The 57,671-nt window shown below is 43.3% G+C and carries 53 protein-coding genes, 1 pseudogene and 1 other annotated feature (2 of these 55 running past the window's edge); of the genes and pseudogenes, 12 read left to right on the top strand and 42 right to left on the bottom strand.

Features of this window, described 5'->3' with window-relative positions:
• The 10 genes from Q1X33_RS11330 to metG all read right to left on the bottom strand — a co-directional run.
• Positions 1-390: the start of a bifunctional UDP-sugar hydrolase/5'-nucleotidase gene (locus tag Q1X33_RS11330; RefSeq protein ID WP_005228018.1), read on the bottom strand. 1,158 nt of this gene lie to the left of the window's left edge; 390 of the gene's 1,548 nt are visible here — the first part of the coding sequence; its start codon is at positions 388-390; its stop codon lies beyond the left edge, outside the window.
• A 176-nt stretch (positions 391-566) separates the two neighbouring features.
• Entirely contained in the window at positions 567-1,850 is a 1,284-nt protein-coding gene (locus Q1X33_RS11325) for an ABC transporter substrate-binding protein (protein WP_005228017.1), read from the bottom strand.
• Positions 1,851-1,866: 16 nt separating this feature from the next.
• Complete coding sequence (locus tag Q1X33_RS11320) at positions 1,867-3,159, bottom strand: MBL fold metallo-hydrolase (protein ID WP_005228016.1); 1,293 nt, start codon at positions 3,157-3,159, stop codon at positions 1,867-1,869.
• Positions 3,143-3,961: a carbohydrate ABC transporter permease gene (locus Q1X33_RS11315; protein ID WP_005228015.1), complete on the bottom strand. Its 819-nt coding sequence runs from the start codon at positions 3,959-3,961 to the stop codon at positions 3,143-3,145. The genes Q1X33_RS11320 and Q1X33_RS11315 overlap by 17 nt, the downstream gene beginning before the upstream one ends.
• 4 nt (positions 3,962-3,965) lie before the next feature.
• Positions 3,966-4,847, bottom strand: coding sequence for a carbohydrate ABC transporter permease (locus Q1X33_RS11310; RefSeq protein ID WP_005228014.1), 882 nt, complete (start codon positions 4,845-4,847; stop codon positions 3,966-3,968).
• Complete coding sequence (locus tag Q1X33_RS11305) at positions 4,847-5,920, bottom strand: ABC transporter ATP-binding protein (RefSeq protein WP_005228012.1); 1,074 nt, start codon at positions 5,918-5,920, stop codon at positions 4,847-4,849. Before Q1X33_RS11305 ends, Q1X33_RS11310 begins: the two co-directional genes overlap by 1 nt.
• A gap of 474 nt (positions 5,921-6,394) precedes the next feature.
• Positions 6,395-7,888 (bottom strand): ribosomal protection-like ABC-F family protein, encoded by a 1,494-nt coding sequence (gene abc-f / locus Q1X33_RS11300; RefSeq protein WP_005228010.1) that lies wholly within the window; start codon positions 7,886-7,888, stop codon positions 6,395-6,397.
• A 495-nt stretch (positions 7,889-8,383) separates the two neighbouring features.
• On the bottom strand, positions 8,384-8,812 hold the full coding sequence (locus Q1X33_RS11295; RefSeq protein WP_005228008.1) for a hypothetical protein: 429 nt from the start codon (positions 8,810-8,812) through the stop codon (positions 8,384-8,386).
• Positions 8,813-8,983: 171 nt separating this feature from the next.
• Positions 8,984-11,662: a cation-translocating P-type ATPase gene (locus Q1X33_RS11290; RefSeq protein WP_005228006.1), complete on the bottom strand. Its 2,679-nt coding sequence runs from the start codon at positions 11,660-11,662 to the stop codon at positions 8,984-8,986.
• A gap of 262 nt (positions 11,663-11,924) precedes the next feature.
• Positions 11,925-13,931 carry a methionine--tRNA ligase gene (metG, locus tag Q1X33_RS11285; RefSeq protein WP_005228005.1) on the bottom strand — a complete coding sequence of 669 codons (2,007 nt, stop codon included), beginning with the start codon at positions 13,929-13,931 and terminating at the stop codon, positions 11,925-11,927.
• A gap of 356 nt (positions 13,932-14,287) precedes the next feature.
• On the opposite strand from metG, the gene Q1X33_RS11280 reads away from it, so the two are divergent.
• Positions 14,288-14,563, top strand: coding sequence for a hypothetical protein (locus Q1X33_RS11280; protein ID WP_005228003.1), 276 nt, complete (start codon positions 14,288-14,290; stop codon positions 14,561-14,563).
• 50 nt (positions 14,564-14,613) lie between these two features.
• Complete coding sequence (locus Q1X33_RS11275; protein WP_005228002.1) at positions 14,614-15,444, top strand: NUDIX hydrolase; 831 nt, start codon at positions 14,614-14,616, stop codon at positions 15,442-15,444.
• 101 nt (positions 15,445-15,545) lie between these two features.
• On the opposite strand, the pseudogene Q1X33_RS11270 reads toward Q1X33_RS11275, so the two are convergent.
• The 5 genes and pseudogenes from Q1X33_RS11270 to opp3b all read right to left on the bottom strand — a co-directional run bounded on the left by Q1X33_RS11270 (position 15,546) and on the right by opp3b (position 20,608).
• A pseudogene (locus tag Q1X33_RS11270) lies at positions 15,546-16,588 on the bottom strand (RNA-guided endonuclease TnpB family protein).
• Between the two features lie 30 nt (positions 16,589-16,618).
• Positions 16,619-17,557: an ABC transporter ATP-binding protein gene (locus tag Q1X33_RS11265; RefSeq protein WP_005227998.1), complete on the bottom strand. Its 939-nt coding sequence runs from the start codon at positions 17,555-17,557 to the stop codon at positions 16,619-16,621.
• A 14-nt stretch (positions 17,558-17,571) separates the two neighbouring features.
• Positions 17,572-18,624: an ABC transporter ATP-binding protein gene (locus Q1X33_RS11260; protein WP_216593164.1), complete on the bottom strand. Its 1,053-nt coding sequence runs from the start codon at positions 18,622-18,624 to the stop codon at positions 17,572-17,574.
• Positions 18,624-19,667: an ABC transporter permease gene (locus tag Q1X33_RS11255; protein ID WP_005227994.1), complete on the bottom strand. Its 1,044-nt coding sequence runs from the start codon at positions 19,665-19,667 to the stop codon at positions 18,624-18,626. The genes Q1X33_RS11260 and Q1X33_RS11255 overlap by 1 nt, the downstream gene beginning before the upstream one ends.
• Complete coding sequence (gene opp3b / locus Q1X33_RS11250; RefSeq protein ID WP_005227991.1) at positions 19,667-20,608, bottom strand: oligopeptide ABC transporter permease; 942 nt, start codon at positions 20,606-20,608, stop codon at positions 19,667-19,669. Before opp3b ends, Q1X33_RS11255 begins: the two co-directional genes overlap by 1 nt.
• Before the next feature lie 84 nt (positions 20,609-20,692).
• Here opp3b and Q1X33_RS11245 point away from each other — a divergent pair, with 84 nt between their 5' ends.
• Positions 20,693-21,028, top strand: coding sequence for a DUF3899 domain-containing protein (locus tag Q1X33_RS11245; protein ID WP_005227990.1), 336 nt, complete (start codon positions 20,693-20,695; stop codon positions 21,026-21,028).
• Positions 21,029-21,128: 100 nt separating this feature from the next.
• Here the strand turns inward: Q1X33_RS11245 and Q1X33_RS11240 are convergent, their stop codons facing one another.
• The 12 genes from Q1X33_RS11240 to Q1X33_RS11185 all read right to left on the bottom strand — a co-directional run bounded on the left by Q1X33_RS11240 (position 21,129) and on the right by Q1X33_RS11185 (position 33,905).
• The gene (locus Q1X33_RS11240) at positions 21,129-22,790 is read right to left on the bottom strand and encodes a peptide ABC transporter substrate-binding protein (RefSeq protein ID WP_005227982.1); all 1,662 of its coding nucleotides are present in this window, start codon (positions 22,788-22,790) and stop codon (positions 21,129-21,131) included.
• 443 nt (positions 22,791-23,233) lie between these two features.
• On the bottom strand, positions 23,234-23,881 hold the full coding sequence (gene pcp, locus Q1X33_RS11235) for a pyroglutamyl-peptidase I (protein WP_005227979.1): 648 nt from the start codon (positions 23,879-23,881) through the stop codon (positions 23,234-23,236).
• Positions 23,882-23,911: 30 nt separating this feature from the next.
• On the bottom strand, positions 23,912-24,832 hold the full coding sequence (locus Q1X33_RS11230) for a DUF979 domain-containing protein (protein WP_005227977.1): 921 nt from the start codon (positions 24,830-24,832) through the stop codon (positions 23,912-23,914).
• Positions 24,833-25,516, bottom strand: coding sequence for a DUF969 domain-containing protein (locus Q1X33_RS11225; protein WP_010749105.1), 684 nt, complete (start codon positions 25,514-25,516; stop codon positions 24,833-24,835).
• 195 nt (positions 25,517-25,711) lie between these two features.
• Positions 25,712-26,779 carry a 23S rRNA (adenine(2503)-C(2))-methyltransferase RlmN gene (gene rlmN, locus Q1X33_RS11220; RefSeq protein ID WP_015510422.1) on the bottom strand — a complete coding sequence of 356 codons (1,068 nt, stop codon included), beginning with the start codon at positions 26,777-26,779 and terminating at the stop codon, positions 25,712-25,714.
• Between the two features lie 300 nt (positions 26,780-27,079).
• Positions 27,080-27,376 carry a hypothetical protein gene (locus tag Q1X33_RS11215; RefSeq protein ID WP_005227970.1) on the bottom strand — a complete coding sequence of 99 codons (297 nt, stop codon included), beginning with the start codon at positions 27,374-27,376 and terminating at the stop codon, positions 27,080-27,082.
• 8 nt (positions 27,377-27,384) lie between these two features.
• Complete coding sequence (locus tag Q1X33_RS11210) at positions 27,385-27,756, bottom strand: type II toxin-antitoxin system PemK/MazF family toxin (protein ID WP_005227961.1); 372 nt, start codon at positions 27,754-27,756, stop codon at positions 27,385-27,387.
• A 9-nt stretch (positions 27,757-27,765) separates the two neighbouring features.
• A complete protein-coding gene (alr, locus tag Q1X33_RS11205; protein ID WP_301969674.1) occupies positions 27,766-28,887 on the bottom strand; it encodes an alanine racemase in 1,122 nt (373 codons plus the stop codon).
• Between the two features lie 122 nt (positions 28,888-29,009).
• Entirely contained in the window at positions 29,010-29,375 is a 366-nt protein-coding gene (gene acpS, locus Q1X33_RS11200) for a holo-ACP synthase (RefSeq protein WP_005227957.1), read from the bottom strand.
• A gap of 203 nt (positions 29,376-29,578) precedes the next feature.
• Entirely contained in the window at positions 29,579-31,102 is a 1,524-nt protein-coding gene (locus Q1X33_RS11195) for a DEAD/DEAH box helicase (protein ID WP_005227956.1), read from the bottom strand.
• Between the two features lie 290 nt (positions 31,103-31,392).
• Entirely contained in the window at positions 31,393-32,742 is a 1,350-nt protein-coding gene (gene murF / locus Q1X33_RS11190) for a UDP-N-acetylmuramoyl-tripeptide--D-alanyl-D-alanine ligase (RefSeq protein ID WP_301969673.1), read from the bottom strand.
• A gap of 86 nt (positions 32,743-32,828) precedes the next feature.
• The gene (locus Q1X33_RS11185; RefSeq protein ID WP_005227954.1) at positions 32,829-33,905 is read right to left on the bottom strand and encodes a D-alanine--D-alanine ligase; all 1,077 of its coding nucleotides are present in this window, start codon (positions 33,903-33,905) and stop codon (positions 32,829-32,831) included.
• A gap of 182 nt (positions 33,906-34,087) precedes the next feature.
• On the opposite strand from Q1X33_RS11185, the gene Q1X33_RS11180 reads away from it, so the two are divergent.
• Positions 34,088-35,830, top strand: a complete 1,743-nt coding sequence (locus Q1X33_RS11180; RefSeq protein ID WP_086295762.1) for an AarF/ABC1/UbiB kinase family protein — start codon at positions 34,088-34,090, stop codon at positions 35,828-35,830.
• A 52-nt stretch (positions 35,831-35,882) separates the two neighbouring features.
• Here the strand turns inward: Q1X33_RS11180 and Q1X33_RS11175 are convergent, their stop codons facing one another.
• The 6 genes from Q1X33_RS11175 to Q1X33_RS11150 all read right to left on the bottom strand — a co-directional run bounded on the left by Q1X33_RS11175 (position 35,883) and on the right by Q1X33_RS11150 (position 42,107).
• On the bottom strand, positions 35,883-36,335 hold the full coding sequence (locus tag Q1X33_RS11175) for a YaiI/YqxD family protein (protein WP_005227952.1): 453 nt from the start codon (positions 36,333-36,335) through the stop codon (positions 35,883-35,885).
• A 167-nt stretch (positions 36,336-36,502) separates the two neighbouring features.
• Complete coding sequence (locus Q1X33_RS11170) at positions 36,503-37,168, bottom strand: ABC transporter ATP-binding protein (protein WP_005227951.1); 666 nt, start codon at positions 37,166-37,168, stop codon at positions 36,503-36,505.
• Positions 37,169-37,178: 10 nt separating this feature from the next.
• Positions 37,179-38,663, bottom strand: coding sequence for an ABC transporter permease (locus tag Q1X33_RS11165; RefSeq protein ID WP_005231794.1), 1,485 nt, complete (start codon positions 38,661-38,663; stop codon positions 37,179-37,181).
• A 170-nt stretch (positions 38,664-38,833) separates the two neighbouring features.
• A complete protein-coding gene (locus tag Q1X33_RS11160) occupies positions 38,834-40,702 on the bottom strand; it encodes a carbohydrate-binding domain-containing protein (protein WP_005227946.1) in 1,869 nt (622 codons plus the stop codon).
• A 15-nt stretch (positions 40,703-40,717) separates the two neighbouring features.
• Entirely contained in the window at positions 40,718-41,395 is a 678-nt protein-coding gene (locus Q1X33_RS11155) for a DUF4956 domain-containing protein (protein WP_005227945.1), read from the bottom strand.
• Positions 41,385-42,107, bottom strand: a complete 723-nt coding sequence (locus tag Q1X33_RS11150) for a polyphosphate polymerase domain-containing protein (protein ID WP_034869049.1) — start codon at positions 42,105-42,107, stop codon at positions 41,385-41,387. The genes Q1X33_RS11155 and Q1X33_RS11150 overlap by 11 nt, the downstream gene beginning before the upstream one ends.
• A gap of 132 nt (positions 42,108-42,239) precedes the next feature.
• On the opposite strand from Q1X33_RS11150, the gene Q1X33_RS11145 reads away from it, so the two are divergent.
• The 3 genes from Q1X33_RS11145 to Q1X33_RS11135 are packed head-to-tail and all read left to right on the top strand — an operon-like array spanning position 42,240 to position 44,721.
• Positions 42,240-42,914 (top strand): response regulator transcription factor, encoded by a 675-nt coding sequence (locus Q1X33_RS11145; RefSeq protein ID WP_005227933.1) that lies wholly within the window; start codon positions 42,240-42,242, stop codon positions 42,912-42,914.
• Between the two features lie 3 nt (positions 42,915-42,917).
• Positions 42,918-44,234, top strand: a complete 1,317-nt coding sequence (locus Q1X33_RS11140) for a cell wall metabolism sensor histidine kinase WalK (protein WP_005227932.1) — start codon at positions 42,918-42,920, stop codon at positions 44,232-44,234.
• A gap of 13 nt (positions 44,235-44,247) precedes the next feature.
• Positions 44,248-44,721: a GNAT family N-acetyltransferase gene (locus tag Q1X33_RS11135; protein WP_005227930.1), complete on the top strand. Its 474-nt coding sequence runs from the start codon at positions 44,248-44,250 to the stop codon at positions 44,719-44,721.
• Between the two features lie 347 nt (positions 44,722-45,068).
• Here the strand turns inward: Q1X33_RS11135 and udk are convergent, their stop codons facing one another.
• From udk to Q1X33_RS11120, 3 genes are all read right to left on the bottom strand, one after another.
• Positions 45,069-45,692, bottom strand: a complete 624-nt coding sequence (gene udk / locus Q1X33_RS11130; RefSeq protein WP_005227927.1) for a uridine kinase — start codon at positions 45,690-45,692, stop codon at positions 45,069-45,071.
• Between the two features lie 83 nt (positions 45,693-45,775).
• Positions 45,776-46,459: a YjjG family noncanonical pyrimidine nucleotidase gene (locus Q1X33_RS11125; protein WP_016609901.1), complete on the bottom strand. Its 684-nt coding sequence runs from the start codon at positions 46,457-46,459 to the stop codon at positions 45,776-45,778.
• Between the two features lie 14 nt (positions 46,460-46,473).
• A complete protein-coding gene (locus Q1X33_RS11120; RefSeq protein WP_301969672.1) occupies positions 46,474-47,190 on the bottom strand; it encodes a 16S rRNA pseudouridine(516) synthase in 717 nt (238 codons plus the stop codon).
• 300 nt (positions 47,191-47,490) lie between these two features.
• Between Q1X33_RS11120 and Q1X33_RS11115 the strand changes: the two genes are divergently transcribed.
• From Q1X33_RS11115 to Q1X33_RS11105, 3 genes are all read left to right on the top strand, one after another.
• Positions 47,491-48,105, top strand: a complete 615-nt coding sequence (locus Q1X33_RS11115) for a 50S ribosomal protein L25/general stress protein Ctc (protein WP_005227923.1) — start codon at positions 47,491-47,493, stop codon at positions 48,103-48,105.
• 316 nt (positions 48,106-48,421) lie between these two features.
• Positions 48,422-48,739, top strand: a complete 318-nt coding sequence (locus Q1X33_RS11110; RefSeq protein WP_005227922.1) for a DUF960 domain-containing protein — start codon at positions 48,422-48,424, stop codon at positions 48,737-48,739.
• A gap of 248 nt (positions 48,740-48,987) precedes the next feature.
• Positions 48,988-50,034: a helix-turn-helix domain-containing protein gene (locus tag Q1X33_RS11105; protein ID WP_005227921.1), complete on the top strand. Its 1,047-nt coding sequence runs from the start codon at positions 48,988-48,990 to the stop codon at positions 50,032-50,034.
• Positions 50,035-50,072: 38 nt separating this feature from the next.
• On the opposite strand, the gene Q1X33_RS11100 is transcribed toward Q1X33_RS11105, so the two are convergent.
• The 6 genes from Q1X33_RS11100 to Q1X33_RS11075 all read right to left on the bottom strand — a co-directional run bounded on the left by Q1X33_RS11100 (position 50,073) and on the right by Q1X33_RS11075 (position 54,975).
• Positions 50,073-50,927, bottom strand: coding sequence for a MetQ/NlpA family ABC transporter substrate-binding protein (locus tag Q1X33_RS11100; RefSeq protein ID WP_005227920.1), 855 nt, complete (start codon positions 50,925-50,927; stop codon positions 50,073-50,075).
• 44 nt (positions 50,928-50,971) lie between these two features.
• Positions 50,972-51,658, bottom strand: coding sequence for a methionine ABC transporter permease (locus Q1X33_RS11095; RefSeq protein WP_005227919.1), 687 nt, complete (start codon positions 51,656-51,658; stop codon positions 50,972-50,974).
• Entirely contained in the window at positions 51,651-52,685 is a 1,035-nt protein-coding gene (locus Q1X33_RS11090; protein ID WP_005227918.1) for a methionine ABC transporter ATP-binding protein, read from the bottom strand. The genes Q1X33_RS11095 and Q1X33_RS11090 overlap by 8 nt, the downstream gene beginning before the upstream one ends.
• Before the next feature lie 71 nt (positions 52,686-52,756).
• Positions 52,757-53,006: a binding site (T-box leader), on the bottom strand.
• A 77-nt stretch (positions 53,007-53,083) separates the two neighbouring features.
• Positions 53,084-53,422 carry a glycine cleavage system protein H gene (locus Q1X33_RS11085; RefSeq protein WP_010749086.1) on the bottom strand — a complete coding sequence of 113 codons (339 nt, stop codon included), beginning with the start codon at positions 53,420-53,422 and terminating at the stop codon, positions 53,084-53,086.
• Positions 53,404-53,781 (bottom strand): arsenate reductase family protein, encoded by a 378-nt coding sequence (locus Q1X33_RS11080; RefSeq protein ID WP_005227914.1) that lies wholly within the window; start codon positions 53,779-53,781, stop codon positions 53,404-53,406. The genes Q1X33_RS11085 and Q1X33_RS11080 overlap by 19 nt, the downstream gene beginning before the upstream one ends.
• 9 nt (positions 53,782-53,790) lie before the next feature.
• Positions 53,791-54,975, bottom strand: coding sequence for an FtsW/RodA/SpoVE family cell cycle protein (locus Q1X33_RS11075; protein WP_010749084.1), 1,185 nt, complete (start codon positions 54,973-54,975; stop codon positions 53,791-53,793).
• A gap of 453 nt (positions 54,976-55,428) precedes the next feature.
• On the opposite strand from Q1X33_RS11075, the gene Q1X33_RS11070 reads away from it, so the two are divergent.
• Positions 55,429-57,372, top strand: a complete 1,944-nt coding sequence (locus Q1X33_RS11070) for a transcription antiterminator (protein ID WP_005227910.1) — start codon at positions 55,429-55,431, stop codon at positions 57,370-57,372.
• Positions 57,373-57,374: 2 nt separating this feature from the next.
• A protein-coding gene (locus Q1X33_RS11065; RefSeq protein ID WP_005233600.1) for a PTS sugar transporter subunit IIA crosses the window boundary here: on the top strand, positions 57,375-57,671 show its 5' portion. Its footprint extends 159 nt past the window's final position; the window shows 297 of its 456 coding nt (coding positions 1-297); the start codon lies at positions 57,375-57,377; its stop codon lies off the right edge, out of view.

Below are 57,671 nucleotides of genomic sequence, written 5' to 3'. Positions count from 1 at the left end.
AGCTTGGCCAAAGAATGGTTCTCCCGCTTCATTTAAAATATTCGCTGCGAGTACTGGTGTTTGGTAGCTGGCGATCGCTTCTTGCAAATAAGGCAGACCGTAGTTGAACTCATGATTGCCTAAGACATGGACATCAACGTCCAGGTGGTTGACGACAGCGGTCAATGCGGCAACGGAGTGCTGGCTTTTGGCGATGTAATAGCTTAAGGGTGAGCCTTGGATAAAGTCGCCATTTTCGATCGTTACGACCGGTCCGGTGGCTGCTTGACGTAGCTCTTTCATTTTGGTAGCAACTTTTGCCACGCCGAATCCTTGTTCCGTGTCATCGGCAAAATTGGTTGGATAGACATAGCCATGCATATCGCTCGTTTCTAAAAACGTGATTTTCATTCAAAAGACTCCTTTTCCCCTCAATAGACCAAAAGGGCATGCGCATAAGTCGAAAACCCTCGAAAGCCAGCATTTTCTGCTTCCTTGTGTCTTCAAACCTTATGGCACAAACCCTTTTGTCTTTCATTCTCAGGTGTTTCCCTGATTATACCTTATTTTGACGAAGAAATTCAGAATTATTGGTTCCAAGCATCTTCTAATTGTGGCTTCGCGTTTTCAATCAATTGATCGACATCTTGATCTGTATTAGACAAAATGTTTTCCATGATTGAACGCATTTCATTGTAAGCAGGATCAGCATTTTCAATCACTGGGATCGAGAACAATTCTTTGGTTGCATCTTCTAATTTGGCAGCGACTTTTGTTTCAGGATTGTTTTTGTATTCATCGCTTTCCAAAACAGATTCAACAACTGGCATGTAGCCGGTATCGATCGCCCATGTTTTTTGCGCTTCTGGCGAAGTTAAGTACTTCATGTATTCAAAAGCAGCGGTGCGTTGCTCTGGTGTTGCGCTGTTGAACATATACAAGTCAGTTCCTTGTTGCAAGTTGATTGGTTCTGGACGAGCTGCTACGTCATATTCAAATTTGCCTTCGGTATCTTTTTTAACAAAGCCTTCCCCTGCGATTGAGCCGACATACATTGCGATTTGCTCGTTGGCAAATGGACCAGACAAGTATTTGTCAGAACCAGCGATTCGGAAGTAGCCGTCTTTAACACCATCTAGGTAGTAGTTGATGACTTCTTTTGATTCATCGCTGTCTAATTGCAAGTCTTTGTCAAAATCAACGCCTTGATTTTTCATTGCGATGGCATAGTAGTTGTTTAATGAGTCAAAACCAGCACCTACGACTTCACCGTTTGATTTTTCGTAGATTTCTTGAGAAGCTTCTTTTAATTCTTCCAGGTTTGTTGGTACGTCAATACCATACTCGTCTAACATGTCTGCATTGTAAAACAGCATTTCTGTAGATTTGTTGAAAGGAATCCCGTATTGCACGCCGTCGATTTGTGCACCATCTAAAAGGGCACTGCGGATCTCTTCTTGGTCACCCCAACCGATAGTATCATCGTTGATGTATTCGCCAAGGTCAACTAGCATGTCATCTTGGGCAGCATTCCATAACCAACCAGGATATGCTTGGGTGATAGTTGGCAGATCTTTTGGTGAAGGCAAGGTTGAATTTACCTTTGCTTGCAGATCAGAGTAGCTTGATTGATTTTGCAATTCGATCTTGATGTTTGGATTTTCGTCCATGAATTGCTCGGTCAATTTCGTCAATGATTCTTCTTGCGCACCATTCATTGCATGCCAAAAGGTGACAGTCGTATCTTCGCTTAGTTCTGTAACGATTTCATCACTTTCCGTAGAACCAGATGAATCGTTGTTGTTTCCACAAGCCCCTAATACCAATGTCGCGGCTGCAGCTGCTGCAAATGCAAGTTTCTTTGTTTTCATTTTTTCCTCTCCTCTATCACTCTAAAATAATTTTTTCACCGCGTTGCGGCAATATTCTTTCACCATACGGATTCACCAGATTTTCTGGTTTCAGCGTATGGATTGGAACCAATCGTTGGGGCTCGATCCATGCAATGATCTGATCTAAATCAGCTGGTTTCGCATGTCCCGAGTTTGGCAAACGGACAAATTCGATCTCCAGTGCTGCCAATTGATCCAAAAAGACTTGATAAGCTGGATCAAAATCGCCTAACGGCTGCGCATCACTGTGAATATACAAACCACCCGTCTGCAAGTTTTCAAAATGCGCGACTGCTTGCCAAAGGTACTGGCTCGTGTCGGCACATAATGCCTGATAAGAAATGGCGAAGGCTGGATCGAGAGTCGCTGGTACTTGATCATCGATCGTATAGAACGGTACATCTTTATTGAAAATTTCTTTCAACAAAGCAGCTTGCGTCGCCTCTAAAACAACCGTCCGCGGCGCGGCTTCAACAAGCGCCATAAAGCGCTCGACATTGGCTGGATAGCCATTGAAAGTAATTTGTCGTTGGGGATTTTCTTTGACCAAACGCACGAAGGTCTCGATCAATTCTGTTTCACTTTCCACTGTGATCGCTTTGGGGTCCGGTTCTCTTTCTGGAAAGCTGATGCTGACCCCTTCCATCATCAATAGATCCGTGTGTTTGGCTAACTGACAGAATTCTTTGGTACGCTCTGGATGATAGCCATGCAAACGCAAATCACCGGTATAAGCGATAAAATGATCTGGCGTGCGAATCAACAAAGCTGCCGCACCGTACGCATCATGATCGACTGGAATGATCTCGACTTCGATTTCCCCGACCCGAATCACATCATGGGGTTCTAAGCCGATCAATTCACGGACAAAGCTTTTTTCTTCATGAGGAACGGGCAGCAAGAAGTCCCCTTTTTGATTCAACACTTCGAGGATCGCTTTGGTTTCCTTCAAGGTGTACATAGGAATATTTGGGTCTAAAAAGTTGATCATCTTGGAATGATCCAGATGGGCGTGGGAAAGAAAAACTGCTGTTTCTTGGTATTCTTTCGTTTCGCTTCCTTGGTACGTGTAATCTAAGCGTGGATCGTAGACATTTTTCAGTTCTGGTATCCAGCGATGCGCAACTAACGTTTGTAATTCTTCATCTGGTAAGGGTGTTTCTGGATGATACTCCGAACCGAAATCAAAAAAGATATGGGCATCTTTGTACGCAACTTCGATGACGGTTCCTCCAATCGTTAAAATTCCGCTATGGAAGGTGATCGTTGTTTTATCCTTTGATGCCATCTTTAGCCACTCCTTTGATAATTTCTTTTCTAAAGATCAAGTAAATGATCAGAATTGGAATGACGGTCAAGGTCGCTGCCGCCATTTGTAAATGAACGTCACTGCCGCTTTCTGTGGTAAAGGCAGCCAATCCATTATTTAAGAGACGGTATTTTTTCTCATTCGTCACTAACAACGGCCATAAGAAAGAATTCCAGCTAGAGATGAACGTCAGAATCCCGACTGTCACCAAGGCTGGTTTAGACATGGGGATCAAAATTCGGCGGATATAAGCTAGGTCGCTGGCACCGTCAATTTTGGCTGCCTTATAAAAGGTATTAGAAATACTTTGTAAATAACCGTTTAAATAATAGATGTAAAAAATACTGGTCAGAAAGGGAATGATTAACGCACTATACGTATTCAATAAGCCCATTCGCGCAATCGTATTGTAATTGGTGAAAATGATCGATTCATAAGGAACCATCAATAACGAGATCATCAATCCGATAACTAACCGTTTGTATTTGAATTCAAGACTAGTCAATGCAAAGGCAGCTAAAATCGCAGTGATCAGCGTCGCGATAGTCGTCACCGCGGAAACGAAGACCGTATTAAAGAAGTAGCGTAAAAACGGTGCTCGGGTAAAAACTTCCCCGTAGTTGCTCCACTGGAAAGACTCTGGCATGATCGTCGGTGGAATACTGGTTGCTTCACTGTAGGTCATTAGACCAGCTAAAATCATATAGACAAAGGGAAACAGCGTGATCACTGCTAAAATTGCTAAAAACAGCATCGAAACAATCGTGACAATTTTTTTCATTCGTTTATTCGCCCACTTTCTTCAAAAGTTTATTTTGGATAAAGGTGACGAGCAAAATAATGATGAACAAGATCACGGTTGCCGCCATTGCAATCCCCGGACGTCCGGCGATATGGAATTTGTCATATATATAAAAGACTGCCGTGGTTGCACTGCGGGCGATCCCTGGCTGTCCGCCAAACAAGGCATATACTTGAGTATAGACTTTAAAGGCACTGATCAGATTGACCGTTAACAAGAAGGCAAAGGTTGGGATCAACTGCGGAAAGGTGATTTTCCGAAAAATCTCGCCATCGGTGGCGCCAAACATTTTTGCGATTTTGTAGTGTTCTTTGTCGATGTTGCGCATTCCTGCCAACAAGATAATAATGTTGAAGGCGAGGCTCGTCCAAACGCCAAAGATGATCAAGGTCGTCATACTCATATTGACATTATCCAGCCAGTTGACTGGTGGAATGCCGACAAGACTCAACAAATAGTTGATGATCCCGTAAGAGCCATTGAAAAAGTAGCGAAACACGATCCCGATGGCAATCGTACTCGTGACATAAGGCATAAAAAAGATCGTTTCAAAAAAACTTTTGTATTTGACTTTTTCAAAAATGATCCACGCAATCGCTAAAGAAAGGATCAACGCGATCGGTACGACCGCAAAAGCAAAGAGCGCCGTATTTTGCAGTGCTCGAAAGAAGACTGGGTCCGTTAAAACCCTTTGATAGTTCTCAAGCCCAGCATACTGTTGGTTAATCAAGGTTCCTTTTTGGAAACTCATGATGAAGGAACGAAACAGCGGATATACACTGAATAAGAAAATAATGACCAATGAAGGCAGTAAAAACAGCCATGCTTTCGGTTGGTTCTCAGGGTTATAATTTTTTTTGAACATTAGTAGACCCGCTCTCCTTTTTCATCAAAGATAAAGGCTTTTTTGTAATGAAAATCAAATGACACTTGCGCGCCTTCTTCAATGATTTCTTCAATACTAACGATCGATTTCATATGTTTGTCAGCCAGATCAAAGTTCAAGATTCGTTCTCGTCCGATCAGCTCCACACTCTTGACTTCCGTTTGGAACAAACCTGCTTGCAAGGTGGTCAGCACATCTTCTGGACGAATGCCTAACGTGTATTGGCCGTCTGTTAATGGTTTCTTGAAGCGAAGGTCAGTAAAACGGTCAACTGGTACAGTGAAGGCAGGATGGATCATTTGGCCATCTTTGACTTCTACTGGCAAGATGTTGATGATTGGATTACCGATGAATTTCGCTACAAAAAGATTGTTTGGTTCTAAGTAAAGGTTTTGCGGATCATCATTTTGTTGAATGATCCCCTCGTTCATCAAGATGATCTTATCACTGATAGAAAGAGCTTCTTCTTGGTCATGGGTCACGAAGATCGTGGTGATGCCCACTTCTTTGACTAACCGACGGATCTCTTCACGGATCTTCAAGCGCAAACGGGCATCTAAATTACTTAATGGTTCATCCAGTAGTAAGACTTCTGGACTTTGCACCAAGGCACGCGTGATCGCTACCCGTTGCTGCTGTCCGCCAGAAAGGGTTCCTGGTTTTTTCTGACTTAACTCTTCAATATTGGTCAGTTTCATGAACTTTTCAGCAATTTTCTGTGCTTCGTTTTTCTTGATCTTTTTCTCTCCGACTGTCAGTGGAAACATGACATTTTCTAACACAGTCATATGGGGATAAAGGGCATAATTCTGAAAAACAAACCCGATATTGCGGTCTTTTGGCTCGGTCTTAACAACGGAAGAACCATTAAAGCGGATATCACCATCGGTGGGACTCAACAACCCCGCGATCAAATTCAATATCGTCGATTTCCCACAACCACTTGGTCCCAACAAACAAACCAAATCGCCTTTTTCTATTGTAAAATCTACTGCTTTCAAGGCTTCAAACTTATTATCGAAAACCTTCTTCAACCCGACTACTTCTATCAAAACTGCCCCTCCATTTTCTCTTTTTCCTCCGAATAGTTGACTGGCATTTCAAGTCACAAAAAAAACGAACTCTTGATGTTTCGGTCAAACGCTCAAAGAAATTCGATTTTAATCATAACAAACGAATGTTTTTATTCGATACCATTATTGTAAATGTTTTGTAAAAATCATTGGGAATTATGAAAGGATTTTTAATTAATTTACCTTTTAATGAGAAAACAATGAGCCAAACAACGCAGTTTCTAGCCAGTAAACACGAACATTTTAACGTTTTTAGAAAATTTTCATGAAAAACGGGTAAAAATTATCAATCCTTTAGTATCCATTGATGTTAACACTATTTTTACGCGACTTTTTGTCCAAAAGCACCTTTAGTAATTGTTTACTAAGACCATCAGTATTTCTTCTTTTAAAATAACAAAAAAAGGATGATTATTTAAAAAACAATCATCCTTTTTCATTCTATCCTTCGCCTCAGTCACCCGTCAGCGTCAGCAATTTCGTTGAAACTTGCTCAAGAAAATAACGGTCGTGTTCAATGATTAGCATAGAAGGCTCCACCAAATGGATCACTTCCTCTAATTGCTTCTGATTGAAGACGTCCAAATAATTTAGCGGTTCATCCCAGATAAACAATTCTGCTGGTGTCGCTAATGATTTGGCTAGTTCCACGCGTTTACGCTGCCCCATGCTCATTTGCTGGATCGGCGTTTGAAAGACAGCTCTTTCCAAGCCAAGCTTTTTTAAGTTATTTAGCAGATCTTGATAATTCAAGCCATGCTCTTGGGCAAATTCTGTCAGCATCCCACAGTTGTCCTCGTAGTTTTGTCGGACATAACTGATGGTGATTCCATGGGCTGTTTTGATCGTCCCTGTCTGCTGTCCATCGAAAGTACCTAAAATACTCGCAATCAAACTGGACTTGCCAGATCCGTTGGCCCCTTGAATCCCCAAGCGCTCTTTTTGACGGATCGCAAACGTCAGCGGTTTAAACAAAGGCTTCTCATAGCCGAGCTGAAAATGCTCTGCTTCCAGCAACACATCATGATGGCTAACAAGCGGAGTCATTTTCAGAGGATCAATCCACTCAATGCCTTTTAACAACGCAGACTTGTCTTGAATTTGATCTTCCATCCGTTTAACGATCGCTTTCGAGCGCTTCATGGTCCGTGCCGCTCGGGCACCGATCGCCCCCGTATCATAGATTGCCCCGCTGCCTTTTTTGGTCGGCGACCCTAATTTGTCCCGTTCGCGTCCTCGGGACCACTCCGCTTTCTCGGCTGCCGTCTGCTTCAAACGACCGATTTCTTTTTTCAACTTGCTGTTTTGTTCTTGCTCATACGCATCTTTTTGCTGCTTTTGCAGCTCATAGACTGAATAATTCCCTTTGTACAACACCAAGCGGCTTTTTTCGATCGCCAATACATGATCGACGACTTCATCGACAAACTGTCGATCATGGCTCACAACAATAAACCCGTTTTTTTGCTGCAAATAGCGGGCAACATGTTCGCGAGCAGTCACATCCAAATGGTTGGTTGGTTCATCGATCAAAGGAAAATTCTCTTCATCAACGAACAACCGCGCCAACAGGACTTTCGTTTGCTCTCCGCCAGATAAAGTGGCAAAGGGCCGCCAAAGAACTTCTGGATCAAGCTGCAGCAGGTTCAATTCCCGTTCCAAACGCCACTGCTCAAATTCGCCAGATTCCTGTAAAACAAAAAGCGTCAGTTGCTTATCGTCAGCGACAGGTAAGGGAAAATAAACGAATTGCTGCTCATGGGTGATCGAGCCGCTATAAGGCAATTCATTGAGCAGCAGACGCAGCAAGGTCGTTTTGCCGCGACCATTTCTGCCAATCAACCCTAATTTCCATTGTGTATCAAGGTTCAAGTTGGCATCCTCAAAAAGCAACCGTTCTTGGCTGTCAAAGCCAAAAGTTAAATGATTAATACTGATATTCGACATAAATATACCTCGTCTCTATTCACGGAATAGAGTAGACCTAAAGCTATTTTCAGAATCAGTTTTTAGAGGTACACAAAAAGATCCCCCATCGAAAAAGTCAACCAATCCTGAAAATCTGCAGACTATCCCCTTGGAGGAACAGTTTCATGCAGCTTTCAACAAATTGGTTAATTTTTCAATGGAGGATCCCTCATTTCGTTTAATAGTACCCTAAGTATAGCATTGATCGGCAAAAAAGCGCAAGTTCAGTACCCCCTGCTGCTTTTCCTTTATATTTTATTCACAAACTAAACCCGTTATCGCTGGAAACGTTTCATTAAAAAACACTTGAAACACAAAAAAACCATCAGGTTGGTTAGTCCTGATGGCAAAAGGAGTAAAATGAAAAATAAAAAGGTTGTTGGTTGTGAATTCATTATACCTCCGATAAAAAAACTTTACATGTGAAAAACATAACAGTTAAATTAAATAACTCTTGTTTAACTTGAATGTTTATCATTTTTTTAACAATAAAGCCGTCATCCGTTGAATGGCAAAAGAAATTTCGTCGGTTGCTTCATCTTGCTTGGCTTCTGCCGCATCAAAGGCTTCTTGGTCGATTTTGTTATCGAGACTCAAAATCATCTCATCACAGCCAGCAACATATTTCATATACGCCCGTTCGAATTTTTTATGGATCCCCATCACATTCGCTGGGGGACGCAATTTGCTGATTTTTTCCAGCATCAAGCGGTATTTGTCCGTGCCTTCTTTAAAAATTCTGGTAATCTCAGCTAGCCGCTCAGGTGTTACCTCGGCTTCTTTCTTCTCGTCGATCGCTTTGCGGATCTCTTCATAATTGGGATTCATTTTCTCCCCGATCGCTTCTGTTTCTTTGACAAGATCGTTGATTGTTTGTACATAAAAACCTAAGTTTGGTCGCACAGTGGGTCCCCTACTTTCTTTGTTATTATCTCCTATTTTACCGTTTCTTACTGCAAATGAAAAGGTCAAGTAACAGCCGCAGGGTTTATCGAAAATAAGCCAGCAAAAAATGGCCTGCTGCCCAGGGAGAAGGACAGCAGACCATTGATTGTTTTTCCGTTTATTTTTGGCTTATTTGCGTCCCATTGCTCGTTGGATCGCTTTGACGATCTCAACGACTGGAATGATCGCAAAGGAGGCGCCTAAAACGATGCCCCATTGATACAAGTCAAGGTGTGCAACACGGAAGATATCATTTAATCCTGGCACGATGAAGATCACCAGCATCAACGCAAAGGACAATAGGATCGCCCAGTTGAAGGCTTTGTTTCTAAATGCCCCTACTTTAAAGAGCGACTGATGGATCGATTTGACGTTGAAGGCATGGAACAACTGCATCAATCCTAACGTGGCAAAGGCCATCGTTAAGGCATCAGCATGGATCGCATCGTACGTATTGTGAACGGGCCATTGGATCGCTGACCAATAAACGAACAGCACGGTTGCCGCTTCTAAGATCCCTTGGTAGATGATACTGCTCATCACACCACCAGAGAAGAAGTTGGAACTGCGTCCCCGCGGTGCATGTTTCATTAGATCTTTTTCAGCAGGCTCCATTCCTAAAGCAATTGCTGGGAAGGTATCCGTTACTAGGTTGATCCAAAGCAAGTGGATCGGCAATAGCGAGTCCCAACCCCACAAGGTTGCTAAGAACAAGGTCAAAACTTCCCCTAGGTTAGCGGCTAGCAAGTATTGAATCGCTTTTTGAATATTGGAGAAGACTTTTCGTCCTTCTTCCACTGCTACGACGATCGTAGCAAAGTTGTCATCTGCTAGGACCATATCGGAAGCACCTTTAGAAACTTCGGTACCTGTGATCCCCATGCCGACACCAATATCGGCTTGCTTCAGTGATGGTGCATCGTTGACCCCGTCACCAGTCATGGCAACGACTTTGCCTTCTTGTTGCCAAGCTTTGACGATCCGAACTTTATGTTCAGGCGATACCCGTGCATAGACTGAGTAGTTCGCTACCTTTTGGGCAAACTCTTCTTCGCTCATTTTATTGAGTTCAGCGCCAGTCAAGACGGCATCATCATCGCCCGGTTTGATAATCCCTAAACGTCCCGCAATGGCTTCAGCTGTATCGCGGTGGTCTCCGGTGATCATGATTGGACGAATCCCAGCTTCTTTGGCTAAACGTACTGCATCGGCTGCTTCTGCCCGTTCTGGGTCGATCATTCCGACTAAGCCAGCAAAGACCAAATCATTTTCGACGATTTCTGATTCTAAGTTTTCTGGTACTTGGTCTACATATTTGTAGGCCATCCCCAATACCCGCAGTGCTTGTTTTGCCATATCGGTATTGTTGAATAAGATTTTTTCTTTTTCTTCATTGGTCATCGGCAGCTCTTGGCCGTCCAATAGTACTTTTGAGGTTCTGCCTAGCAAGACATCTGGTGCGCCTTTGACAGCAACTAAATAGCGGCCGTCTTCTTGTTGGTGGATCGTACTCATAAGTTTTCGGTCAGAATCAAATGGCAGATCTGCTACCCGTGGTTCTTGATTGACAAGATCTCGCACATGGAATCCTTGATCCATCCCGAATTGCACCAATGCGGTCTCAGTCGGATCACCGATCAAGTTGCCTTCTTCACCAAATTTTGTATCATTGGCAAAGTTCATGACTTTTAATGCCATGTTGTCTAACGGAATATCTTCTGAAGCAGCATGTTGCTTGTCATTGACATACAATTTTTCCACGGTCATTTGATTCAACGTCAACGTACCAGTTTTATCAGAAGCGATAATATCGGTTGCCCCAAGGGTTTCAACCGCTGGCAATTTACGGATCACTGCATTTCGTTTCGCCATTACTTGCGTACCTAAGGCTAAGATGATCGTTACGATCGCTGGCAGCCCTTCTGGGATCGCCGCTACTGCTAATGAGATCGAAGTCAATAGCATGTCGACCCATGACGTATTGTTAAAGATCGTTCCAACGAAGAACATGATCACTGCAATGATAATGATGGCGATCGTCAGGAATTTTCCTAGTTCATTTAAGTTACGCTTCAATGGTGTTTCGGTTTCTTGGGCGCTAGCCAGCATACCAGCGATTTTCCCAACTTCAGTTCCCATCCCTGTATTGACCACGACCCCTTTGCCGCGGCCATAGGTCACATTACTGTTTGAATAGGCCATATTGACGCGATCGCCGATCCCGACATCCGTCCCTTCGATGACGGTCAATTCTTTTTCGACTGGTACGGACTCACCGGTCAAAGCAGCTTCTTCAATTTTTAAAGAACTTGCTTCTAAAAGGCGTAAATCTGCCGGTACGACATCGCCAGCTTCTAATAGGACAATATCCCCCGGCACCAATTCATCGCTCTTGATGGTGACGGTATGACCATTACGCAACACATTGGCATTTGGTGTAGACATTTCTCTTAGTGCTTCGATCGCCTGCTCCGCCTTCGCCTCTTGAACGACACCCATGATCGCGTTGATAATGACAACTGCTAAAATAATAATTGAGTCCACGACTTCATGGGAAACGACTGCTGAGATAATCGCCGCCGCTAGCAAAACAATGATCATTAAATCTTTGAATTGTTCAAAGAATTTTTGTACCATCGATTTCTTTTTGCCTTCTTCTAATTCGTTGGGACCGTACTCAGATAAGCGTTTTTGTGCTTCATCGTTCGTTAATCCATTGGCATCTGTTTGCATTTCTTCCAGAACATGCTGCGCTTCTTGCGCATAAAACGCCTGCGATAGCTGTTCCTTTTTGTTTTCTTCTGACATGTTTCTCCTCCTTTTATATTTACTCTTCCTTTATTGTACATGATATGAAAAAAAATAGACTTATGTATGCACTGTCTAAGCATACATAAGTCTCACTGTTTAAGACAGCACCAGAAATTTCTTTCAGGATGGTGATACTGCCGCAGATGAAATCCGCCAATTACTCCCTCATGTTCATGTCAATAACCTACATTATACAAAAACTTTTCAGGTCTGGCAATTTTATTTTTGCTGAAACTAGCAGAAGGATTTCTCCTAAGAATCAGGCGATGATCGAGCCGTTTGGCATGCCTTTTGGTGCTTCCACGATTTGCAGACGACCGTCATTGTCTTCTGCTGAAAGGATCATTCCTTGGCTGACTTGTCCCCGCATTTTCCGCGGTTTCAAGTTAGCAACGATCACGACTTTTTTACCGATCAAATCTTGCGGTTCTGGATAAAATTCAGCGATCCCCGATAAAATTTGACGATCTTGATCATCTCCCGCAGCTAAGCGGAATTGCAGCAGCTTGTCGGCGCCTTTGACTTTTTGACAGTCAACGACTTCTGCCACTTTTAATTCGATCTTGTCGAAGTCTTCGTATTTGATCTCAGCTTTTTCAGATTGCAATGTGGTTTCTTCTGGATTCCATTTGACTGTTTCTTCTGGACTTTGCGTCCCTTCAGCCATTTTCTTTTGGATGTAGGCTACTTCTGTTTCAAGTTCCAAACGAGGGAAAATCGGTGTGCCTTTGGCAACGACTTTCGTGCCGCTTGGAAATTCACCAAAGCGTAAATCTTTCAGATCCATGGCAACAGAAGCCAGTCCTAATTGTTGGAAAATATTGGCTGGTGTTTCTGTCATCACCGGTTGCAATAAGATCGCAACGATGCGTAAGCTTTCCGCTAAATGAACCATTACACTGTTTAATTCAGCACGCTTTTCTTCTTCTTTGGCTAATACCCATGGTTGAGTTTCGTCAATGTATTTGTTGGCACGGGAGATCAACGTCCATACTTCTGACAATGCCGTACTGAATTCCATTTTATCCATGGCTTCATGGTAACGACCAACAACATTGGCAGCAGTCGTTGACAGCTCGCTATCAAAAGGCGTCACTTTTGAGGCATAATCTGGCACTAAGCCATCACAATATTTATTGATCATAGCGATCGTCCGATTCAGCAGGTTGCCTAAGTCATTGGCTAGATCGTAGTTCAAACGAGAAACGAAATCTTCTGGTGTAAACACACCATCGCTACCAAAAGGAACCGCCCGTAAGAGATAATAACGCAACGCATCTAAGCTGTAGCGCTCCACTAACATTTCTGGATAAACGACATTGCCTTTAGATTTCGACATCTTGCCGTCTTTCATCATCAACCAGCCATGGCCAAAGATTTTTTTCGGTAATGGCAAGTCTAATGCCATCAGCATGATTGGCCAATAGATCGTATGGAAACGCACGATTTCTTTCCCAACCATATGCACGTCAGCTGGCCAGTATTTTTGGAATAAGGAATCGTCGTCTGAGCCATAGCCCAATGCCGTAATATAGTTGGATAACGCATCGATCCACACATACACCACGTGTTCAGGGCTAGCAGTGACTGGGATGCCCCATTTAAAGGTCGTTCTGGAAACAGCCAGGTCTTCTAACCCTGGTTTGATGAAATTATTCAGCATTTCATTTTTACGTGATTCTGGTTGAATGAACTCTGGGTGCTCATCATAGTATTCAACCAAACGATCGGCATATTTGCTCATGCGGAAGAAATAAGAAGATTCCTTCACCAATTCTACCTCATGACCGCTTGGCGCTTTACCGCCGATGACTTTGCCCTCTTCATCTCGGTAAACTTCTGCTAATTGCGTTTCAGTAAAGTATTCTTCATCAGAAACGGAATACCACCCTTCATATTCACCAAGATAGATATCTCCTTGATCAAGCAATTGCTGGAAGATTTTTTGAACGGCTTTTTTATGGTAATCATCCGTTGTGCGGATAAATTTATCGTAACTGATGTCTAGTGTGTTCCATAGTTTCTTGACGTCAGCTGCCATTTTATCGACGTATTCTTGCGGATCTACGCCAAGTTCTTCTGCTTTTTTCTCAATTTTTTGACCGTGCTCATCGACACCCGTCAAATAAAAGACATCAAAGCCCATCAATCGTTTGTATCGTGCTACCGCATCACAAGCGATCGTCGTGTAAGAATTCCCGATATGCAGTTTGCCGCTTGGATAATAAATTGGCGTCGTAATATAGAATGTTTCTTTTTCAGCCATGGACGCAAGTCCTCCTTTTCACTAGTAAAGTGTATACTTAGGTAGTATACAGTTCGCAACCCAAAAATGCTATAATTTTAATCAAAAAAGCGCATAAACTAAGACCTTTTTCCATGGTTTACAAGGAACAAAGGAATCGTTTTGGTCCTTAACACGCAGCAAATAAACCAGCAGATTTGAGCATTTCTTTTCTACTAGTTATCATAGCGCAGATAGCCGTTCACTTCAATGTTCTAGGGGAAGAATCTGATCCTGACAACGAATCTCTTAGGAAATAAAGGTGTTTTATCTCTCTTTGATTAACAGGTGCTTCTTTTGCTATAATGAGGAAGACTTCACTTATAGAAAGGAACGCTATGACTCGAAAAAACAAACAGCATTTTTTGCTTTTAACTGTGCTTTCTGTGGGACACTTGCTTTTTTCAACCACAAGTTACCCCTTTTTGTTTGCGTACTTCAATAGCCATGATTATGCTGCGCTCTTTGCAACAGCGATGGCAGTCCTCCGTGTGCTTTTTTTGCTCTGGATCGCTCTTTGGGGCTATTCAGCACTCAAAGAACACCCGCCGTCTTCTTGGCTTTATCTCGCATTATTTTTCCTTAATTTGATCGTTCCTTATTTTTTCCGTTAAGGAAAACCGTCGCGTTCAGCTACTTACTTTATCTAAGGCAGGAGAAACCAATGAAAGAATTTACCTCAAAATCAGCTGAAAAACACTACTATGAAAAAGAAGCGTCAGAAGCAGAGTTTCTTACATGGTATCAGGCGCAAGATCAGCCGAAATACGAGAAACCTTCCGTAACCGTCGATATGGTTTTGATGTGTTACAACAAAGAAGAAGAACAATTAAAAATTGCGCTGATCCAAAGAAAAGGCCACCCTTTCCGTAATTCTTGGGCATTGCCGGGAGGCTTCGTCAATCCCAATGAATCGACGGGGCAAAGTGTGATCCGTGAGACGCAAGAAGAGATCGGGGTCACCATCTCCAAGCAAAACATCGAACAGCTGCATACCTTCAGCACCCCAGATCGCGATCCTCGCGGTTGGGTGATCACCGTCAGCTATTTGGCTTTTATCGGTGAAGAACCCTTAAGTGCCGGTGACGATGCGAACCAAGTACGCTGGTTCTCTTTAGAAAGAAAAGCCAATCAAATTTATTTGACCAGCGGCGAGATCGAGATCATTCTTGACCTAGTGACTGGCGCCTCTGTTGGAAAAGATACGTTGGCTTTTGACCACAGCGCGATCATCCTCAAAGCTTTCAAACGGGTTGCCAACAAGATGGAACACGAGCCACAAGTGCTGCTCGTGTTAGGCAAAGACTTTACGATCACGGAAGCCCGTAAAGTATTCGCCAAGTTTTTAGGGATCGATTTTAAAATGATCGATCATTCCAACTTCAAAAAATCCATGCTCCAATATTTTACGGAAGTTGGCGAAAAGCCCGTCGGCATCGGGCGTCCCTCAAAGATCTATCGCTTAAATGACGCATTTTTAGGTGACAAAATGTAAAAAAATACAACCCCCTGTCAGACCGTAGTTTGGCAGGGGGGTGCTGGTTAATCATAATTAGTGAACGTGGTTCCTAGAAACAAAAATCAGAAAGATTTTTTCTATACCCTAGGCGATCCCTGGCGTTCCTTCCAGTTCAAGCGGCTCAGCTGCTCATTTCGTTTGAGAGCCGTTCTAGCTTCTGTTGGTCCTGCATATCCAACGTGACAAAACGCAGTTCTTTGCCGTACCACTGCGCTTTGTACTGGATTTTGCGAACGAATTGATGCCAATCACTGATGCTGTAATGACCAGCTTTTAAAACCGTATCTTCTGCGATTTGTTCCAAATAGATTGTATCGTACTGTTTTACGAGATGGTAGCTGACTTGATCGATGAATTCCCGCTTTTGACAGCAGTGAAAACGATAAAGGCGAGCGACCTTTCCTTTTAGCTTCTGATAATTTCGCGCCTGGGTCAAAAGGATTTTCTTCCGTTTGACCGCCGTCGCTTTCACCTGAAGTTTGCGTTCTGCTCGCGTCAGCTTTTGCTTCGTTTGGATGGCATGCTCACAGGTGATGGGTATCGGCTGGTTGGCTTTGACCAACTGCTGCGGATCATAAACAACAGCGACAGAGGCTTGCTGCTTCGGCAATGGCGGGATCTCTTCCAAACAAAGGATTGAGATGTAAAACTCTTCGTTGTTTTTTGCTGAGATCGTTGCCGATTTGATCTTCCCTTTGATCGCCCGATGCTTTTTTACGGGAACCAATGTTTTAAGCTTTGGCAGCTTGATTTGATCGTCTTCAAAATAAATGGTGTGCTGCTGATTATTGGTGGTATACGATTGCCAGATACTTTTTTTGGTTTTCATTTTTGGAAAGCCAGCCCGCTTTTGAAAGTAATTTCGAAACGCTCGGTCCAGATTCCGTTGTGCATTCGCCAATGCCAAACTATCGGTCTCCTTCAAAAAAGGATACTCCTTTTTTAGTTTGGCTGGCGTCAACCCTTGCTTTGCTTCATTGTTGGCCAGCTCCTCCATCTTTGCCTCCAGCAGTTGATTGTACGTAAAACGTACACAGCCGAAGGTTTCGATGAAAAACTGTTTTTGCTGTCCATTAGGATAGATCCGAAATTTGTATGCTTTTAAAACACCCAGTTTCATCTCCTCCTAACACTCCCTATACCTTTGACGCTAGTTCCCCTTTTTTTGTGCTAACTTTTCTTGATAGATCTTGGCTTCTTTTTTCGTGGCATAAACGAAATGTCCTGGTGCGATCTCTTCCATTGCTCGTTCTTGGTTATCGTTTGGTTCGCTGACGTATTTGATCCGTTTGCGTTGACGCTCATGGTCAGGATCTGGCAGCGGAATCGCTGATAAAAGACTTTCAGTATACGGATGGACCCCGTAATGATAGATTTCATCGCTGGTGCCTACTTCTAGCAGTTTGCCGTTGTGCATCACGCCGATCCGATCGCTGATGTGTTTGACCATCGATAAATCATGGGCGATAAACAAGTACGTCAATTTATGTTCTTCTTGCAGATCTTGCAGCAAGTTGACGACTTGGGCTTGGATCGAAACATCCAATGCTGAGATCGGTTCATCACAGATGATGAATTTTGGATCGACAGCTAACGCGCGGGCGATCCCGATCCGCTGACGTTGTCCACCTGAAAATTCATGAGGATAACGGGTCCCGTGACTTGGGTTTAGTCCGACGGTTCGCAAAAGTTCATCCACCCGATCATTGCGTTCTTTTTCATTTTTGGCTAATCCGTTGATATCGATCCCTTCGGCAATAATGTCCCGAACTTTCATCCGTGGATTCAAGGAAGCATAAGGATCTTGGAAGACCATTTGAACTTCCCGGCGAAAATCAGCCAGCGGTTTCTTGCCTTTGATTTTCATAACATCTTGTCCATCAAAAAGAACTTCGCCTCCGGTAGGGTTATTCAAGCGAATCACCGTCCGTCCAGTCGTCGATTTTCCGCTTCCAGATTCACCGACTAGACCAAAGGTTTCTCCTTCATAGATTTGGAAGGAGATATCATCGACGGCTTTGACTTCGTCTTTGCGGCCAACGTTAAAATATTGTTTGAGATTCTTTACTTCAAGTAAAACTTTTTCCAACCGTTTCTCCTCCTTTAGACAGATGCCTGAGTATTTTTTTCTTGGAATTTTTTCCAGCGAATCAAGATCTCATCCGGCGGAGTCACTTTCGGTGCTTGCGGCGCTAACAGCCAAGTGGCCGCTTTGTGCGTCGGTGAGACGTCAAAGAATGGCGGTTGCTGTTCAGCATCGATCTGCAAGGCAAACTCGTTCCGTGGATAAAAAGCATCGCCTGTTGGCGGATCTAACAAATCTGGAGGTGAACCAGGAATCGCGTACAAGCGATCGCCTGTTCCTTCTAACGTCGGCATCGAACCTAACAAGCCCCAAGTGTATGGATGTTGCGGGTTGTAGAAGATCTCTTCTGCGGTCCCCACTTCGACGATTTTCCCACCGTACATCACGGCCACCCGATCCGCCACATTGGCAACGACCCCTAAGTCATGGGTAATGAAGACGATGGACGAATTGATTTTCTTCTGGATATCTTTTAATAACTCTAAGATTTGTGCTTGGATCGTTACATCCAATGCAGTCGTTGGTTCATCTGCAATCAAGATCTGCGGGTAACAGATCAACGCGATCGCAATGACGATCCGCTGCCGCTGACCACCAGAAAATTGATGCGGATAATTTTTCAAGCGTTTCTCAGCATTCGGGATGCCGACAAGGTTCAATAGTTCCAACGCTTGTCGCAAGCCTTCTTTTTTACTGATTTTGTTGTGCTTCATCAATGATTCTGCCACTTGCTTGCCAATCGGCATCGTTGGGTCCAATGAAGTCATTGGATCTTGGAAAATCATGGCGATTTCCTTGCCACGGATTTTTTGCAGTTCTTTTTCGGATTTTTTCAAAATGTCCGTCCCATTGAAGAGGATCTGGCCATTATCGACATTGGCATTGCTGGCTAACAACCCCATGATACTGCGGGTCGTCACGGACTTGCCGCTCCCAGATTCGCCCACGATCGCCAAGGTTTCTCCTTTGTATAGATCGAAACTGACATCGCGGATCGCTTGGACTTTCCCAGCAAAGGTGTCAAAAGAAATTTCTAAGTTTTTCACTTCTAAGACTTTTTTCATAGCAATCACTCTTTCATTTTCGGATCAAAGGCATCACGCAAACCGTCTGCCAGCAAGTTGAACCCAATCATAATCACAGACAAGGTCACAGCTGGTACCCACATTTGGTAAGGCAGGAACAAGAAGGTTTTGTAGCCATCGCTTAGTAACATCCCTAAAGATGCTGAAGGTGGTTTTAATCCTAGCCCAATAAAGCTTAGGAAGGCCTCGAAGAAAATCGCCGAGGGAATACTGAACATCATTTGTACGATGATCACGCTGGAAATATTCGGTAATACGTGTTTCATCGCAATCTTGAGGCGACTTTCCCCCAGCGTCGTTGCGGCTAAAACGAATTCTTGATCTTTTAGTTTCATCGTTTGGGCCCGTACGATCCGCGCCATTGGAATCCAGTTAGTGATCGCCATTGCTGCCACGATCGAGAAGATCCCAGGTTCAAAAACCACCAACATCAAGATCATTACCACTAAGTTGGGAATACCAGATAAGATTTCTAGAAAACGTTGCATCACATTATCGATCCGTCCACCTAAAAGACCAGAGATCAGGCCATAGGTTACACCAAAGATGATGTCAAGCATTGCCGCGATAAACGCGATCAACAAGGAAATACGTGTTCCTACAAATAGACGACTCAATAGGTCACGACCCAAGCCATCCGTTCCTAAAAGGAAATACGTCCCGTCAGGAACATTGGCAGCTGCATACTTATCTACTAGCTCGCCTCCCACCATCGCATAGCCGTTTAAGCCATTGATGTTGATACCAGGAATTTTCGGCGGCAGATTTGTAAAGGTCACATTTTGCGCAGTTGGATCATGTGGCGAGACAAAAATCGTAATGATTGAGATCGCGATAATGATCAGCAGCAAAATGATTGAGAAAACAGCGGCTTTGTTCTTTTTCAGACGACGCCATGAATCTTGGAAAAACGTTAATGAAGGGGTTGCGATCGCTTCACGCTCTTCATTGGTATTTTTTTGTAACGGTTGAAATTTGGCTGCATCGATGGCAGCAACATCATTTGCTGTGTAAGGTTTCTCTGCCATTAGCCACGACTCCCTTCTGAAACTCGGATCCGCGGATCAACGATTCCATATAAAATATCAACAACAAGAATAACAAAGACCAACATCGCGGAATAAAGAATTGTTACCGCCATGATCGTTGGATAGTCATTGGTCATGATTGATTTTACGAACTGTTCACCGATACCTGGGATCGCAAAAATATTTTCTACGACAAGAGAACCCGTCATCAAACCGACAGCTAGCGGTCCTAACAGCGTCAATAATGGAATCAAACTATTCCGCAAACCATGCTTGAAGGCAATTTCCCAGCGGCTTAACCCTTTTGCTCGTGCCAACTCGACATAATCACTATGCAGCACTTCCACCATCTCGGTTCGAATAAACCTGGCGGAATCCGCTAACGGCGACATCGCCAAGGCGACGGTCGGTAGGATCGTGCTGGCAAAAGTCTCCCACTTAGCAATCGGTAAGATCCCTAGTTTGATGGCAAAAATGTATTGCAGCAACACGGCAAAGACAAAGTTAGGGATCGAACGTCCTAAGATCGCCACTAAGGTAGACGTTGTATCGATCCAAGTATTTTGCTTCATCGCAGAGATCGTTCCTAAAATGATCCCAAAGAACGTACCAAAGATGATCGCTTGTAGCCCTAGTTGCAGTGAAGGTCCGATTCTTCCTGATAATAAATTCGCTACTGGCTGGTTTTTAAATTGGAAAGAGATCCCAAAGTCACCTTTTAGTAAATTGGTCAAATAAAGCCAATATTGGGTAATGATCGGTTTGTCCAATCCTGCTTGCTCATTTAGCAAGGCAATTTGTTCTGGACTTAATTTTTCAGCATTCGTATATGGTGTTCCTGGCAAAAATTGCATCAAGAAAAAGGTGATCGTGGCAATCAGCCATAATGTTAAGACCATGTAGAACACTCGTTTCAATAAATATTTCAAAAAGCTGTTCACGCAGTTTCCCCCTTAAGTATTTTGACTTCTATTCAATAATTATGTAAATTAACATAGTACGAATCATTAAAAAGGAGTCAGATCATGAAAATAAAAAAAAGTAGTGGGCTCATACCCCTCCTATGCCTCGCAATTTCTGGCGGATGGTTAGCCATAAAAAATGAATTTTCCATAGCAGCTCTTTCAGATGCCCTTTTCTTGTGGGCGCTGTTCTTTTTGATCATTGGCGGTTTTTTATGGGTATTTGCTTCTGGTTTCTTTGACCATTTTCAATACTCCATGAAGAAAGCTTTTTCCAAAAATAAAACAGATTATCTGAAATTATCCCAAGTCGGCAAACAGAGCTACGCCTTTTGGTTATGGCCTGGTGTCTTCTTGTTATTCCTTTCATTGCTCTTTTTAATGATTGCTACTAGTTAATTTCATTCTTATAGTTTTACTCATTGAAATGAGAAGCAAAAGGCTGAGACAAGAAATTGTCCCAGCCTTTTCTTCGGCATTTCAAGTCAACTACTCGTGATTATTCGATTGATGTCCACTTGTAGTCGTATTGTGCGCCCGCTGCGTGAGCAACAACACCTTTGACTTTTGTTGCACGTAAGTGTGCTTCCGCTTTTTGATAAACTGGAATGACACCTTGTTCATTCATAATGATTTTTTCTGCATTGACTAGGTCTTCCCAACGTTTGTCAGGGTCATTGGCATTGGTTGTACCCGCTGCTTCAACGGCTGCATCGTATTCTTCGTTGCTCCATTGCCCACGGTTGTATGAGTTGCCTGTCGTAAACAAGTCAGTAAAGCTACTTGCATCGGCATAGTCAGCACCCCAACCGCCCATTACTGTATCAAAATCACCAGCGTTTGAACGATCCAAACGAACAGAGAATGGTACTGGACTTAACGTGACTTTCACACCGTCCAATGTTTTTTCGATCGTATCTTGCAAGTACTCAATGATTTTCTTCGTTGAGTCTGTATCAGAAGCTAAGATATCAAATTCTAATGAATCGATCCCTAATTCTTCTTTGGCTTTTTCCCAATGTTCTTTGGCTTGCTCTTCATTGTATTCAATGACGCTGCCAGCTGCTTCCGTGAAGTCCGTATGATCGCCAGGGCTGAAGGTCATACCTTCTGGTACCAACCCAGTTGAAGCAATCGAACCATCCCCTAAGATCGATGTCACTAAGGCATCACGATCAATCGCATAAGAGATCGCTTTACGTAAGTTTTCGTTACGGAAAGGTGAATCTTCATCACGTTGGTTCAATTCTAGGTAAGAAGTCGTTGCTTCTGGTTGAGAAACGAAGGCTTCATCGTTAGCCATTTGTTGCGCTAATTCACCTGTTAGGATGACATCATCTGCTTGACCATCTTGGAAAAGGTTCAAGGCAGTTGAGGATTCCTTCACGACGCTTACATTGATCGTTTGTAATTTAACAGTATCTTTGTCCCAATATTGGTCGTTCTTTTCATAAGCCCATTCCGTATCCGTTCCTGGTCCATCAAACCCAGTCAAGACAAACGGTCCATTATAGACAGCATTGTCACTGGTTGACGCATATTGATCGCCATTTTCTTCGACCACTTTTTGATTTTGTGGGAAGAAGGATGGGAATGCTAATAAGTAATCAAAGTAAGGTGTTGCTTTTGCTAGGGTGATTTCTAATTCATAATCCCCCACTGCTTTGATGCCTAGCTCTGATGGATCCGTATCGCCTGCTGTGATGGCATCTGCGTTCTTAACTGGTGAAAATAGATACGCGTATTCTGATGCTGTTTCAGGTTTGACTGTCCGTTGCCAACCATAGACGTAATCTGCTGCTGTAACAGGGTCACCATTTGACCATTTCGCATCTTCACGTAATTTGATCTTGTAAGTCAGTCCATCCTCGCTGACTTCAGCTGCTTCAGCTGCACCAGCAGGTTGTGGTGTACTGTCAGCATCCAAACGATAAAGTCCTTCATATACATTGTTCAATGCACTGAAGCTGATCGTATCGGTTGCTAATGAGAGATCCGCACTTGGCATTTCTTGTGAAACCACTACGTTAAACACTTGTTCTGCACTGCTGTCGCCGCTTGCTGCTGTGTCATTGCTTGAACTATTTGTTCCGCCCGTTGTACAACCGGCTAACGCCACGCCACACACAGCCACTAAACCATAGGCCCATTTATTCTTCATCCTGTCCTACCCCTTAATTGAATTAATTTTCAGAATAATCATGCGATTTCTGAAGTTAGATAAGATTTTAATTAATAATTATTAAAAAAGCAATCCTTTTTTCGATAAAAAACACCTCAGACAGAAAGTTTTCTTGGTATTTACTTACCTTACTCTCATCAAACATTCGTTAAATGCTATTTTTCCTTTCTTTATTTATAAGAAATAAAGCAAAAAAAATAATAAAAAAACATGGTTAAATGTAACTTACATTCATTTTCCGTCTTTCTTTTTCATTTGATCCGTCAAAATGAGAAATGTCTGATAGAAGGGTAAACATACAGAAATCGCCAATGATTTTTATCAAAATAGTCCAAAAAAAGACCTGATCGCATGCTTGCTGATCAGGTCTTCTCGCCTTAAAGACATTTGTTTCATCCCCGAAAGGATGTACTCTTTAATGATTAATGGATCGCGCCGCCAATTGCTTTTAGATCTTCTTTGTCGGCATAATCAACGATGGCTTCCACCGCTGCAGTCAATCCTTTGGCAATGTCTTCGATGCTCATTGCAGGCTGTCCTGCTTTATCGACGACTTGCTGAGGAATAAACGGCACGTGGATAAAACCGCCCTTCATTTCAGGGTATTTTGTATCGATCATGTATTGTACTTGATACATGATGTGGTTGCAGACGAAGGTTCCAGCAGTATTAGAAACGGCTGCAGGTATTCCTGCTTTTTTCATGTTTTCTACCATTGCTTTGATCGGCAGTTGTGTGAAGTAAGCAGGCTTCCCTTCTGTTTGGATCGCTTCATCGACGGGTTGATTGCCTTCGTTATCAGGAATCCGGGCATCATCCACATTGATCGCCACTCGTTCTGGTGAGATGGCAAACCGTCCACCCGCTTGGCCAATGTTTAAAACGACATCTGGGTGGATCTCTTCAATTTTCTCTGCGACGATCGCTGCTGATTTCCCAAATACAGTGGGGATCTCTGCTTTCACGATCTGTGCACCATGAATTGTATCTGGCAACAATTTCACTGCTTCTAAGGCAGGATTGATTGCTTCTCCGCCAAATGGATCAAATCCGGTAATTAGTAGTTTCATTTCCATCATCCTTCCCTCTTTGTTTTACCACTAAAATGCCCAAAAGTACATTAAAGCGATGTGGATCACTAACAATAATAAAGCAATTGGGGCTTGTGCTTTAATGACGCCATTGGGGTCTTTCATCTCTAACAAGGCCACTGGCAATGCGTTGAAATTGGCTGCCATCGGAGTCAGCAATGTGCCACAAAAACCAGCGGTCATTGCCAACGCACCAGCAACGACTGGGTCGCCGCCTTGCGCCATCACAAAAGGTACACCGATGCCTGCGGTAATAACGGTAAATGCCGCAAAACCATTTCCCATGATCATAGTAAAGATCATCATTCCTAAACAGTAAGCCACGACACCGATAAAACGATTGCCTTCTGGCACGACACCAGAGATTCCTTGAGAAATCACATCACCGACACCAGCAGCGTTAAAAATGACACCTAGTGCTGCTAATAACTGCGGCAAGATACCGGCAGTTCCGACTTGACGAAGCATCCGATCGGAATCGTCCAGCACTGTTTTCGGTTTAGCGGAAGTCAACACGACTGCCAACAAGAGCGCTAAGATCGATGCGATCCCGATCCCCACTTGGCCCCCTAATGGTGTATAAGAAATCACCACAGCGATCAATGCTAAGCTGATACATGGCACGAAGATCGTACTACCGATCCGTTTAGCCGATGCTTCTGCTTTTTCATCATCCACGTCCACGATTTTACCAATCTGCACTTGTTTGAAGAAGGTCAAACAGCCCATCAAAACGATCAAAATCCCGTCCACAAGATACGGCAAGAAATTCCCGAAAGCAAAGACGATCCCTAGCAGTAACCAAAAAGCAGAGGTGCCTAATCGGGTGGGATGATCCGCTTCGCGAAAAACCCGTACAGCCGTCATGATCGACAGCAATCCGATCAAGATATAAAAGAATTCCAGTAATCCGTTAACGATTCCTTCCATCTATTTGTCCTCCTTCTTGCCATATTTTTTTGCTAATTTACGATCAAAGAGCAGGTTCGACAATGTAGCAATGACTAAGACGATCAATGCGATCGGCAATGAGGCTTGCGCGATCGAACTAGCTGCCACATCGTAGCCAAGAGATTGCAATGTTCCTACGATCAATAGCACACCAGAAGCAGCCACAAAGGTATTTTGGGCAAAGAAATTCCCGAAGTTTTCGTTAGCGGCAGCCCGAGCTTTGATTTTTTCCTGATCTTTTTCATCCAGTTCCCCAAATTTGTTTTCCCCAGCAGCTTGCGCCATCGGGTTAACGATCGGGCGGATAAATTGTGTATGTCCTTGGATCCGAATAGAGAAAAAGCCAGCAAGTTCTCGAATAAACAAGTACAAGCTCAAGAACTTCCCTGGTGTTAAGCCTTTGATCTTTTCAATCAATATGACTGCCTGCTGCTTCAAGCCAAAACGTTCTGACAAGCCGACCATCGGTAGTGTCAGTAAGAACAGTGTAACGAGTCGATTATTGACAAACGCTTCTCCTAACATTGTTAAAAAATCAACAACAGAAATCCCCGACACAAGCGCGGTGACAAAACCAGCAACGATTACGACAGCAATAGTATCTAGCTTCAGCAAAAAGCCGACTAAAATAACTAGAATACCAATTAATTTAATCCATTCCATCAAATCATCCTTTCACGATAAGTTATTTTTAATGGATACCAGCTTTTAGTATAATCTATTTTTTTCTTGTAAAACAATGTTTTTTGAATTTTCTTTCGAGGAATACGCTTTCTTTAATGTGTTTTTTAATTACTTAGATAGTAAATAACAAAAAGAAGAACTGCGCTTGTGCAGTCCTTCTTTTGCTTTTTGCGTTTAAGAAGCGGAGGCTTCTTTTTTCATTTGTTTGCTTCGCAGCTGTCCGCAAGCTGCGTCGATATCTGTCCCGTGTTCTTTACGAATCACGCAATTGATACCGTTTTTCTTTAAAATGTCATAAAAGGCTAACACATCCGCTTTTTTACTTCGAGCGTATTGGTCATGCTCACTCACTGGGTTATATGGGATCAAGTTGACGTATGACAATTTCTTTTTATCCTTCAATAAAGCTGCCAACTGACGGGCATGTTCTGGCCGGTCATTGACATGATCCAGCATGATGTACTCAAATGTGATCCGACGATTGGTTTTTTCTAAATAATAGTCGACCGCTGCCATCAGCTTTTCAATCGGGAAACTCCGATTGATCCGCATCATGGAGGTTCTGACTTCGTTATTTGGGGCATGCAGCGAAATCGCTAGGTTCACTTGCAAGCCGTTCTCCGCAAACTCTCTAATTTTATGCGCTAAGCCGCTGGTTGACACAGTAATATGCCGCGCGCCGATCGCTAAGCCTTTCGGGTCATTGATGATCTGTAAGAAATGCATCACATTGTCATAGTTATCAAAGGGTTCGCCAATCCCCATGACCACCACGTGAGAGACTCGTTCCCCCTCATTGCGTTCATCAAAATAGTGTTGTACTAACATGATTTGAGCCACGATCTCGCCTGCCGTTAAGTCTCGTTGCTTCTTTAATAACCCACTGGCACAAAACGTACAGCCGATGTTGCAGCCGACTTGGGTCGTCACACAAACGGACATGCCATATTCTTGACGCATCAAGACCGTTTCAATCATGTGATTGTCTGGCAATTGGAATAAATACTTGACGGTTCCGTCACTGGCTTCTTGTACCACCATCTGTTTCAGGGGATTGATCACAAAGGCTGCCGACAGTTTCTCAATCAAAGGTTTCGGTAGATTGGTCATTTCTTCAAAGCTGGTTACTCGTTTTTCATAGAGCCACTCCCACACTTGGTTGGCACGGAATTTCTTTTCATTTTGTTCAGTTATCCACAAAGATAAATCTGATTTGGTAAGTCCATAAATCGATGGGTTCACTTTTTTCCCTCTTTTCAAACTAGTCGCTACATACTATAACTGAATTCTTTGTGAAAAGCAACCGTACATTGCCTGATCTTCAAAGCATTCTAGCCCCACGCTTTTGTGGTATTCCTCTTTTTTGAAGATGCTCTTTCTTCCATTCATTGAATCTTTGGCCATAGGAAACCTCTCACAAAGACCTGCATGAAAAAAACAAGCAGTGACAGAACCTGCTCCGATGTACGAAACAAAGCGGCTCTTTCCTGCTTGTTTTCATGAGGGGGCTGTTTCCTCGTGCGCGTTACTTTCATTACATGATCACATTTCAAAAGAAAGCACTCTGCCTTCTTTGGCGGTCAACATGCCCCGTTGCGGCGGCTGCAGTTGTAAATAAAGTTGTAGCGACATTTCTAGTATCAGCTCTTTGTCTCCCTGCTGAAAAACGCCGTAATAATGTGTCTGTTCCCGCTTTTCTTCATATGTATGACTCACAAGATAATATCCTTGTTCCATGGTTTCGTTGCGCTTTTTTGTTTCTGAAAGAAAACGGCGAATATGTTTATACGTAAAGAAACTCAATAAAATGACAACTGCTATTAATACTACATACCCCATTGACAGATTTACACCTCGATCGTTGATGTGGCAAAGGTCGGCTCAACACCAATACTGATCATCAAGGCAGCATCGACTTCACACATCACTTTATCGTCTAAGTGACAAACCTTTTCTTTCAAACGGCTTTTGTCGATCGTGCGAATCTGTTCCATCAAAATGACGGAGTCTTTGCCAATCCCTGTGCAAGAAGCGGAAATCCCAATATGCGTTGGTAATTTCGGCTTCGCCATTTTTGCCGTGATCGCCGCAATGATCACAGTGGGACTGAAGTGATTCCCCAAGTCATTTTGAATGATCAAGACTGGACGTATCCCGCCTTGCTCCGATCCAACCACTGGTGAAAGATCGGCAAAATAAATATCTCCCCTTTTTACCATAGGACCACCCTAACTTTTATATTCTCGCGGAATCCTTGCTGAAAGGGTACACGCTACTTCATAGTGAATCGTTTCTAACTGGTCTGCAACATCCTGCATCGTAATTTGTTCCCCATGATTCTCACCGATCAAGGTGACTGGTGTACCGACAGCAAATGCCCGCGGCAAACGAATCATCAATTGATCCATACACACTCGACCGACGATCTCACAACGCTCGCCTTCTACTAAGATCGAGAAGCCTTGCATTTTTCGTAACCAGCCGTCAGCATAACCGATAGGCACGGTGCCGATCCATTCCTGACGTGGAGTGATATATGTTTCACCATAGCCAATCCCCGCTCCTTTTTCAAGTAATTTCACTTGTATCAGTTCAGAAACGAGCGAAAGCGCAGGTTTTAAGGAAAATGGTTCGCTCAGCGCATGACCTGATGGGTTCAACCCATACATTGCGATCCCAAAACGGACCATATTTCCTACTGCTTCTTTGTGCCATAAAGAGGTTGCGCTATTGCCTGTATGTATATATGTCGGCAAATAGGGCAAAACAGTTAAGACTTCTTTAAAACGTTGGTGCTGGGTTTCCCAATAGCTCGTGTCTGCTTGATCCGCTGTGGAGAAATGGGTAAAGATCCCTTCCCACTCAAAAGAGGGGTGATCTTCTAACCAAAGAATGGTTTGGCGCACTTCTTCGACAGTCAAAAAGCCGATTCTCCCCATACCAGTATCCACCTTGATATGCACTTTAAGCGGCTTATTTAGAGGGTTCTCCTCTAAATAAGCGCCTGCTTCTATCAGCCAGTCCATCGAAGCGACTGGAAATGACAAATCATAGGTCGTCAGCAAGGTAATATCACACACATTCACGACACCTAAGATCAAAATCGGGTCAGTAATCCCTGCTTCTCTCAATTCGATCGCTTCATCGATCGTCGCAACGCAAAAACCATCTGCGCCGCCTTCTTTGGCTGCAAGAGCGGTTTGAACCGCTCCGTGTCCGTAACCATTCGCTTTGACCACCGCAAAAAGAAATGTCTCGCTTGGTAAGTGAGCAATCTCATGTTTGATATTTTCGGTAATCGCAGTTGTATCAATTATCGCTTTCGTTGGTCTATGGTAAGCAACCACCATTTCCAGTTCCTTCTTTCTACTAGTGCTTGATCAGACGAACAAATTAAGTTGGTTTTATGTAGTCGGCTGTTCGTCCATGAAGTATCAAAGTCTTCTTGACTGACAGACTACTTCAACTTGGTTTATTCACTATCTAGTACTTCTAAAATAATTTGTGCAAAAGCAGTATCATTTGTATGGGTGATACTGACAAACGTTTTTTCTAAAGGATGAGGTGCTTTAGTAACGATCGGGGCACCGAATTCATTGGTCAAGACTTCAATGTCATGAAAAGAAACTTTGCCGATCCCTGTCCCCCAAGCTTTCGAAAACGCTTCTTTGCAGGCATAGCGCCCGCCAAGGAACTCTACCTGACGTTTCAGCGGCAAGCGTGCAAATAATTTTGCTTCCCTCTCTGTTAAAATACGCGTTATAAACTGAGGTTTTTTTTCAATTAATTCTTTCATTCGAGGCAGCTCGACTGCATCGATCCCGATTCCTTTGATCATTCTTTTCTCTACCTTCACCTAAGATAGGGTTTTCCAAATTGGAAATACCCCTTGTTCAGCTAGTTACCATTCTACCAAAAAAATGGCGAATTACCATTCAAATCTGACGAGTTTATACGGAGATTAAGATTTTTAATCGTTCGTATTTGTTTTTTATATAAAAAAAGACCTTGCAAGTTTCCTTACAAGGTCCACAAACTTAATTAGTCTTGGTTGTTTCTGATTACGAAACCGCGTTTTTTGTCGTTGCTGCGGCGATTGTTTTTACGGGCACCATCTTTTGAATAGTTGCCGCGGGCTTTATTGCCGTTGCCACCGCCACGGTTCCCACCGTTTTCTTTGCGGTTACGATTGCCGTTGCTATTGTTGCTGCGACGACCATTTTTGTTGAATGATTTTTTCCCTTGAGGCAATGGACGCTCTGGTGTGATCTTCACTGGTGCTAAATCAGCAGGATCTTTTGCCATAGTTTTTAGAAGCAATGCTGCTAAATCTTGTGCAGAATAACGTTCTAATAGATCGTCGGCTGCTTGCAAGTATTTATCTAAGCCATTTTCATCCAATTTGGTTTCAACAGATTCGATTGCGGCACCTAATTGACCTTTGAACGCTTCTTTTTCGGTCGGTGGGCGCATTGGTGTCATCCGTTTTTTCGTTAAGTTTTCAATGACGTGCAGATAGCTCATTTCGTTTGGTGTAACGAAAGTCACAGACATTCCACCTTTTCCAGCACGGCCAGTACGTCCAATCCGGTGAACATAGCTTTCAGGGTCTTGAGGGATATCGTAGTTGTAAACGTGTGTAACACCAGAGATATCTAATCCACGAGCTGCAACGTCTGTGGCAACTAAGATATCTAGTTGACCACTCTTGAATGAACGCAAAACGCTCATTCGTTTTTGTTGAGAAAGGTCTCCATGAATGCCTTCTGCTTTATAGCCGCGGGCTTCTAAGCCGCGCGCCAATTCATCGACACGACGTTTCGTACGACCGAAAACGATGGTCAATTCTGGCGTTTGCACATCCAATAAGCGAGTCATGATATCAAATTTTTCGTAATCTTTTGAACGAACATAGTATTGATCAATCAAATCAGCGGTCATTTCTTTGGCTTTGATCTGTACATGTTCAGGCTCTTTCATGAATTTCACGCCGATGTTTTTGATTGCTGGCGGCATTGTTGCTGAAAATAGCAATGTTTGACGAACATCTGGTACTTGGCTGATGATTTTTTCAATATCTTCCAAGAAGCCCATGTTCAACATTTCATCCGCTTCATCTAATACAAGCGTTTCAACGGTGCCTAATTTCAAGGTGTGGCGGTTGATATGGTCTAACATACGACCTGGTGTACCAACTACGATGTGGGGACGATCTTTTAGTTGACGGATTTGACGGCCGATATCGGCTCCACCGTAAACTGCTTGTACACGAATTTTTTTGTCTTTACCAAGACGGTACAATTCTTCTTGGGTTTGGATCGCTAATTCACGGGTTGGGGCAATCACTAATCCTTGTAGTTGATGGTTCGTTGGGTCAATTTTTTCTAACATTGGCAAACCAAATGCGGCGGTTTTACCAGTACCGGTCTGTGCTTGACCGATCACGTCTTTGCCTGCTAAGGCTAATGGAATCGTTGCTTCTTGGATGGGTGTTGCTTCTTCAAAGCCGGCACGCTCAACAGAAGTCAATAATTCGTTGGATAATTCTAGATCTTTAAATTTCAAATGGATCCTCCTAGGCTGGTCATCTTTTCGATGCCTGTTTTTCTATCATCGAAGCGTAGGTTAGTTCTTCAGAAACACAAGAGTAGTCCCATTTACTCTTATCTTTCTCTCGGTACCGAAAAACCGCTTCACGAAGGCATTATAAAAGGCTAAAACAAGTGTTGTTTGTCTCAGCCATCATTTTATCTCAAAACGTCAATGTTTTTTACAGTAATCATTCTGTGCTTCATCTTTCGGCGTTAGATAAGTATAACACGCTTTGAAAGTTTCAGCAAGATTTCAACTCCCTTTTACATTCCTTTTAGTGCATCAACGACTTCACTCAGGCCCATGCCATTGCTGCCTTTGATCACTAGGCTATCGGAAGGTTCTAAAGTTTCTATTAAGGAGGCGATCAGCTGTGGTTTTTCATCAATCGCAAAATAGCGCACCTTGTCAGCAAGGGCAGTGTTCGCTAGTCGTTTTTGCAATGCCTGCATTTCTTTGCCATAAAGGAAAACTAGCTGGAACGAATCATCCAAGTGTGCGGCCATCTGCTCGTGCATTTGTGCAGAATCTGGTCCTAATTCAAGCATATCTGCCAATACGGCGATCCGTCGTCCTGCTAAAGGCAATTTGCGGAAGCTATCCAATACCAGACCCATGGCCGTCGGATTGGCATTGTAAATATCGCTCAAAATCGCTGCCCCATTACCAGCAGTCACCCATTGGGTCCGATTTTTCGTCAATTGAAAATGCGCCAAGCCTTCCTTGATCGCTTCATCTGCTACACCAAAATGACGTCCTATCCCAATCGCGATCAAGGCATTTTTGACATTATAGCCGCCTAAGACCGGTAAGGTAAAGGTCGTACCTGCTACCGTAAAAATCGTCTGATCTTGCGATTCCTCCACGATGTCTCCTTGTAGATCTCCCTCAGTTAAGCCAAAAGTTTCAATGGTCTGCGTTAAATTGGGAACAAAGGGCTCTAACAATGGTTCATCAGCTGGCATCATAAAGAAGCCGTCTTTTTTCAATCCTGCGGTGATCTCCATTTTGGCTTTGGCGATCCCTTCTCTGGACCCTAAGTTTTCAATGTGGGCTTCGCCTATCAACGTGATAGCGGCAGCGTCAGGTTCTGCTAAGCGCGAAAGGACTTCGATTTCACCTGCATGATCCATTCCCATTTCTAAAATCAACACTTGGGTATCTTCTGGCGCATGCAAGATAGTCAAAGGCACGCCTAGTTCATTGTTGTGGTTGCCTTGGGTTTTATAGGTCTGGTACTTTTGGGCCATGACCGCTTCCACCATATCTTTGGTGGTCGTTTTCCCGTTACTTCCAGTAATACCGATGATTTTCGGTGCAAGCTTTTCTTTATACGCTCGTGCCAATTGTTGAAACGCTTTGACGGTATCCGTGACAGGAATCACAAGGATGTCTTGCGGCGGTTCGATCGTAGGGTGGCTCCACAGTGTGGCGATCGCCCCATTGTCTTTGGCTTGTTGGGCAAATTCATGTCCGTCACGGGTCCCCGCTAAGGGAACAAAGAGACTGTTTTCTTTGATCAGACGGCTGTCGAATTCCACAGAGGCAAGTGGCGTTTCATTTTCAATTTGCTGACCAAATAAGGCAGCGGCTTCTTTTACAGTAAAATTCATCAGGTTCGCTCCTTTTTCCTAAAAAAAGAAAGCACAAGATCGCTTCAAGTATTTTCCTTGAGTTGAGCTGGCTTTCTTCCTGCTATTTATTCTGCTTCGTTTTCTGTTGCTTCTACATTGGTCAAGAACGAACGTCTTTGATTGAAACGATTCATCCCTAATTGGATCAATTCTTCGATCAAATCCCCATAAGGCAAGCCGGTCTTCTCCCATAGCAGTGGGTACATGCTGAATTCAGTGAACCCTGGCATCGTGTTCAGCTCATTTAAAAAGAGCTCATTTTTATTGGTCAAAAAGAAATCACAACGGCTCAATCCGCTGCCGCCTAACATCGTATAGGCTTTTTTCGCAAACTCTTGAGCTTTGGCTTGTGTTTCTTCTGGAATTTGTGCAGGAATCTGCATCTCGATTCGGTTGTCAATGTATTTGGAATTGTAATCATAAAAGGCAACATCTTTTACGATTTCTCCCGGCATTGTGGTCCGAACGTCTTCGTTTCCAAGAACGGCTACTTCGATCTCACGGGCTTCGATTCCTTGTTCAACGATCGCTCGGGTATCGTAGCGATACGCTTCTTGTAGCGCATTTTGCAGTTCTTCACGGTTCTCGGCTTTCGAGATACCGACACTTGAGCCCATGTTGGCAGGTTTGACAAACATTGGATAAAGCAGACTGCCTTCACATTGATCGAAAATCTTTTTCGGATTTTCTTTCCACGCATTTTTCAAGACTGGTACATAGGGAACTTGCGGAATCCCCGCAGCTTGCAAGATATACTTGGTCATGATTTTGTCCATCCCACAGGCACTAGTCAAGACACCGGCTCCGACATAAGGCATTCCGATGGTTTCTAAAAACCCTTGGATCGTGCCGTCTTCGCCGTTTGGTCCGTGAAGTAAAGGAAAGACGATCGCGTCTTCTTCGTAGATTGCCCCAGGTGTAATTTCTTCCCCTTTGGTTTCTTCATTGGTCAATGCCAAAGTATCTGGAGACGTTGGCGCCTCAGTCAATAATGGGCCTTTTAACCAGCGTCCTTCTTTGGTGATCATTACTAATTGAACTTGGTAGTAATTATAATATACAGCATTAACAACTGAAAAAGCGGATAACAGTGATACCTCATGTTCTGCACTGCGTCCCCCGTATAATAAAATGATTTTCAAAAGAATTTCCTCCTGTATTCATTGATTCTACCAAACTAAGTCTTCCACATTTTAGCACAAAATCGACCAACCGGCATTAAATCTTGCAGAAATTTCTTTAAGCTTACACAGTCGTTAGTTGAATGTTTTTCATTTTGTCAGTACTATGAATATATCACGGCACGTTTAAAGAGGTGGGACCTATGACAGAACAAACCGCTCCTTCTAGAAAAGGACGATTAAAACAAATCGTTCAAGTCTTTTTGAAATACAAAGTCGTTCAAAATATCAGCAAACAGCAGCACCCCGAAATGGTGCGTCAAGCGTTTGAAGAATTAGGACCAACATTTATCAAAATCGGGCAGATGCTTTCGGTCCGCAATGATCTGCTTTCCAGCACCTTTGTCGATGAATTCAAGCAGCTGCAGGACAATGTCAAAAGCGATCCATTTCCCAAGGTCAAAGCACTGCTGGAAAAAGAACTGCAGCAGCCGCTAACGGAAGTTTTTTCCGCTTTTGATGAAATTCCAGTCGCCTCAGCTTCCATCGGACAAGCCCATCGAGCAAACTTGCTCAGCGGCAAAGAAGTGATCGTCAAAGTGCAGCATCCAGGGATCATTGCGGCAATTCAAGTGGATCTCGATCTTTTTGAAAAAGCCCTGCCGTTGGTTCGCGCAATTCCAGAAGCCAATGTGGTGGATTTAAAAAGCGTGCTAAGCGAAGTCCGACGATCCCTTGCCAATGAAACAAATTTTTTGCAAGAGATGAAAAACGCACAGGAATTCTACCGCAACAATCACCAAGACCCGCAGTTGGCATTGCCAAAAGTTTATCCCGAATGGTGTACCCAAAAAGTATTAGTCATGGATTACATGGCAGGTGAAAGCTTGAATTGCTTACTGACCCGCAAAAATCAAGACATCGTTTATGACAATCAGTCCGTTAAAGCAGTGAAAAAACAAGTGGGGACGCTATTAGTCGAAAACTTTATGAAACAAGTCTTTGAAGATGGCTTCTTTCACGCTGATCCGCATCCTGGCAATCTTTTCTTGCATGTCTTCACGGATCAAGCCAACCGCCCACAACCATTTCAAGTCAAGCAGCGCGTCGGTGTCCTCGGCGGGGTCGATTATTCGTTGAAATGGCAAGAAGAAGCTGTCATGCCGCCTTACCAAGTGATTTTCTTGGACTTTGGGATGATGGGTCATTTGGATCAGTCTTTACGCAGCCGTTTAGCCGATGCGTTGATTGCTCTTTATACCCAAGACACCCAAGAAGTCGGCAAAGCCGTCTTGCGGTTGTGCAACAGCAGCGGCAGTTCCTTTGACGAAGTCGCCTTCTACCAAGACCTGCAAAAATTTGTTGAAAACTACTATAATATGCCGCTAAAGGATATCGACTTGCAAAAAGTGATGGCGGAAGTCATCACGATCTGCCATGATAACCAACTGCAGATGCATCGAGACATCACCTTGCTGATCAAGGCTTTTGGTACCTTGGAAGGTGTGATCAAAGCCTTAGATCCCGAATTATCAATGATGGAAGTCACTCAGCCTTTTGCACAAAAATATTTCCTACAGCAGCTGAGTATTGAAGACGAGGTGAAAAAAAGCGCCTTGGCAACCGCAAAAAGCTTGCGGGCACTTAGCCATCTTCCCGATCGGACCTTGGCTGTCTTAGACACTTTTGCGACTGGTAAACACCGATTGAATCTAGAGATCCGCGAACAAAAACAGCTATTGGACCGCTTTGATCAGATGGTCAATCGACTGGTGATCGGTATTATTCTAGCTGCGGTCATCCTTGGCTCTTCCTTATTGGTGGTCGCCAGCCCGCAACAAGGAGCCTTCGTCCATCAGATGGGAATCTTCGGATATACCTTAGCATTTTTCGCGATCGTGGCTTTAGTCAGCAAATACTTCTATGATCGTTTTCGCAAGAAATAAATAAGCACCTTCAATTCCCGTGGTTCATGCAGAAGCTGGGTCTTGAGGGTGCTTATTTTGCAAGGGTCTGTCGCAATTCATCTTCAAAGATTCGTTTGAAGGCTTCCCGATCCTCTTTCGTAAAAGGCTTCGGTCCTTTTGTGCGCTTGCCTGCTTTACGCATCTGCGCACCTAAGTAGCGTTGTCCGAGTAAAAAATCGATCGTTTCTGGCAAATACTCTGTGCCGTTATGGTGAAAAACCCGCGCTTTTTTGGGCAAGACTAACGAGGCTAAGCCATAATCTTGGGTGACGAGAAAATCGCCGGGTTCTATTTCCTTCACGATTTCATAATCCGCGCGATCCGAGCCTTTGTCGACATAGACAAAGTGAACGTGGGCAGGATAATCTTTGGTCGTATAATGATCGACACTGGTCACGATCACTACCGGCAGCTGATACTGCTGAGCCAGTTCAATCACTTCATTTTTCACTGGCGAACCGTCGCCGTCAATAAAAAGCCGCATCTGCTTGCTCCTCTCACAAATTTCTTCGTTTACAATTACTTCTATTGTAAGAGGAGCAAGGCGAAGATGCAAGCAGACTTTACAGCCGTTTCCTTGAGGATGCATTTAAAGCCTCAGGAAGAGCAACTGCCTCCGCCCTAATAACTAGCAGCTACCCTAAGCAAGGCTTATCCCTCAACTTTAGAAAATGCTCGCTCTTTTAGCTCATAAACGACATCGCAAGCCTTGGCTACTTCTTGTTCATGGGTCACTAAGATAATACATTTTTTTTGCTCATGAGCAATTTCTTGAAATAGTTTGACGATCTCTTTGGACGTCGTTTCATCCAAGTTTCCAGTCGGTTCATCGGCTACGATCAGCTCATGCTCACAGCACAATGCGCGAACGATCGCCACCCGCTGCTGCTGCCCACCCGATAATTGGGTCACTTTTTTCAGTGCCAGCTCTTCCATGATGCCAACTTTGGCTAAGTTTGCTAAAGCGTAGGCCTTTTTATCGGCTTGCTGCGACTTCGCGATCGCCATCGCTGTCACCACATTGTCCAATGCCGACAGATAAGGCAATAGATTATAGGCTTGGAACACGATGGACACATCTTTGCGGCGGTACTCCCGCAGCCCGATTTTTGCTAACGTTTCTTCGTTGTAGAAAATCTTTCCTTCTTTCGGGGTATCTAGGCCTGTGATCAGCGACAGGAAGGTCGTTTTCCCCGATCCGCTGGAACCTAAGATCGCATACATCTTGCCAGGCTCGAAGGTCAAGTCAACGCCACGAAACAGGGCTTCTGCTTCGCTTTGATACCAATAGCCTAATTGTTCTGTTCGTAATGTCATGTCGTTCCTCCTAAGAAACCAAGATTTTTTTCGGGTTCAGCCGCAAAATGCCCGCCGACGAGAGTAAGATCGAGCCAAAGCTGATCCCTAGACCGAGTAATGCCAATAGACCAATTTGTTGAGGGGAAACGGTAATTTCTAAGGACTCCACTTCTGCTGATTGGGTGAAGGATGGGAAAGAACCGCCACGGTTGCCGCCCATTTGCGGCATCTCTCCGCCTCCAGGTCCAGCGTTTTCAGCAGCTGCCTGATCCGTCGTCGTTTCGGTTTGCTGTGCCAATAATTGCTCTCCGACGGCATTACCGACTAGATTACCGCTAGCGGCCGCGATCCCTAAAGCAAATACCATGCAGACAAAAATCTCTGTAAAAAACTGTAGGATCACTTTGGCTCGTGACTCGCCTAAAGAGAGCAATACGCCAATCTCATAGCGACGTTCCCGAATCGACATCATCACGATCAACGTCAAAATAATGATACCGGCAGCAGCAACTAAGACAATAATATTTTTGGCAAAGCTCGCGACATTATTCAACGGTGTCAGCATCGATTGATACATCTGATCATTGGTTTGGATGCTGTAGGTTTCTGTATCGATCAATCCTTCTGCTTCTTCCACGAATGCCGTCATTTCAGACGGATCACTCAAGGTATAGGTTGCTGAATCAATGGTGTCCTCATTGCCGCTCAACGTATTGGCAAGGGTATAAGAGGCAATGATCGTGTTGGCTGGGTTGAGAAAGTTAAACATTTGGCTCATGCTGTTGCCAACTTCACTCGTTTCATAGATTCCTTTGACCGTCACTTCTACTTCATTGTCCTCTGCATCAGTGATTGAAAACGTATCTCCGACCGCTAAATCATTCGCTTCAGCTAGTGAGGATTCAATCAAGACTTGGTTTGTGCCTTCGTCCTCAGAAGTAATTCCTTCTCCATCCGTGATCGTCGCTGTTCCTTCCGAAAAAGTCGTATACGCCGCACTGGTTGATACGCCAGTGATTTGGAAATCACCTGTACTCATACTCCCACCAGGCATACCTCCTGGCATACCGCCCATTTGCCCCGACTCGCTGCTATCGGTTGCTTCTGACTCTGTCGAGGAGTCACTGCTAGAGATCGGTTCGATCCCGCTGACGGCATCAGCCGAGGTACTGACTTCAAAACTATATGAAGCAACCCCGTCTAAATCAGCGATTGCTTGGGCATCTGTGATCGCTACAGGTGTCGATTGAAAACTCCCTGGATCTGGACGTGTACTCTGGTCATCGCTGTCAGATGAAGAACTTCTTTGCTGAAAAGCCTGCTCACGGTTGGCTTGCAACGTCACGGTTGCGCCGACACTTTTCTGAGCATTTTCAGTCGCTACTAGCGCTGCACTGCGAATCGTCAAACCCGCCAATACAAAAATCAAGATTGCAGAAAATACGGCGATCAGCAGCAGACTCCGGCCTTTTTTCGCCCATAAACTTTGGAGCCCTCGTTTCAAAAAATTCATCTTTGTTCCTCCTGAATGGCAAATTATTGTATTTCGACTATAAGAACCTTAGCTTAAATTGAACTTAAATCTTCCCCTGATTTTTCAAAACGTTGGAACAGACCGCAGCTGTCTTCTGCGATCTGCACGTTTTATTGATGACCCCCAGGGAATGATCGAGGAACCTTCAACTAACGGCCAAAGCCGCCGCCCATTTGATTGGTTGTCGCTGTCGCTCCTGATTGGGTCAAGTTGGCGATCGTTTCCGTGACGGGCAACGTTCCTAATTCCGTCCCATCACTAAGGGTCCCACCAGCATAATAACCAGAAACAGCTTGCGCATCATTCGTTCCCCCACTGACCAATGTATAGCTGCTATCCGTCAAATCTGGGCTAGAAAGAACCACATGTTGGTAGCTTTTACTTGGTGCATAGGACAAGATCGTCTGTCCTTGACTATCCTTTAAGGTCACAAGGGTCTCTGCTGCTTGGGTTTGATCGAAACTGATCCCGATCGACTGTTGACTTCCCCCACTGACATTCATGGCCATATCGGTCGTACCAGCAGCTAACAAGACACCGCCAGTGATTTCAAACGTCCCGTTATAATCCAAAGCGCCATTGCCACCGGTCGTTGGACCATTTACGATGACGACCCCATCACTCATAGTGACATTGCCGTTACTGTCCAGGCCATCCCCTTCGGCATCGACCACCAACGTCCCACCAGTGATTGTGATTTGTTTGCTGTCATCTGCGGTATCGCCACCGCCAGGACCGCCACCAAAGCTGTCTTGCCCAAATTGGCCAGTGGTTTCCTCTGTATCACTGCCGCCACCGGCATTGATCCCGTCATCGCTAGCCACGACGTGTGTCGTACCACCAGCAATCGTGATCACACTTGCTTCTAGTCCTTCATAGGATTCTTCGATAGCAATCGTCCCATCGGAGATCGTCAATTCATTGTCCGCATGTATGCCGTCGTCACCACTGTTGGCAGTGATCGTACCACCTGTGATGTTGATGGTATCGTTGGCATGCAGGCTATCATCTGCACTATCGATCGCAAAGGTACCGCTGCTGATGGTCATCACACCGCCAGCTTTCAATCCTTTGTAGCTTTCATCCGTCACTAGCGACTGACTTTGTGCCCCGTCAGCCGTTTTGATCGTGAGATCGGCTGATTGGATGCTTAAATTTGTTTCTGCTTGGATGCCATCACGCCCACTTTGGATCGTAAAGGTACCGCCATCGATCGCAACGTAGCCTTTTTCCGCATCTTCCGAATTATTCGCTTGGATGCCATCTCCTTCAGTGGTGTTCAGTGTGTAGTTCCCTGCCAAGATCGACACGGAATCTTTTCCTTTGATGGCATTGTTTTTCGCTGTGATCTCAATCGTGCCACCAGCAGCTAAAACCAAATCATCTTTGCTGCGCAGCCCGTTGCTGTAATTTCCTGTGATCACCAACGTTCCATCACCGTTGATGGACAAATCTTCTTTACTATAAAAAGCGGCATCTGGTTCCGTCTCACCTTCCGCCAAGGTGTAGCTGCTGCCATCTATCAGAGTATTTGTCGTATCACTGGCTAAGGTCGTGATGACTTTTTCTGCTTGTTCGATGACGACTGCCGCCCCGTCTTCATTGGTGATCGTGACACCCGCAAAGATCAGATGGACTTTTTCTTCTTTATTGACGTTGACAACCAGTTGACCATTACTTAAGGAACCGCTGACGACATAGGTACCAGCTTGCGTGATCGTCACCGTTTGGTCTTCCACTGCAACGCCATCAACAGCCGTCGTATCGCCGTCATTCAATTCAAGTTGCGTGGCGGTCGCCTCATCGTAGGAGGCATCCACGTCTTCTTCTTCGTAACTGCCATAATAGTCCGTAGCATCATCAAGAGTCGTTGCAACGTTGGTCACTGCGGCAGAACCTGAAACAGCCGCTGCAGAACTGGAGCTGCTGCTCGTGCTACTACTATCGGTTTTATCGGTTTGCCCACAAGCGCCTAGGAGTAGCGATGAGAGTAAGAGCGGATAAATGAGTTTTTTCATAAGAGGTTCCTCCTTCTACAGCTCATCGCGGTTAGCGGTGAGCTTGCCTAAAACAACGGGTAAATTGCCATTACGAACCCGAACTTCATCAATGATTTGTTTTTCTTGCGCTTGGTCTTTTAACAGCAACTGATAACGCAACTCATATAAGCTCCCCATCGTGGTCGTTCGAACCGATGTCAGTTTGGCAGAATGCGTATATTTTTCAAAGAGATCATCGAATAGTTGCGGATAATCCAAATCTTCTGGAATCGTGACCTTCAGTTCTCGTTCACTCGTGGCTTGTCGATCGCCAAAGGGTACCGTGTATAAAAGGGTCAAGAAAAGCGCCACGATGATGGAAAAAATCACGACATAGCCGACGTAGCCCATCCCAGTTGCCAGACCGATCCCCATCGACCAAAAGACGCTGGTGATCTCTCTAGACCCTCCTGGAACCGAGCGGAAACGAATCAAACTGAAGGCGCCTAAGATCGCCACACCTGTGCCAAGATTGCCGTTGACTAGCATGATCACGGATTGAACGAGGATCGGTAAGACCGCCAAGGTAATGACGAAGTTTTTTGTGTAGACATTGCGGATCATATGGATCGCCGCTACCAATATTCCTAAAAGCAATGAGGCGGCGATACAGATCAATAAGCTACGCCATTCCAAGGTGCTCGTATCGCCAGAAAACAGACTAGATAACATGTAACCATTCCTCCTTCTTGAACAAATGCCGTTGATACGTTTGGGCATATTTTGAAAAGCTACCTTTGCGCACGCTGTATTTGTTCAACAGCTCCACAAACCATAATGGATAAGCGCCGAGGGCTTTCACTTCCATCAACACCCCGATTTCAGGTGCTACCAGCGCTCCCTCACTGCCAGAACCGAACATAAGATCATAGGTGCGAAAGCGAATGTTTTGGTCGAATGTCACGCGAAATTCACTATCATCATCAATAAACAGCGACAAGCGATCATAGGCAATCAACACTTTCGGCAGCAAGTCTGGGTTTTGCTTAAATAGCCAGTGAATCTCTGCAGCGATTTGCGGTGCTTCTGCCATTGACGGCAAGACCCCTGTTTGCAACCAGCCGCAATAGTCAGCATAGGGCAGCGGGATTCGGCGTTTGTAGACCACGCCATTGACTTTCTTTTTGATCTCTAAAAAAATCAACTGCTGCTCTGTCGGTATGCCATAGCTGCGGACCCGAAATTTTTCTTTGTATTTCGGTTTGTCCATCGAATGACGAATAAATCGGTAATCGTGGGTATCGTAATACAAGGACATAATCGTGTGCTGCCCATATTCATCGATCGCCATTCTTTGCTGCAGCTCAGCAAGAAATGCAGGAAATTGCTCCTTGGCTATTAAATATTTTGTCTCTTTTCTTTGAAAGACTTTTTTCAATTTCATAAAAATGTTCCTCCCTTGAAATCCATGCACTGAATTTACGGCAGCTATCTTAAATGCAGCTTAAGGCAAAACAGTTTTTTTAAGCATTTTTTATGCTATTCGTGCTATTCTTATCCTTAAAGAGGTGGGAACATGATTAAACTATTAGTGATCGAAGATGACAAAACATTATCTGATAATATGAAAGAAATCGTCAGCGAGATCGGTGACGTCACACAAGCCTATGATGGCAGTGAAGGCTTATACGAGGCAGAAACGGGGATCTATGATTTGATTATTCTCGACTTGATGATGCCAGAGATGAACGGTTATGAGGTGCTTTCTGCCCTAAGAAAAAAAGGACTCCAAACACCCGTCCTGATTTTAACAGCCAAAGACGGCTTAGAAGACAAAGTGACCGGTTTTCAAAAAGGGGCAGATGATTATTTGACCAAGCCTTTTTATCGGGAAGAATTATTGATGCGGATCAAAGCGTTGCTAAAACGCTCCTTAGGTTTGTTCAATGAAAATACCTTGGAATATAACGGATTGCTGTGCAACCTTGGCACCAATGAGGTCAGTTACCAAGGGCAGCTTTTGCCGATCCAAGGGAAAGAATTTGAGCTGCTGCTTTATTTTCTACAAAATAGAAACATTATTTTGACTAAGGAACAGATTTTTGATCGCATCTGGGGATTTGATTCAGAAACGACCTTGACTGTCGTCGAAGTCTATATGAGCAATCTGCGGAAACACTTGCGCCAGACAGGGATCGACAAAGAGATCCGTACGTTGCGAAATGTCGGCTATATTATGCAAGGAGCCTAGTCTATGAATAAAGAACGCTCTAAGAGACAACGGCTGCACTCCTTTCTCCTAAATGTCAGTGCCTTTGCGTTGGTTTTCTTACTTTTAGGAACCATCGTCCTCCAATTGTTCAACCAATCGGCTTATCGGCAAACCGACATTTCTTTGGAACAAGCAGTCAAAGATACCCGCTTGATCCAAGCAGAGATCAGCGCTTCGCAATCCAATCTAGAGGTATTGCCACCAGATAGTGCCATGCCAAAGATCCCTGGGACCAATCGCTTCAATACCCAGTTGATTCTCTGGTCTGAAGACGGTGAGATATTAAACAAGCAGACCTTGGGCGGCCGCTTTTCACAACTGGCAAGTTTATCTTTAGATACAAGCCACTTAGACAGTATCACATCTTTTTCAGTGGTTGATCAGTCCTTGTCAGAGGAAGAAGAGACCCTTTTGTTTCGTTCGATCACCACCAAAGCACCAACAAATGATGCTGGTGTCGGCTATATCCAAGTCTTGGCGAACACTAACCAAATCAAAAATGCGATGAACAATTTCCAAACGATTTTGATTTTATCGATGATCTTTTTCTGGATTCTTTCGATCGGGATCAGCTATTTGCTTTCCAGCTTGAACATGCGCCCCATTTTAGCCTCCTGGAAAAAACAGCAGGAATTTGTCGAAAATGCATCCCATGAGCTGCGCACACCATTGACTATCATTCAAAACAGTCTGGAACGCCTGTTTACCAAGCCCAATCATACGATCATTGAAGAATCTGAAAGCATCGCCCAAGCGTTAGCGGAAACTCGGCGGCTGACTGGATTAACGGCAGATTTGCTGACGATCGCCCGCAGTGATTCCAATCAATTGCTTTTGACAAAAGAAACCATCGAGCTAGCTCCTTTTATCGATGACTTAGTCAAACCTTTCAAAGAAATTGCCGAATTGGATCAAAAACACTTTGTTGTCGAAAACTTTGCCAAAACGACCGCTTGCTTTGACCAAAAGAAAATCCATCAAGTCCTCGTGATCCTCCTAGATAATGCCTTAAAATATACCAGCAGTGGTGATAAAATCACCCTCTTATCGGAGATTTCTAACAAGCAATGGCTGATCGAGGTCAAAAACACAGGACCAGCCATTTCTGATGAAGAAAAAGCCCGTATCTTTGACCGCTTCTACCGCGAGGATCGTTCCCGCTCCAAAGAGACCGGCGGCTATGGTTTAGGCTTAGCGATCGCCAAGCAAATCGTTGAAGAGCACAAGGGACAAATCCAGGTCAAAGATTTGCAGCCACGAGGGGTTATTTTTCAGATTCGTTTACCTAAAGAAGGATAAAGGAGAAAAACAAATGCAGGTCATCACCCTTAAAGAACACCCTGACTACTTAGCAGAAGCCATTCGTTACTTCCAAAAACAGTGGGCTGGTCCCGACTCCCTCATGGTTTATGAGGATAGCCTGACCCATAGTTTTTCAGCAAATCCTTTGCCGCAATGGCTGCTGCTGGTCAACGAAGAAATCGCAGCAGACGGACGTTATCAAATCATCGGCTGCGGTGGCTTGATCCCCAACGACTTCATCAGTCGGATGGATTTGACCCCTTGGCTTTGCGCCTTGTATGTGGACCCTTTGTGGCGTGGCCAAGGCGGTGCCCGCCTTTTAATCGAAACAGCCAAGCAACGTGCTGCTGGAGCTGGTTTTGATTCTCTGTATCTATGTACGGATCTTTCTACTTTTTATGAGAAATTTGCTTTTGAACCGATCGGAACGGGCTACCATCCTTGGGGAGAGTCTTCCACCATCTATCGCTGTTCTCTCACCTAAATGAACAAAAAAAAGCTGTGAACAAAAATGTTCACAGCTTTCTTTACTCACAGTACTATTGCTAGTAGAATACCCTATCTCCACAAAAGGAATATTCCGACACCCTACAAATCCGGTAGGTTGCTTACGCGGTGTGCCTCTGCTATCAATCTGGTCAGCTAATGCTAGACCTTCTCGACTCGTCGCATGAGGATTACTTTACCATAAAATTAGTCGGAATACTACTGTTTTTTATAAAATTAAAACTGCTGATAAGCATTTCTCAAGAAAGAGTGCCTATCAGCAGTTTTTCATGAATCAATTGTTACTTTTCAAATAGAAACATTCCAATTGATGGATAAAAAAACTTAGGATAAGAAGGTCGCTACTTTGGTCGTAATCAAATCGATGGCTACGTGGTTTTCGCCGCCTTCTGGTACGATGACATCGGCATACCGTTTGGTCGGTTCGATGAATTGATGATACATCGGTTTTACCACCGTCAAGTATTGTTCGATCACAGAATCCAATGTCCGGCCACGTTCTTCCATGTCACGTTTGATTCGGCGAATGATTCGAATATCATCGTCTGTATCAACATAAAGTTTAATATCCATTAAATTACGCAATCGCTCATCTTCTAGAATCAAGATCCCTTCCAAGATAATGACTTCTTTGGGTTCTTGAATGATCGTTGCTTCGCTGCGGGTATGCGCGACATAATCATAGACGGGTTTTTCGATCGTTTGATATGCAAGCAGCTGTTGCAAGTGATCGATCAACAAATCAGTATCAAATGCAAAAGGATGGTCATAGTTGGTGTTCAACCGTTCTTCAAAGCTCAGATCACTTTGGTCTTTATAGTAGGAGTCTTGTTCAAGCATCATAATAGAATGATTGGGGAAATGATTAAAGATCGCCCGACTCACGCTTGTTTTTCCACTACCTGATCCACCTGTCACACCAATAATAATGGGCTTGCCATTCGTCATTCAATTAACCTCTTTCATCTTAAAAAATTCACACTGGTTCTATTATAGCGAAAATTCGGCAAATTACTACTGTTTCTGTAGAATCAGTGCTGCAATAAAGGAAGTAATTGCTGCAAACGTTCGATCTCATAAGTAGGCTGAATCTCACCACTGTTTTTTTTCTTTGGATTGAACCAAATCGTATCGATCCCTGCCAGTTGTCCGCCTAAGATATCTGAAGTCAGTGAATCGCCAATGATGACTGTTTCTTGTTTTTTAACGTTTGGTATGCGAGCAAACACATAGTCAAAATATTCTTTCATTGGTTTTTGATACCCTGTATCTTCTGAAACAAAAATATCACGGAAATACGGCTTTAATTTGGCATCTTCCAAGCGGCGATATTGGGTTTCAGAAACCCCGTTCGTCACCACGTATAGGTCAAAATGCTGCGCCAACTCCGCTAAGATCTCATCACTGTTGTCTAACAGTTTATGTCCTTCATTTAGAAATTCCCGATAGGCCAATTCAACTGCTGGACTATCGACCTGAATGCCTTGCGTTTCAAAAAACAAACCGAAACGCTCATTGATGACTTGGTCTCTCGTGATTTTCCCTTGCTCAAACTGCTGCCACAAATCATGATTGATCGTTTGATAGCTTTGTTTGCGCTCTGGGGTCATTTCCAAGCCATGAGCTTCAAATAGTGCTTTTAAGGCTTGATCTTCGGTATCTTGAAAATCGAGGATCGTGTCATCGACATCAAATAATAATGTTTTATACTTCATTTTCTCCCTCTTTCTCAGCGGAAATGCGCCGCCAGTCCTTTTAATTCTTCTTGCGTCAGCGAGCGATAGCTGCCCACTGCTAAATCATCTGGTATAACTAGCGACCCCATCGCTGTTCGTTTCAGCTGAATGACTTTTTTCCCTCGGGCTAAAAACATCTTTTTCACTTGATGGAACTTGCCTTCAGCAATTTCTAACGAAACAAAGGAACGAGCCGCTCGGGCATCGATGATCGTTAGGGCAGCTGGTTTGCAAGTGACACCACCATGAAAGGTGATCCCTGTGGCAAATGCCGCCACATCTTCAGGAGTCACCAAGTCATTGACCACCACTTCATATCGCTTGGTCACCTTTTTCGTGGGATGCAGCAAGTCATAGCCTAACTGACCATTCGTCGTAACTAATACCAACCCTTCCGTGTCCCGATCCAATCGACCGACGGCATAAAGATCTGGGTGCTGGTCCTTTGGTGCAATCAAATCGATCACTGTCTGGTGCTGTTGATCAACATTCGCTGTAACAACACCATTGGGCTTGTTGACGATATAATAGCGTTCCTGCGTCTCCAACTGCCGACCCGCAACGATGATTTGATGGATGGCGCTATCGACATTGCGCTCAGGTCGCCCTTCAATCCTTTGATCCACGAGGACTTTTCCTTGCTGAAACAACCGTTTCATCTCTTTACGAGAAGTATTCAATTGTTGCTCGATCACTTTATCTAAACGCATAAATTTTTCTCCATAGTGGCTATTATAGCTCAGGATCTAATGAAAGGAAACTGCCAGGATTTCAAATGATTTGACTTTCTTTGTCTTTTTGCGTAAGGTTAAAGAGTAAAGTAAATATAGTTTCTCATACACAGCGTTATGACCTGGTGGAGAAAAGTTGAACCAAAACTTTCTGGGGCAGTTGTGTACACAACTGCCCTTTTGCGTGTTTTCACTCACGTACCACTTAATGTGCAGAGTTAACAAAATTTGCTTAAAAAATCTCGTTATTAACGAGAAAATTTTAGGAGGAATTGAGTTATGTCAGTATCATTAGAAGTTACGAAAAGAGAAGTTCGCCCACGTTCTTTACGGAACAAGTTGCGCCACGAAGGAAAAGTACCTGCAATTGTCAATGGGTACAAAGTAGAAAGCACACCGATTGCTGTCAATGCAGCAGAATTAGAAAAAATCTTGCGTGAAAATGGATTGAATACCGTAATCACGATCAGTTTAGAAGGCAAAAAAGTCAATACACTGATCAAAGAGTATCAATCAGATACCTTCACACGCAATTTAACCCACGTTGAATTCCTATCTGTCGATATGAATGAAGAAACAGAAGTAGAAGCAGAAGTAACCTTAATTGGCGAATCTGCTGGTGTCAAAGCTGGTGGTGTTCTAGCACAAAACTTGTATACAGTCGTTGTATCAGCAACACCAGACAAATTGCCTGAACGTGTTGAGATCGATGTAACGTCATTAGAGATCGGCGATTCATTAACAGTGGCTGATCTGCCTAAGAACGACGAGTACACGATCGTGACCGATCCAGAAGAACAAATCGTTGCGGTTACTGAACCACAAGAAATCTCTGAAGATGAAGAAGCTGGCGAAGCTGCTGAACCAGCAGTTATCGGTGAAGACGAAGAATAATCATAGAACATCGTTCTTAAGATCGCGTCTTCAATCAACAGACACTTCTAAGAAATGCAAGACTCTTGAAGGGCTTTTCCTTTAAGAGTCTTTTTCATTCTTACGAAGGGCTGGTGAGCTGCAACTGACTATTTTCCACTAAAAGACGTCATGGGAAAGCTTGGTCCAGCCAACCCATCAAATTTTTAAGAAAATAGTTAAAATGCGTCGCTGACCAAAAAGAAAAGCAGAAGTAGTTGCATTTTTGACGGTTCTTCATTATGATAAATAGACAAATTTGATGTTATTGGCAAGCCTACTTGAAGGAGGGGTTTTTATGTTTGAAACATTTGATGATCACCGCAGCCGCTACGCTTCTGGCGGGATTGTTCAAACACTGCCTGGCGAACTGATCGATAGTATTTGGTTAATCATCGATCTCGATTTAAAAGGGTTTATTCCGTTGACAAATCTGCTCACCTTTGAAGTCCAAAACAATCACGGTCGTGTCACACTGCTTTTTTCTCAAGCACAAAGTCAAATCGAACTCGGCGTTGATCTGCCTTACCGTTATTCCGACCTCTATCCCCAAAAAGTCTATGTGTATGACGATGGGCAGCGGCAAACGATTTTATTGCCTAGCGAGACTCGTTAACAGCGCTTCGTGTTTCTCTTTTTATAACGATACTTACATAAAAAACCACCCTTTTTATTTTAAAAGGTGTTTTTTTTTGATTCCTTCCTCTCATTTAATTCTATATTATAAAAGGTTCGAGCAAGCAACCAATGAATCCCCCGTTTTTTATTACGTTTTATTGACTATTTTTTGTATGTTAAAATAACGTGTGAAGTTCCCTTATAATAAGGACAGTTGCAAAATTCAGCTGAAAGAGGTGCCTAGTTTTGAAAAATATCCTTGAAAAAGATATTATGCAAATGCTGCGTCTGTCCACGATGCTCTTGAGCGAAAATCCCCTTCCTTTGAATAAAGCTGCTGCCGACCAAAATCTTTCCGTCAAAACGATCCGTCGGCTACTGTCCAGTTGTTTAAACGAGGACCCTTCCTTCCATTATGATGTGCAGCAAGGACACATTCGTGCCTTTCATGATTTGCAGCAGCCCCTAGCCAGCAAAAACTTCCCCCATACAGAAATGCTTGCTGCATTGTTTAATAAAAGTACAAACTATCAGTTGCTCTTGTTACTGTTAAAAATGCCGACCATTTCCTTTGCAGACCTCCACAAGCGGTATTACCTGAGCCCCTCCAGTTTGCATCGGCGCTTTTTGTCCTTTTCCTTTTTTTTGGCACCTTATCGTCTAAGGATCGACCGTCGCAGTTTTCCTTTGATTACTGGCAATGAACGGCAACTGCGCTATGTGATTTTTCGACTCACCCTCTTAGCAAGCCCAACGCTTTCTTCTAATCAAGCGTTTCAAGAACTGAAGCAGATTCATCAGTTGCGGGCAAACGCTTTTTATCCCAACACCCCCGCCACGTTTACTCAGCAAGTTTATCCAACATGTTTTGTGCCGCGTTTTTATTTAGTTGGTGAACGCAGCTATTTATTTTTGTGGCAACAACTGCTAGCACTGGAGCCTTTTTATGTGCCAACAGAAGAAGCCTTCCTTTTGCGACGAATCATCACGCCGATTTTGTCGGAGCATCCGCTCCAGCAGCCATTAGAAGTGCTTTTGTCGAAAATTTTCCAAGCCCATCTTTTGGGCGCCTTACTGGAAGGCAATTTATTTGTCTATCCGCCACTAAATCCTTGCCTATCTGAACGTTCCCAACGCTTGGTCCAGGCTTTTTTGACTCAGCTTCCCCATTACGAAAAACTCTTAAAAAAGCATCCCGAGTTGCCCTTACTCTATGAATGCATTTGGCAAGAGCTCTCTTTTTTCCAACCGATCATTGCCTTTCCGCAAAAAAAAGAGCGTCCGCTTAAGTAGCGACACGCTCTTTTGAGGTTCATTTAGTTGGCAGTGAATTATTTTGCGTCAGCATCAACGATTTTCACTGAACCTTGCCATTGTTCTTCCACAAAGTCTTTGATTTCGTCTGAATGCAGCACTTCGATCAATTTCTTGATTTTGTCGCTATCTTCGTCACCACTGCGGACAGCGATCACGTTGACATAAGGCGAATTATCCGCTTCTAATAAAACAGAATCATCCGCTGGGTTCAAATCGATCCCGAATGCGAAGTTCGCATTGATGGCAATTAGGTCTGCTTCGTCGTTTTGATAAGCAGTCGCCAAAAGAGATGGATCGACGTCATGTTTAAATTCTAAGTTTTTCGGATTTTCAGCAATATCATCAAAGGTTGCCGTTTCTGTATCAACGCCGTCTTTTAAAGTGATCAAGTCAGCATCTTGTAAGATCGTTAGGATACGACCCCAGTCAGATTCAGAAGTGGAAGTAAGAACCGTTGCACCATCTTCTAGTTCTGAAATATCAGAGATTCGTTTTGAGTAAAGACCCATTGGCTCGATATGGATCGCACCAGCATTGACAAAATCATAGCCATTGTCTGCGATTTGTTTGTTCAAGTAAGGAATGTGTTGGAAGTAATTGGCATCGATATCGCCATTTTCCAATGCTTTGTTTGGCAACACATAATCATCGAAGGTTTTGATTTCAAGATCAATGCCTTCTTCTGCTAGTAAAGGTTTGGCTTTTTCTAAAATTTCCGCATGAGGCGTAACTGATGCACCGATCACTAATTTTGTTGATTCTCCCTCAGCCGCAGATGAGTCAGAGCTTCCTGAATTTGAGCCTGTGCCACAAGCTGCTAAAGCGGCAGTTAACAATAAGGTTGTTGCAATACCAAAAATCTTTTTCATATCCATTTCCTCCCATATTTTCCACTTTTTGTTCTTCGTTTCATTTACCGTTTATCGGTGGCTTTCGCAAGGAAATCGCCGATTCCTTGGATAATGAAAACGATAATTAAAATAATCACTGTTGCAACAAGCGTAACAGTGTAATTTCCACGTTGAAATCCTTCTTGCCAAGCCAAAGCGCCTAGCCCGCCGGCACCGATCGCGCCTGCCATGGCAGTATAACCAATCATTGAAATCGTTGTGACTGTCAGTCCTGAAATCAATGCTGGAACACTTTCGGGAATCACGATCTTGTAGATGATCTCCCAGTAACTAGCACCCATCGCTTCCGCTGCTTCAATCACACCAGGATTGACTTCACGAAAAGCAATTTCCACCATCCGAGCATAAAACGGTGCCGCCGATAAAACTAATGCTGGGATCGCTGCTTTTGCCCCTAGGAATGAACCGACTAATAATGTTGTAAACGGAATGATCAAGACCATCAAAATCATGAATGGCGTTGAACGAAAGGCGTTACTGATGATGGAAACCACGTTATAGAAAATGTTGGCTCCCGCTGTTTGTTTACGCCCTAGTGAATAAAGCGCCAATCCTAGAAGTAAACCGATCACAACCACTAAAACCATGGAGAAGAAAGTCATAAACAAGGTGTCTAGGGTTGCTTGCTGCATATTGGCCCAGTCGACCTTTTCAAAATTAAAATAGGTTTCTACAAATGACTTATCCACGTTCAATCACCTCCACGCCTACTTGCTGCTCTTTGAAAAAGGCGATCGCTTTTTCGATCTCACTTGCTTCACCTGTCAATAAAACCGTCAAGCCGCCAAAGGATCCCTCATTGGTTTGTTGGATCTTTCCGTAAACGACATTGACATCGATCTGGAAGCGACGGATCGCTTGTGAAATCACTGGTTCATTGGCGTTGTCTTGTGTGAATGTTAAAGTCACTAAATGCCCTTGCGGATTTTCTCGTAAGAAGGCTTGCCGTAATTCTTCAGCATCTTCTTCTGGCTCCAAATCTTGCTGAACAAAACGTTTGGTCACTTCCTGCTGTGGGTTACGGAAAACCGATTGCACTGACCCTTCTTCCACGATCTGCCCATGCTCCATCACCGCGACCTTATTGCAGATTTTGCGAATGACGTTCATTTCATGGGTAATCAGGACGATCGTCAAATGCAATTTTTTATTGATGGAAAGCAAGAGATCCAACACTTCTTCTGTTGTTTGTGGATCTAACGCACTCGTTGCTTCATCACACAGCAAAATTTCTGGTTCATTCGCTAGTGCACGAGCAATCCCGACTCTTTGCTTTTGTCCGCCAGACAATTGTGCCGGATAGGCATTCTCCCGTCCTTCCAACCCAACTAATTTAATCAGCTCTTGCGCTCGTTGACGGCGTTTTGCTTTTTCAACGCCAGCCAACTCCAATGGCAATTCAATGTTTTCCGCCACCGTTCGAGACCATAAAAGATTAAAGTGCTGAAAAATCATGCCGATTTTTTTGCGGAAGTTTCTCAATTCTTTGTTTTTCAATGCCAAAATGTTTTGACCGTTAATGACTACATCTCCTGCTGTCGGCAATTCTAAGCCGTTCAACAAACGTACTAATGTACTTTTCCCAGCACCAGAGTAACCGACGATTCCGTAGATATCGCCTTTTTCCACTTGCAGTGAAACATCATTGACGGCGTGGACAGCCGTTTGCTTTTTGCCGAATGACTTTTTTACATGCGACAATTCGATTAATGCCATGTTATTCCCATCTTTCCTCTTTGGTTGGTTAAACACAAAAAAAGCTTTCATCCTCTGTACATTATACTGTTACAAAGGACGAAAGCACAACTTCCGCGTTACCACCTTGATTTACTGTCGATTCGCATCAACAGCCTCGCTCAGTACTTGAATTGCTTCGCATACTGCTGCACTGTAACGGGTGCCTCCCGTGATAGGCTTGTTTCCACTCACCTATCATGCTCAAAGACCATCTTCCATCCTCTCTCCGTTGCCCATTTGCACCAAACAGGGCTCTCTGTGTACGTTAAGAACATGTACTCTTCTTTTCAAAGCATTCATTTATTGAGCAAATTATAGCAACGTCTTATCCGACTGTCAATTCTTTTTGAAAAAATAGTCGTTTTTACAGGTTTGACTTACAAGGCTTCAAATTGACTTGGGTCAACCTCTTTGAAGCTGACTAGCCAAGCGTTCATCTCGTCTTCATCATTTAAGGTATCAATCGATTGATCAATTTTTTCATTTACGGAAGAAATCACGCCCGTCAATGGACTTGGAAATTCACTGACTGCTTTTTCCGCTTCCAGCTCAACAAGGGTCTCTCCTTGTTTTAAAGCAGTTCCTGCTTTTTGAATCGAAGCAAACGTGACCGCACCAAGTTCTTCTTGCGCTTCTTTTGTTAAACCGACACAATATTCTTTCCCGTTAAACAAAACCCACAAATTATCTTTTTTTCTTAAGCATTTCTTTTCCATGATTCTAGTAAGACTCCTTCATATTCATTTTCTTTAAATCCATTAATCAAAAAGCGGTCGCCGCTAACCAGCAGTGGGCGCTTGATCAACATACCCTCGGTTGCCAGCACATCGGCTGCGTCTTGGGCAGTCATGGTCGGCACTTTTTCTTTTAATTGCAATTCACGGTATTTCATGCCGCTTGTGTTAAAGAAACGGGTTAACGGTGCTTCGCTTGATTGGATCCAAGCCAGCAATTGTTCCGGTTGAGGCGGTGTAGCTACCATATCGATCGCTTCAAAGGGAATCTCGTGCTCTTCTAACCAACGCTTCGCATTTCGGCATGTACTGCATTTTGGGTACCAATAAAATGTAATCATGTGAACTCCTTAAAGTGTTTTTGGTGCGGTCTCAGCTTGATAGCGCATCGATAAAATCAAACCGATCCCAATCATATTGCTTAATAGGGCAGATCCTCCTTGGCTAATAAACGGCAGTGGAATCCCCGTCAACGGTAAGAGACCGATATTTGCGCCAATGTTTTCAAACACATGGAAGAGAATCATCATAATGATCCCAGTTGCCAAGTAGGCATAAAATTCATTGTTGGTATCGAAACATACGCGGATCATTCGGTAAATCAAAATAAAATACAATAAAATGACAAACGCGCTGCCAATAAACCCAAAATTCTCACCGATCACCGAAAAAATCATATCGGATTCTCGGACTGGTACATACACATCGCTGACATTAAATCCTTTCCCAAACATCCCGCCAGAGGCGATCGCCATCAGAGCATACGCCAATTGGAAGGATTGCCCTTGGGTATCATGAAAAGGATCTAGCCACGAATCGATACGGGCGAATTGGTATTCTTTAAAGATTCCTGTATTGTACAGAAACTCGCGACCAACATCGGTAGTCACTAAGAAAATCGTTCCACCGCCGAGAATCACAAATGCCGCAATCACTGGCACGATGATTCGCCATGAGATCCCTGACATCAAGAAGACCCCACCGAAAATCGCTAGAAAGACCAACATCGTACCAAAGTCATTTTGTAAGGTGATCAGGATCAGGACTGGGATCGTGACGGCTAACATTTTTGCAATCAGTAACCCATCTGTTTTCAGATCCCGTTCCCGATGCTTGACATTGTGCTGCGTGACGACCAACGCCAACATCATGATATAGGCGATCTTCATCAATTCTGAAGGCTGCAAGGTAAAGGGACCAAAACTAAACCAGTTTTTCGACCCTGTCGAGGCAGCCATCGTCCGGTTGTAAAATTTCAGCAGCGCCAACATAACGGCTAGCCCAGCTCCATAAATATAGGGCGTCAATTTCCAGAGCCATTTTGATTTGATCTGCATGATAATGATCACGGCAACAACGCCTAACACATACCATAAAGCTTGAAACCCTAACATTCGCAGCATATTCGGGTTATTCGGATCGTGTGTCAGCGCCACATACAGGGACGCCAAACCAATCAGACATAATAAAAATACGGGTAGAATCACACCGTAGTCAATTCGATTATCGTTCGTTTTTATTCGTGAATTTTCCATGTCCACACTCTCTTCTGTAGAATCTTTATCCATTATAGTGATAATTGAGGAGAAAAGAAAGGATTGTCCATGAGCATTCACAAAAAATTTAGAAACTTTAATGATTTTCGGGAAAAGAGGGTTAAAAACAATCCAAAATTGTTTAGAATTACAACGAAATAATCGCTGAATTCGTCCATTCTTCTTATTAATCAAATACCTTGTTCTATGTGTTCTTCTTTATTTTTGATAAATCTTTGCTCTATGTAACAGAATAAAGCAACTTTAACTCCATGATAGATCCCCGCCTAGTTTTCGTTTCAAATAAATAGCAACAAATGACTACTTTTTACAAAATATAAATTGATATACGACAATCGTATTTACCACATTAATGTGGTAATGAAATGTTATTTACGCCACCATATAATTTCACTAGAATACAATTAAGGAAGCGCTTCCGGAGGTGAACCAATGATTTTAAGTAATCGAGAACAGCTACTGTTGCAATTGCTATTAGAACAAAAGGAGTTTCGCCCTGCATCTTTTTTTCAAAAGCAGTTAAATGTATCCCAAAAAACGGTTTATAACAATTTAACGACTTTAGAAAAGAAACTAAAAGATTCGGGACTAGCTATCAAAAAAGTACCAAGAAAAGGAATCTTTTTATCTGGTTCTGAATCAGCGAAACAGAATGGATATCGATTGTTAGCAAAAAAAGAGACTAAACTCGAACTATTTTCACCTAATTATCGTAAAATCTTTATTTTCGCTAACTATCTGTTTTCAGTAAAGCCAATGCACTATCAGGAATTCTCTGAATATTTTTATATTAGCAACCAGTCAATAAAGAAAGATGTTGATGAAATCGTTGCTTTCTGTCGATTCCATCACGTATCTACAAAAATGACTACTAGCGGACTCAAACTAACCTCAGTTGAATCTGCTACTCAAAACGTATTCAAATCTTTTTTAGAGCAGTATACCGACGCCAAAGCCAGTGAAAATCTTTTGGTCAACAATCTCTTTGACTCTAAGGTACTCGATTTAACGAAGAAATTTGTCTCAGATATGACTCAAACAATCGGCCATCCAGTCAATAATTATTCTATTGAATCCTTGAAGCTTTCATTGCGAATTTTTCTTTCAAGACTTCTTATAGATAAACACATTGAAAAACAAGAGCATCTAGTATTTGACAAACTTAGACGAATGAAATTCTATATGATCGCGGTTGATTTTTCTGAAATGATCCAACACCAACTACCTGTTCAATTTAGTGATACAGATATTCAATATGTATGTTCCCTGTTATTAGCACACGGTATCGAACCTTTTGGACAAATGGATGAGCCTCACGAATCTACTATCACAAATTGTACGAAACAAATTATTCAAAAAATGTCACATATGTTAAACGCAGATCTGACACAAGATAAATTATTACTGCAAACATTATTGGCTCATATCGTTCCCATGATCCATCGATCAAAGACAGGAATTTTATTGAAAAACCCACTGATAAAAAGTATCAAAAAACAATACTCAACAATGTATACATTGACCAAATATGCAATTGGAGATTTAGAGGAGCGATTTCAAATCTTATTAACAGAAGACGAAGTTTCTTTTCTGACGATCCATTTTCAGTTAGCCTTTGAAAAGATAAAAATTACTAACCATATACTAATTGTTTGCCAATCAGGTTTTGCTACATCGGAGTTGATTTTTAACCGTATCAAACAGACGATCGCTGCTGATACCGTATTGGAGATCATTCCTTTAAGTAAACTGGCCAGTACATCTCTTGAGACTGTTGATCTGATCATATCAACTATTCCATTGGACATTACAGCACCGCCAGTTATTTATATTTCGCCGCTTCCTACTACCGAAGAAATAGGAAGAATCTCAGCAAAGATATCTAATCTTAATGAGAATGAGAAAAATTTTTACTCAAAAAAATACCAGAAAACGACTTTATTACAAAAATATTTAGATCCTACTTTCCTTTTTGTCAAAAAAAAGTTTCGAACAAAAAAAGATGTACTGGATTTTTTAGCAGATGATTATCTGAAAAAAAAGCTTGTTACAACAAAATTTAAGCATTCTCTATTTGAACGAGAGGAACTAGGAAGCACTGGCTTAAAGACGGGAGTAGCCATTCCACATGCTGATCCACATACAGTGAAAGAAACAAAACTTGCTTTTCTCACCCTCGATGCGCCAATTACTTGGGGAGACACAAAAATCCAACTAATTGTTTTGCTTGCGATTGCTGAAGAAAACATGATCGAGGCAAAAGAGTTGATCGCTTCGATTTACGGATTGTTTAACTCAGCCGAAGAAATTCAATGGATCGTTAATAGTCAAACGCAAGAAGAACTGTATCAAAGATTGTTAAGAGGAGGAAATTGATCATGTTTTTTGATCACCAAATCGTGTTACTTGAAAAAGATTCTAAAACAAAAGAGGAAGCTTTTCGACTATTAGCAGACGAACTCATCAAAACTCATTGTGTAAATGATCAGTTCTATCAAAATATCGTACAGCGAGAAGAAACCTTTCCTACAGGTTTAAAAATTAACGGCATTGGGGTAGCGATCCCACACACGGACAGCAAATTTGTTTTACGATCCCAAGTCGCTTTTATGTCACTTGCCTCTCCCCTTTCATTTATTGAAATGGGTTCACAAGAAAAGAAAATCGATGTATCC

Source organism: Enterococcus sp. B2E4, from assembly GCF_030499455.1.
Taxonomy (GTDB): domain Bacteria; phylum Bacillota; class Bacilli; order Lactobacillales; family Enterococcaceae; genus Enterococcus_D; species Enterococcus_D casseliflavus.
This window is presented reverse-complemented; position numbering and strand designations above follow the sequence as displayed.

What these genes read in the sequence shown, in the direction of transcription:
- Q1X33_RS11155 (WP_005227945.1), bottom strand. Translation starts at nt 41,395, where the DNA reads ATGTTATCTAGTCTGTTTTCTGGCGATACGAGCACCTTGGAATGGCGT.
- Q1X33_RS11290 (WP_005228006.1), bottom strand. Translation starts at nt 11,662, where the DNA reads ATGTCAGAAGAAAACAAAAAGGAACAGCTATCGCAGGCGTTTTATGCG.
- pcp (WP_005227979.1), bottom strand. Translation starts at nt 23,881, where the DNA reads ATGAAACTACTAATTACCGGATTTGATCCATTTGGCGGAGAAGCAATC.
- murF (WP_301969673.1), bottom strand. Translation starts at nt 32,742, where the DNA reads ATGAATTTTACTGTAAAAGAAGCCGCTGCCTTATTTGGTCAGCAAATT.
- udk (WP_005227927.1), bottom strand. Translation starts at nt 45,692, where the DNA reads ATGACGAATGGCAAGCCCATTATTATTGGTGTGACAGGTGGATCAGGT.
- Q1X33_RS11160 (WP_005227946.1), bottom strand. Translation starts at nt 40,702, where the DNA reads ATGAAAAAACTCATTTATCCGCTCTTACTCTCATCGCTACTCCTAGGC.
- Q1X33_RS11215 (WP_005227970.1), bottom strand. Translation starts at nt 27,376, where the DNA reads ATGGGGTATGTAGTATTAATAGCAGTTGTCATTTTATTGAGTTTCTTT.
- Q1X33_RS11085 (WP_010749086.1), bottom strand. Translation starts at nt 53,422, where the DNA reads ATGGAAAAGAAATGCTTAAGAAAAAAAGATAATTTGTGGGTTTTGTTT.
- Q1X33_RS11135 (WP_005227930.1), top strand. Translation starts at nt 44,248, where the DNA reads ATGCAGGTCATCACCCTTAAAGAACACCCTGACTACTTAGCAGAAGCC.
- Q1X33_RS11080 (WP_005227914.1), bottom strand. Translation starts at nt 53,781, where the DNA reads ATGATTACATTTTATTGGTACCCAAAATGCAGTACATGCCGAAATGCG.
- Q1X33_RS11075 (WP_010749084.1), bottom strand. Translation starts at nt 54,975, where the DNA reads ATGGAAAATTCACGAATAAAAACGAACGATAATCGAATTGACTACGGT.
- Q1X33_RS11165 (WP_005231794.1), bottom strand. Translation starts at nt 38,663, where the DNA reads ATGAATTTTTTGAAACGAGGGCTCCAAAGTTTATGGGCGAAAAAAGGC.
- Q1X33_RS11180 (WP_086295762.1), top strand. Translation starts at nt 34,088, where the DNA reads ATGACAGAACAAACCGCTCCTTCTAGAAAAGGACGATTAAAACAAATC.
- Q1X33_RS11210 (WP_005227961.1), bottom strand. Translation starts at nt 27,756, where the DNA reads ATGGTAAAAAGGGGAGATATTTATTTTGCCGATCTTTCACCAGTGGTT.
- Q1X33_RS11170 (WP_005227951.1), bottom strand. Translation starts at nt 37,168, where the DNA reads ATGACATTACGAACAGAACAATTAGGCTATTGGTATCAAAGCGAAGCA.
- acpS (WP_005227957.1), bottom strand. Translation starts at nt 29,375, where the DNA reads ATGATCAAAGGAATCGGGATCGATGCAGTCGAGCTGCCTCGAATGAAA.
- Q1X33_RS11175 (WP_005227952.1), bottom strand. Translation starts at nt 36,335, where the DNA reads ATGCGGCTTTTTATTGACGGCGACGGTTCGCCAGTGAAAAATGAAGTG.
- Q1X33_RS11280 (WP_005228003.1), top strand. Translation starts at nt 14,288, where the DNA reads ATGACTCGAAAAAACAAACAGCATTTTTTGCTTTTAACTGTGCTTTCT.
- Q1X33_RS11110 (WP_005227922.1), top strand. Translation starts at nt 48,422, where the DNA reads ATGTTTGAAACATTTGATGATCACCGCAGCCGCTACGCTTCTGGCGGG.
- Q1X33_RS11240 (WP_005227982.1), bottom strand. Translation starts at nt 22,790, where the DNA reads ATGAAGAATAAATGGGCCTATGGTTTAGTGGCTGTGTGTGGCGTGGCG.
- Q1X33_RS11310 (WP_005228014.1), bottom strand. Translation starts at nt 4,847, where the DNA reads ATGTTCAAAAAAAATTATAACCCTGAGAACCAACCGAAAGCATGGCTG.
- alr (WP_301969674.1), bottom strand. Translation starts at nt 28,887, where the DNA reads ATGGTGGTTGCTTACCATAGACCAACGAAAGCGATAATTGATACAACT.
- Q1X33_RS11100 (WP_005227920.1), bottom strand. Translation starts at nt 50,927, where the DNA reads ATGAAAAAGATTTTTGGTATTGCAACAACCTTATTGTTAACTGCCGCT.
- Q1X33_RS11230 (WP_005227977.1), bottom strand. Translation starts at nt 24,832, where the DNA reads ATGGAAGGAATCGTTAACGGATTACTGGAATTCTTTTATATCTTGATC.
- Q1X33_RS11150 (WP_034869049.1), bottom strand. Translation starts at nt 42,107, where the DNA reads ATGAAATTGAAAAAAGTCTTTCAAAGAAAAGAGACAAAATATTTAATA.
- Q1X33_RS11125 (WP_016609901.1), bottom strand. Translation starts at nt 46,459, where the DNA reads ATGAAGTATAAAACATTATTATTTGATGTCGATGACACGATCCTCGAT.
- Q1X33_RS11115 (WP_005227923.1), top strand. Translation starts at nt 47,491, where the DNA reads ATGTCAGTATCATTAGAAGTTACGAAAAGAGAAGTTCGCCCACGTTCT.
- Q1X33_RS11275 (WP_005228002.1), top strand. Translation starts at nt 14,614, where the DNA reads ATGAAAGAATTTACCTCAAAATCAGCTGAAAAACACTACTATGAAAAA.
- Q1X33_RS11325 (WP_005228017.1), bottom strand. Translation starts at nt 1,850, where the DNA reads ATGAAAACAAAGAAACTTGCATTTGCAGCAGCTGCAGCCGCGACATTG.
- Q1X33_RS11140 (WP_005227932.1), top strand. Translation starts at nt 42,918, where the DNA reads ATGAATAAAGAACGCTCTAAGAGACAACGGCTGCACTCCTTTCTCCTA.
- metG (WP_005228005.1), bottom strand. Translation starts at nt 13,931, where the DNA reads ATGGCTGAAAAAGAAACATTCTATATTACGACGCCAATTTATTATCCA.
- Q1X33_RS11245 (WP_005227990.1), top strand. Translation starts at nt 20,693, where the DNA reads ATGAAAATAAAAAAAAGTAGTGGGCTCATACCCCTCCTATGCCTCGCA.
- Q1X33_RS11090 (WP_005227918.1), bottom strand. Translation starts at nt 52,685, where the DNA reads ATGGCATTAATCGAATTGTCGCATGTAAAAAAGTCATTCGGCAAAAAG.
- Q1X33_RS11120 (WP_301969672.1), bottom strand. Translation starts at nt 47,190, where the DNA reads ATGCGTTTAGATAAAGTGATCGAGCAACAATTGAATACTTCTCGTAAA.
- Q1X33_RS11320 (WP_005228016.1), bottom strand. Translation starts at nt 3,159, where the DNA reads ATGGCATCAAAGGATAAAACAACGATCACCTTCCATAGCGGAATTTTA.
- Q1X33_RS11225 (WP_010749105.1), bottom strand. Translation starts at nt 25,516, where the DNA reads ATGGAATGGATTAAATTAATTGGTATTCTAGTTATTTTAGTCGGCTTT.
- Q1X33_RS11255 (WP_005227994.1), bottom strand. Translation starts at nt 19,667, where the DNA reads ATGGCAGAGAAACCTTACACAGCAAATGATGTTGCTGCCATCGATGCA.
- Q1X33_RS11315 (WP_005228015.1), bottom strand. Translation starts at nt 3,961, where the DNA reads ATGAAAAAAATTGTCACGATTGTTTCGATGCTGTTTTTAGCAATTTTA.
- abc-f (WP_005228010.1), bottom strand. Translation starts at nt 7,888, where the DNA reads ATGTCGAATATCAGTATTAATCATTTAACTTTTGGCTTTGACAGCCAA.
- Q1X33_RS11145 (WP_005227933.1), top strand. Translation starts at nt 42,240, where the DNA reads ATGATTAAACTATTAGTGATCGAAGATGACAAAACATTATCTGATAAT.
- Q1X33_RS11070 (WP_005227910.1), top strand. Translation starts at nt 55,429, where the DNA reads ATGATTTTAAGTAATCGAGAACAGCTACTGTTGCAATTGCTATTAGAA.